Origin of the sequence: Gemmobacter aquaticus, assembly GCF_007859075.1 — a bacterium.
In the GTDB taxonomy this organism is placed as follows: Bacteria; Pseudomonadota; Alphaproteobacteria; order Rhodobacterales; family Rhodobacteraceae; genus Gemmobacter; species Gemmobacter aquaticus.
In genome coordinates this window covers 1-57,671 of record NZ_VOAK01000022.1, presented here as the reverse complement: position 1 = coordinate 57,671, position 57,671 = coordinate 1, and the positions used below count along the sequence as shown (strand labels likewise).

48 protein-coding genes and 1 tRNA gene (1 of these 49 running past the window's edge) are annotated in these 57,671 nt (G+C 63.4%); 32 read left to right on the top strand and 17 right to left on the bottom strand.

All coding sequences use genetic code 11. The annotated features are described in order from the left end of the window. Positions 1–1,287, bottom strand: partial view of a sensor histidine kinase RegB gene (gene regB / locus FQU74_RS13340; RefSeq protein ID WP_373289027.1) — the 5' portion only. Its footprint begins 90 nt before the window's first position; 1,287 of the gene's 1,377 nt are visible here — the first part of the coding sequence; it begins with the start codon at positions 1,285–1,287; the stop codon falls past the left edge of the window. 93 nt (positions 1,288–1,380) lie between these two features. Between regB and FQU74_RS13335 the strand changes: the two genes are divergently transcribed. From FQU74_RS13335 to FQU74_RS13325, 3 genes are all read left to right on the top strand, one after another. After that, positions 1,381–2,013 (top strand): SCO family protein, encoded by a 633-nt coding sequence (locus FQU74_RS13335; RefSeq protein WP_146286968.1) that lies wholly within the window; start codon positions 1,381–1,383, stop codon positions 2,011–2,013. A 55-nt stretch (positions 2,014–2,068) separates the two neighbouring features. After that, positions 2,069–2,623, top strand: a complete 555-nt coding sequence (locus FQU74_RS13330; protein ID WP_146286967.1) for an ActR/PrrA/RegA family redox response regulator transcription factor — start codon at positions 2,069–2,071, stop codon at positions 2,621–2,623. A 103-nt stretch (positions 2,624–2,726) separates the two neighbouring features. Beyond that, positions 2,727–3,035 carry an H-NS histone family protein gene (locus FQU74_RS13325; RefSeq protein ID WP_146286966.1) on the top strand — a complete coding sequence of 103 codons (309 nt, stop codon included), beginning with the start codon at positions 2,727–2,729 and terminating at the stop codon, positions 3,033–3,035. Here FQU74_RS13325 and FQU74_RS13320 read toward each other — a convergent pair. Further along, the gene (locus FQU74_RS13320; RefSeq protein WP_241659877.1) at positions 3,032–3,652 is read right to left on the bottom strand and encodes an HD family hydrolase; all 621 of its coding nucleotides are present in this window, start codon (positions 3,650–3,652) and stop codon (positions 3,032–3,034) included. The two genes, FQU74_RS13325 and FQU74_RS13320, sit on opposite strands and share 4 nt — an antisense overlap. A gap of 76 nt (positions 3,653–3,728) precedes the next feature. Between FQU74_RS13320 and ahcY the strand changes: the two genes are divergently transcribed. Both ahcY and FQU74_RS13310 read left to right on the top strand, forming a co-directional pair. After that, positions 3,729–5,123: an adenosylhomocysteinase gene (ahcY, locus tag FQU74_RS13315; protein ID WP_146286965.1), complete on the top strand. Its 1,395-nt coding sequence runs from the start codon at positions 3,729–3,731 to the stop codon at positions 5,121–5,123. 152 nt (positions 5,124–5,275) lie between these two features. Further along, complete coding sequence (locus FQU74_RS13310) at positions 5,276–5,617, top strand: DUF2853 family protein (protein WP_146286964.1); 342 nt, start codon at positions 5,276–5,278, stop codon at positions 5,615–5,617. A 235-nt stretch (positions 5,618–5,852) separates the two neighbouring features. On the opposite strand, the gene FQU74_RS13305 is transcribed toward FQU74_RS13310, so the two are convergent. The 5 genes from FQU74_RS13305 to tsaD all read right to left on the bottom strand — a co-directional run bounded on the left by FQU74_RS13305 (position 5,853) and on the right by tsaD (position 9,781). Continuing rightward, complete coding sequence (locus FQU74_RS13305; protein WP_146286963.1) at positions 5,853–7,010, bottom strand: WD40/YVTN/BNR-like repeat-containing protein; 1,158 nt, start codon at positions 7,008–7,010, stop codon at positions 5,853–5,855. 62 nt (positions 7,011–7,072) lie between these two features. Continuing rightward, positions 7,073–7,492 (bottom strand): EVE domain-containing protein, encoded by a 420-nt coding sequence (locus FQU74_RS13300; protein WP_146286962.1) that lies wholly within the window; start codon positions 7,490–7,492, stop codon positions 7,073–7,075. Further along, positions 7,489–7,761: a YciI family protein gene (locus tag FQU74_RS13295; RefSeq protein WP_146286961.1), complete on the bottom strand. Its 273-nt coding sequence runs from the start codon at positions 7,759–7,761 to the stop codon at positions 7,489–7,491. Before FQU74_RS13295 ends, FQU74_RS13300 begins: the two co-directional genes overlap by 4 nt. Positions 7,762–7,766: 5 nt before the next feature. Next, positions 7,767–8,702, bottom strand: coding sequence for an NAD(P)H-dependent glycerol-3-phosphate dehydrogenase (locus FQU74_RS13290; protein WP_146286960.1), 936 nt, complete (start codon positions 8,700–8,702; stop codon positions 7,767–7,769). Continuing rightward, the gene (gene tsaD, locus FQU74_RS13285) at positions 8,699–9,781 is read right to left on the bottom strand and encodes a tRNA (adenosine(37)-N6)-threonylcarbamoyltransferase complex transferase subunit TsaD (RefSeq protein WP_146286959.1); all 1,083 of its coding nucleotides are present in this window, start codon (positions 9,779–9,781) and stop codon (positions 8,699–8,701) included. The genes FQU74_RS13290 and tsaD overlap by 4 nt, the downstream gene beginning before the upstream one ends. A gap of 46 nt (positions 9,782–9,827) precedes the next feature. Here tsaD and FQU74_RS13280 point away from each other — a divergent pair, with 46 nt between their 5' ends. The 8 genes from FQU74_RS13280 to FQU74_RS13245 all read left to right on the top strand — a co-directional run bounded on the left by FQU74_RS13280 (position 9,828) and on the right by FQU74_RS13245 (position 18,619). Beyond that, complete coding sequence (locus FQU74_RS13280) at positions 9,828–10,568, top strand: uroporphyrinogen-III synthase (RefSeq protein WP_158635592.1); 741 nt, start codon at positions 9,828–9,830, stop codon at positions 10,566–10,568. 31 nt (positions 10,569–10,599) lie between these two features. Next, positions 10,600–11,664: a COG4223 family protein gene (locus FQU74_RS13275; protein WP_146286957.1), complete on the top strand. Its 1,065-nt coding sequence runs from the start codon at positions 10,600–10,602 to the stop codon at positions 11,662–11,664. Between the two features lie 12 nt (positions 11,665–11,676). Further along, positions 11,677–13,149 carry a heme biosynthesis protein HemY gene (locus FQU74_RS13270; RefSeq protein ID WP_146286956.1) on the top strand — a complete coding sequence of 491 codons (1,473 nt, stop codon included), beginning with the start codon at positions 11,677–11,679 and terminating at the stop codon, positions 13,147–13,149. A gap of 66 nt (positions 13,150–13,215) precedes the next feature. Then, positions 13,216–13,291: transfer RNA gene (locus tag FQU74_RS13265), tRNA-Thr, on the top strand. A gap of 69 nt (positions 13,292–13,360) precedes the next feature. Further along, the gene (locus FQU74_RS13260) at positions 13,361–14,347 is read left to right on the top strand and encodes a glycosyltransferase (protein ID WP_146286955.1); all 987 of its coding nucleotides are present in this window, start codon (positions 13,361–13,363) and stop codon (positions 14,345–14,347) included. Positions 14,348–14,400: 53 nt separating this feature from the next. Further along, positions 14,401–15,342, top strand: a complete 942-nt coding sequence (locus FQU74_RS13255) for a hypothetical protein (protein WP_146286954.1) — start codon at positions 14,401–14,403, stop codon at positions 15,340–15,342. 20 nt (positions 15,343–15,362) lie between these two features. Next, positions 15,363–17,792 carry a hypothetical protein gene (locus FQU74_RS13250; protein ID WP_188781586.1) on the top strand — a complete coding sequence of 810 codons (2,430 nt, stop codon included), beginning with the start codon at positions 15,363–15,365 and terminating at the stop codon, positions 17,790–17,792. Between the two features lie 5 nt (positions 17,793–17,797). Further along, the gene (locus FQU74_RS13245) at positions 17,798–18,619 is read left to right on the top strand and encodes a glycosyltransferase family 2 protein (RefSeq protein WP_229704407.1); all 822 of its coding nucleotides are present in this window, start codon (positions 17,798–17,800) and stop codon (positions 18,617–18,619) included. A 4-nt stretch (positions 18,620–18,623) separates the two neighbouring features. Here FQU74_RS13245 and FQU74_RS13240 read toward each other — a convergent pair whose 3' ends face one another. Beyond that, the gene (locus tag FQU74_RS13240) at positions 18,624–19,820 is read right to left on the bottom strand and encodes a glycosyltransferase family 4 protein (RefSeq protein WP_146286951.1); all 1,197 of its coding nucleotides are present in this window, start codon (positions 19,818–19,820) and stop codon (positions 18,624–18,626) included. A gap of 289 nt (positions 19,821–20,109) precedes the next feature. Here FQU74_RS13240 and FQU74_RS13235 point away from each other — a divergent pair, with 289 nt between their 5' ends. Next, the gene (locus FQU74_RS13235) at positions 20,110–20,334 is read left to right on the top strand and encodes a hypothetical protein (protein ID WP_146286950.1); all 225 of its coding nucleotides are present in this window, start codon (positions 20,110–20,112) and stop codon (positions 20,332–20,334) included. A 445-nt stretch (positions 20,335–20,779) separates the two neighbouring features. Beyond that, positions 20,780–21,487, top strand: a complete 708-nt coding sequence (locus FQU74_RS13230; RefSeq protein ID WP_146286949.1) for a sugar transferase — start codon at positions 20,780–20,782, stop codon at positions 21,485–21,487. 65 nt (positions 21,488–21,552) lie between these two features. Here the strand turns inward: FQU74_RS13230 and FQU74_RS13225 are convergent, their stop codons facing one another. Next, entirely contained in the window at positions 21,553–22,779 is a 1,227-nt protein-coding gene (locus FQU74_RS13225; protein WP_146286948.1) for a GumC family protein, read from the bottom strand. Between the two features lie 4 nt (positions 22,780–22,783). After that, a complete protein-coding gene (locus tag FQU74_RS13220) occupies positions 22,784–23,674 on the bottom strand; it encodes a CpsD/CapB family tyrosine-protein kinase (protein WP_158635591.1) in 891 nt (296 codons plus the stop codon). Positions 23,675–24,153: 479 nt separating this feature from the next. Here FQU74_RS13220 and FQU74_RS13215 point away from each other — a divergent pair, with 479 nt between their 5' ends. After that, positions 24,154–25,107 (top strand): glycosyltransferase family 2 protein, encoded by a 954-nt coding sequence (locus FQU74_RS13215; protein ID WP_146286946.1) that lies wholly within the window; start codon positions 24,154–24,156, stop codon positions 25,105–25,107. Here FQU74_RS13215 and FQU74_RS13210 read toward each other — a convergent pair whose 3' ends face one another. Both FQU74_RS13210 and FQU74_RS13205 read right to left on the bottom strand, forming a co-directional pair. Then, positions 25,108–25,854: a WecB/TagA/CpsF family glycosyltransferase gene (locus FQU74_RS13210; protein WP_146286945.1), complete on the bottom strand. Its 747-nt coding sequence runs from the start codon at positions 25,852–25,854 to the stop codon at positions 25,108–25,110. A 130-nt stretch (positions 25,855–25,984) separates the two neighbouring features. Continuing rightward, positions 25,985–26,347 carry a hypothetical protein gene (locus FQU74_RS13205; protein WP_146286944.1) on the bottom strand — a complete coding sequence of 121 codons (363 nt, stop codon included), beginning with the start codon at positions 26,345–26,347 and terminating at the stop codon, positions 25,985–25,987. A 256-nt stretch (positions 26,348–26,603) separates the two neighbouring features. Between FQU74_RS13205 and FQU74_RS13200 the strand changes: the two genes are divergently transcribed. Genes FQU74_RS13200 through zapE form a run of 5 tightly spaced genes read left to right on the top strand, consistent with a single transcriptional unit; the run spans position 26,604 to position 40,321 of the window. Continuing rightward, positions 26,604–32,999 (top strand): type I polyketide synthase, encoded by a 6,396-nt coding sequence (locus FQU74_RS13200; RefSeq protein WP_146286943.1) that lies wholly within the window; start codon positions 26,604–26,606, stop codon positions 32,997–32,999. Continuing rightward, positions 32,999–34,009, top strand: coding sequence for a glycosyltransferase (locus FQU74_RS13195; RefSeq protein WP_146286942.1), 1,011 nt, complete (start codon positions 32,999–33,001; stop codon positions 34,007–34,009). The genes FQU74_RS13200 and FQU74_RS13195 overlap by 1 nt, the downstream gene beginning before the upstream one ends. Positions 34,010–34,047: 38 nt before the next feature. Beyond that, entirely contained in the window at positions 34,048–38,586 is a 4,539-nt protein-coding gene (locus FQU74_RS13190; protein ID WP_146286941.1) for a MupA/Atu3671 family FMN-dependent luciferase-like monooxygenase, read from the top strand. Then, a complete protein-coding gene (locus FQU74_RS13185; RefSeq protein WP_158635590.1) occupies positions 38,579–39,196 on the top strand; it encodes a 4'-phosphopantetheinyl transferase family protein in 618 nt (205 codons plus the stop codon). The genes FQU74_RS13190 and FQU74_RS13185 overlap by 8 nt, the downstream gene beginning before the upstream one ends. Before the next feature lie 36 nt (positions 39,197–39,232). Then, a complete protein-coding gene (gene zapE / locus FQU74_RS13180; RefSeq protein ID WP_146286939.1) occupies positions 39,233–40,321 on the top strand; it encodes a cell division protein ZapE in 1,089 nt (362 codons plus the stop codon). Positions 40,322–40,345: 24 nt separating this feature from the next. Here the strand turns inward: zapE and FQU74_RS13175 are convergent, their stop codons facing one another. Then, entirely contained in the window at positions 40,346–40,993 is a 648-nt protein-coding gene (locus FQU74_RS13175; RefSeq protein ID WP_146286938.1) for a carbonic anhydrase, read from the bottom strand. 117 nt (positions 40,994–41,110) lie between these two features. Here FQU74_RS13175 and FQU74_RS13170 point away from each other — a divergent pair, with 117 nt between their 5' ends. The 3 genes from FQU74_RS13170 to FQU74_RS13160 are packed head-to-tail and all read left to right on the top strand — an operon-like array spanning position 41,111 to position 43,794. Beyond that, positions 41,111–41,512, top strand: a complete 402-nt coding sequence (locus FQU74_RS13170) for a hypothetical protein (protein ID WP_229704394.1) — start codon at positions 41,111–41,113, stop codon at positions 41,510–41,512. Positions 41,513–41,569: 57 nt separating this feature from the next. Continuing rightward, positions 41,570–42,964, top strand: coding sequence for a leucyl aminopeptidase family protein (locus FQU74_RS13165; protein WP_373289026.1), 1,395 nt, complete (start codon positions 41,570–41,572; stop codon positions 42,962–42,964). Next, positions 42,964–43,794, top strand: coding sequence for a C40 family peptidase (locus FQU74_RS13160; protein WP_146286937.1), 831 nt, complete (start codon positions 42,964–42,966; stop codon positions 43,792–43,794). The genes FQU74_RS13165 and FQU74_RS13160 overlap by 1 nt, the downstream gene beginning before the upstream one ends. A gap of 6 nt (positions 43,795–43,800) precedes the next feature. Here FQU74_RS13160 and FQU74_RS13155 read toward each other — a convergent pair whose 3' ends face one another. Both FQU74_RS13155 and FQU74_RS13150 read right to left on the bottom strand, forming a co-directional pair. Continuing rightward, on the bottom strand, positions 43,801–44,157 hold the full coding sequence (locus tag FQU74_RS13155) for a DUF2794 domain-containing protein (RefSeq protein WP_146286936.1): 357 nt from the start codon (positions 44,155–44,157) through the stop codon (positions 43,801–43,803). A gap of 232 nt (positions 44,158–44,389) precedes the next feature. Further along, entirely contained in the window at positions 44,390–45,385 is a 996-nt protein-coding gene (locus FQU74_RS13150) for an asparaginase (RefSeq protein WP_146286935.1), read from the bottom strand. Positions 45,386–45,553: 168 nt separating this feature from the next. Here FQU74_RS13150 and FQU74_RS13145 point away from each other — a divergent pair, with 168 nt between their 5' ends. Beyond that, a complete protein-coding gene (locus FQU74_RS13145; protein ID WP_146286934.1) occupies positions 45,554–46,090 on the top strand; it encodes an invasion associated locus B family protein in 537 nt (178 codons plus the stop codon). 124 nt (positions 46,091–46,214) lie between these two features. Then, on the top strand, positions 46,215–47,426 hold the full coding sequence (gene rlmN, locus FQU74_RS13140; protein WP_146286933.1) for a dual-specificity RNA methyltransferase RlmN: 1,212 nt from the start codon (positions 46,215–46,217) through the stop codon (positions 47,424–47,426). A gap of 16 nt (positions 47,427–47,442) precedes the next feature. Here the strand turns inward: rlmN and FQU74_RS13135 are convergent, their stop codons facing one another. Further along, a complete protein-coding gene (locus tag FQU74_RS13135) occupies positions 47,443–48,672 on the bottom strand; it encodes a cation:proton antiporter domain-containing protein (protein ID WP_229704393.1) in 1,230 nt (409 codons plus the stop codon). A 242-nt stretch (positions 48,673–48,914) separates the two neighbouring features. Between FQU74_RS13135 and FQU74_RS13130 the strand changes: the two genes are divergently transcribed. Further along, on the top strand, positions 48,915–50,123 hold the full coding sequence (locus tag FQU74_RS13130; protein ID WP_146286931.1) for a winged helix-turn-helix domain-containing protein: 1,209 nt from the start codon (positions 48,915–48,917) through the stop codon (positions 50,121–50,123). Here FQU74_RS13130 and FQU74_RS13125 read toward each other — a convergent pair whose 3' ends face one another. Then, positions 50,124–50,948 carry an LOG family protein gene (locus FQU74_RS13125; protein ID WP_146286930.1) on the bottom strand — a complete coding sequence of 275 codons (825 nt, stop codon included), beginning with the start codon at positions 50,946–50,948 and terminating at the stop codon, positions 50,124–50,126. 82 nt (positions 50,949–51,030) lie between these two features. Between FQU74_RS13125 and dapD the strand changes: the two genes are divergently transcribed. From dapD to FQU74_RS13100, 5 genes are all read left to right on the top strand, one after another. Continuing rightward, positions 51,031–51,855 (top strand): 2,3,4,5-tetrahydropyridine-2,6-dicarboxylate N-succinyltransferase, encoded by an 825-nt coding sequence (gene dapD / locus FQU74_RS13120; RefSeq protein WP_146286929.1) that lies wholly within the window; start codon positions 51,031–51,033, stop codon positions 51,853–51,855. A 266-nt stretch (positions 51,856–52,121) separates the two neighbouring features. Further along, a complete protein-coding gene (locus FQU74_RS13115; protein WP_146286928.1) occupies positions 52,122–52,562 on the top strand; it encodes a putative pterin-binding protein in 441 nt (146 codons plus the stop codon). Continuing rightward, positions 52,559–55,141, top strand: coding sequence for an ATP-binding protein (locus tag FQU74_RS13110; protein ID WP_146286927.1), 2,583 nt, complete (start codon positions 52,559–52,561; stop codon positions 55,139–55,141). Before FQU74_RS13115 ends, FQU74_RS13110 begins: the two co-directional genes overlap by 4 nt. 19 nt (positions 55,142–55,160) lie before the next feature. Then, a complete protein-coding gene (locus FQU74_RS13105; RefSeq protein ID WP_158635589.1) occupies positions 55,161–55,832 on the top strand; it encodes a response regulator transcription factor in 672 nt (223 codons plus the stop codon). Between the two features lie 248 nt (positions 55,833–56,080). Then, entirely contained in the window at positions 56,081–57,139 is a 1,059-nt protein-coding gene (locus FQU74_RS13100) for a DUF475 domain-containing protein (RefSeq protein WP_206665034.1), read from the top strand. The last annotated feature ends 532 nt before the right edge of the window (positions 57,140–57,671 follow it).

Here is a 57,671-nt window from a genome sequence, read left to right as displayed (position 1 = left end):
GGTTGAAGGATCGTCGGTTTCGGCGGCGTTGGCAAAGGTCAGCTCTGCCCCGGTCCGCTCCAGCAGGGTCTTGGCGATGAACAGCCCCAGACCCATGCCGTCATACTCTGGCCGGTCGTACTGGTTGCGCGGTGGCTGGTCGGCGCGGCGGTTGCGCATGAAGGGCTCTCCGATACGGCCGAGGATCTGCGCCGGGTATCCGGGCCCGTCATCGGAAATGCGGATCACAAGGCGCGTGGTCATCCAGTCGGCCTCGATCCAGACATTGGCGCGGGCAAAGTCGACGGCATTCTGGATCAGGTTGCGCAGGCCGTGGATCACCTCGGGCTGGCGCAGGATGACGGGTGGGCCAGTTTCGTCATCAAGGGCGGCCAGTTGAAAATGCACGGTCTTACCGCGGGCGATATGGGGCTCAGCCGCTTCGCGCAGAACGGCCTCAAGCGGGGCCTGACGCAGCTGCAGATCGTCTTTGCCGGCACGCCCCATGCCGCGGAGGATCTCGCGGCAGCGGTCGGCCTGATCGCGGATCAACTGCACGTCGCTGACCAGTTCCGGCCGGTCGTCCAATTCGTCCATCAGCTCGGCACTGACCAGCTTGATCGTCGCAAGCGGCGTCCCCAGCTCATGCGCCGCGGCTGCGACCACGCCGCCCAGATCGGTCAGCTTCTGTGCGCGGGCGAGCGCCATTTGTGTGGCGAGCAGCGCATCCTGCATGGCGTGCATCTCTTTGGCGACGCGATGGGTATAAAGCCCCAGAAAGGCGATGCCGGTCACCACTGCAAGCCAGAAGCCAAAGGCAAAGAGGGGCGGCACCCCGAAGGGCTGTCCATCCCGCATCGCCAGCGGCACATAGGTGATCGCAAGCAGCGTGGACGCAAGGACCGCCGCGGTGCCCAGAAGCAACGTCGCCCGTGCCGACAGCGCCATGGCCGAGATGGTGACAGGCGCCACCAGCAGCACCACAAAAGGGTTGGTCAACCCGCCTGTCAGCCACAACAGAAGCACAAGTTGCGCCAGATCGAATGCGAGAAGGAGAAAGACCTGTCGTTCGGTCAGCGCACTCGTGCCGGGGTTCATGAACACGAGGATCAGGTTCAAGATGACAGAGGCGCCGATGACCAGAAGCCCCGGACCCAGCGGAAGCTCCACCCCGAAAGCCAGATGTGCGGCAAGAATGGTGACAACCTGGCCGGCGATCGCCGCCCAGCGAATCAAAATCGAGGTACGCAGACGCAAGGCGTCGCTCCGCATCGCACGCGGCCGGATTTCGGGGGCAACAGCGGTCAATTCGGTCTCCGGCTGCGAGCGGGGGCGCTTTTGCCATTGTTAAGATCACGCGATTGAAGGATCAATGCGCCGCGTCATATGGGAGTTCGGTTGATGCGAAAGCTGTATGCAGGTCTGGCCGCGGCGGCTCTGTTGGGGCTGGTTGCGGGGCCGCTCGTCTACACGTCATTCCAGGGTGACGCGGATATCTTCGCGCAGTGCCGTCAGGGCCAGATCGGTGGAGGCGCCATTGGCGGGCCCTTCACGCTGGTCAATGGCGATGGACAGACCGTGACCGAGAAGGATGTCATCACCAAGCCCTCGCTAGTTTATTTCGGCTACACCTTCTGCCCGGATGTCTGTCCCATGGACAACGCGCGCAATGCCGAGGCGATTGATCTTTTGGACGCAGCCGGGGTCGACGTGCAGCCCGTCTTCATTTCGATCGATCCCAAGCGTGACACGCCCGAGGTGGTGAAGGATTTCGCCGCGAATCTGCATCCCAAGATGATTGGCCTTACCGGATCACCCGAACAGGTCAAGGCGGCGTCACTGGCCTACAAGACCTATTTCAAGGTTCAGGAAGGCGATCCCGAATTCTATCTGGTCGACCATTCGACCTTCACCTATCTGGTTTTGCCCGATCACGGATTTGTTGAGTTCTTCAAACGTGAGGCAACACCGCAGGAAATGGCCGATGGCGTGGCCTGCTTTGTCGATGCTGCAAAAAACGCCGCAAAAAATTGACCTTTTGGACGAAGCGACCTAGTTTCGTTGAGCTTGAATGATCCGAGGAACCCCCATGGCTGAAGACCTGAGCGCTGAGATCGGCCCTGACCGGTCACTGCTTTTGGTGGACGATGACGAGGCGTTTGTGAAGCGGCTGGCCAAAGCCATGGAAAAGCGGGGCTTTCTTCCGGAGACGGCTGAAAGTGTGGCGGCTGGCAAGGCCATCGCGCAGTCTCGCCCACCTGCTTACGCCGTGGTCGACCTTCGGCTTGAAGACGGAAATGGCCTCGATGTGGTCGAGGCGCTGCGCGAGCGTCGCCCGGATTGCCGGATCGTCGTGCTGACCGGATATGGTGCAATTGCGACTGCGGTAGCGGCAGTTAAAATCGGTGCCACGGATTATCTCTCCAAACCGGCTGACGCGAATGAAGTGACAAACGCGCTTCTGTCGCGCGGCGAGCTTCTGCCCGAGCCGCCAGAAAACCCCATGTCGGCCGATCGTGTCCGTTGGGAGCATATCCAGCGTGTTTATGAGATGTGCGACCGCAATGTTTCGGAAACCGCGCGCCGCCTGAATATGCATCGCCGCACGCTTCAGCGCATATTGGCAAAGCGCAGCCCGAAATAAGTTTGCCAGTTTGGCAAACCAATATTATAACGGCCGTTGATCGGGGCCGGTATTTGTCATTGGCCGTCTTCCGGGTTCGTGTGAAATGGGGAAGGACGACTGAATGGAATTGGACAAGCTTTCGCTGAAAGAGCTGAAAGATCTTCAATCGCAGGTAGCAAAGGCGATTGCCAGCTTCGAGGATCGGAAGAAAAAGGCAGCGGTTGCCAAGCTGGAAGAACAGGCGCGCGAGCTTGGTTTTAGTTTGGCAGAGTTGATGGGTACGCCCGTCGTTCGCAAGCGCGCACCGGCAACGGCAAAATATGCCAACCCGGCAAATCCGTCGGAAACCTGGTCGGGTCGCGGCCGCAAGCCTCGCTGGTTTGAGGCGGCGTTGGCTGCCGGACGGAACCCTGAGGATCTGGCGGTCTAAGCGTCGATCAACTGGATCAGGAAATGGTGACGGGCCAGATAATCGGCCCGCACGTCGACCGGCGCGCGCAGCGCGATGGTGAGGCCTGTGACGATTGCGGGATCAGGCTTGCCAAAAAAGCGGTTGGCCTCTGCCGTTGTAAAACCCGCGATCTGTACCGCCTCAAGCCAGGCGGATATTTTATCGGCAGCCTTGATTGCACCTTTGATCGGCGCTGGTAATTGCGCGGGCAGTCCAAAACGGATGTGAATTGCCGCCGTCAGGCGCATGTCCAATTCACCGTAACCGCCACCGATGGCGGCCTTGACCGGGCTGATCATGTCACCGATCACATATTCGGGCGCGTCATGCAAAAGCGCGGCCAATCGCCAGCGCGCCGCGATCTGCGGGTTCTGCCGCGTGAAGATCTGCTCAACCAGAATAGAGTGTTCGGCGACCGAATAGGGGTAATCCCCGACCGTCTGGCCGTTCCAGCGAGCGACAAAGGCCAGACCGTGGGCGATATCCTCGATCTCGATATCCATGGGCGTCGGATCCAGCAGATCAAGCCTGCGGCCCGACAGCATGCGCTGCCAGGCGCGGGCCTGTCCTCTGGTTGCTCGTGATCCTGCCGCCATTATCCGCCCTTTGCGTTGTCGCCACCGTCCCAGAGTGCTATCTCAGCCGCAATCGACAAGGCAAGGAGTGCGGCGGATGCCGAAGGACTACATCGTCAAGGACATTGCGCTGGCCGACTTTGGCCGCAAGGAACTGGATATCGCCGAAACCGAAATGCCGGGCCTGATGGCCTGCCGCGAGGAATTTGGCACCGCTCAGCCCCTGAAGGGCGCCCGTATTGCCGGGTCGCTGCACATGACCGTTCAGACCGCCGTTCTGATCGAGACGCTGAAGGCCCTTGGCGCAGATGTCCGCTGGGCCTCGTGCAACATCTTCTCGACGCAGGACCACGCGGCAGCGGCCATCGCAGCCAGCGGCACACCAGTCTTCGCCGTCAAGGGTGAGACGCTGGAAGAATATTGGGACTACACCGACCGCATCTTCCAGTTTGCCGAGGGCACCGCCAACATGATCCTCGACGATGGCGGGGATGCGACCCTGTACATCCTGCTTGGCGCGCGGGTCGAGGCGGGCGAGACCGACCTGATCGCGGTGCCGACCTCGGACGAGGAGGTTTGCCTCTTCAACCAGATCCGCAAACGGCTTGCCGCAAGTCCCGGCTGGTTTACCGCGCAGCGCGCCGCGATCCGCGGCGTCAGCGAAGAAACCACGACAGGCGTGCATCGTCTCTATGACCTGCACAAGCGCGGGCTTCTGCCCTTCCCTGCGATCAACGTGAACGACTCGGTCACCAAGTCGAAGTTCGACAACAAATACGGCTGCAAGGAATCGCTCGTTGACGGCATCCGCCGCGCGACAGACACGATGATGGCTGGCAAGGTGGCTGTTGTCTGCGGCTATGGTGACGTGGGCAAGGGCTCGGCTGCGTCCCTGCGCGGCGCCGGCGCACGTGTGAAGGTGACCGAAGTCGATCCGATCTGCGCATTGCAGGCCGCAATGGACGGGTTCGAGGTTGTGGTGCTGGAAGATGTGGTCGACAGCGCCGACATCTTCATCACCACCACCGGCAACAAGGACGTAATCCGCATCGAGCACATGCGCGAGATGAAGGACATGGCGATTGTCGGCAATATCGGCCACTTCGACAACGAGATCCAGGTCGCGGCGCTGCGCAACCACAAATGGACCAACATCAAGGATCAGGTGGATATGATCACCATGCCCTCGGGCAGCCGGATCATCCTTCTGTCAGAAGGCCGCCTTCTGAACCTCGGCAATGCAACGGGTCACCCCAGCTTTGTGATGTCGGCCAGCTTCACGAACCAGGTTCTGGCGCAGATCGAGCTCTGGACCAAGGGCGCGGACTATGCCCCCGGCGTCTACATCCTGCCCAAGGCGCTGGATGAAAAGGTCGCCCGCCTGCATCTGAAAAAGATCGGCGTGAAGCTGACCGAACTGCGCCCCGAGCAGGCCGACTATATCGGCGTGAAGGTCGATGGTCCGTTCAAATCGGATCACTATCGCTACTGACCCTGAACCGACCGCCCCCGCATATGCCGGGGCGGTTTCCTGCCAAGGGCCGTTTTGCCTGCACAATTCCCTTTGTGTCATCCGACGCCTCGCCTAAGGTTCGCTGCAAGGCGGGGCGGGGATCCCGTCGTTTGATGTGAAGGGAGTTTTGAATGAGCAAGCGGGACGAATTGATCGCGAAATATGCCGACGATCTGCGCAACAAGTGCAAGGTTGATCCGGACATGGGGCTGCTGACCAAGGTGACCATTGGCTGCGGCCCTGCGATCTACAATCAGGACAGTGAAACGGTTGCAGCCTCGGACGAATCCGAGCTGGAGACAGTAAAGAAGAATTTTCTGATGAAGAAGCTGGGTCTGGATGACAGCCCCAAGCTGATGGAAGCGATCAACGCTGTCGTCGACACCTATGGCCGGTCCGAGCGCAACAAGTATCGCGCTGTTGTCTACTACCTTCTCGTGCGTCATTTCGGCAAAGAGGCCGTCTACGGCTGATCCGCTGCCTGCTTGTCTGCCACGCGCCCGCCCTGACAGGCGGGCGTTGTCATTCCTGCCAATGTGACTCAAATGCCGCATGCTTGGCTTTTGCCTTGGGGCGCGTGGCGCTGTAGAACAAATCCATGGGCAGGACGCCCGGGGCCTTTTTCAGAACACGCATGGTGCAGGGGGTGCACCTGGGGTGGATGGGGGGTCCCGTTGGGGTCGGGGCCCTCCATTCCTGCATGTTCAGTCACTGTTTCTGCAGAAACTCCACGCTCAGCACTGTGGGCAGGTGGCGCGCGATCTCTTGCCAGCTGTCTCCCTCATCCGAGCTGTAGAATACCGAACCGCTGTTGGTGCCGAAGGCAAGCCCGATTGAGGGACCTGCCCGTGTGGCCATTGCCTGTCGCAAGACAGTGAAGTAGCAGCCCGTTTGCGGCAGGCCCTCGCGTAGCGCCTGCCAGCTTTCGCCGCCGTCGCGCGACCGCCAGACCGCGGCGGCAGCATCAGGCGGAAACCGTCCTGCCATATCGCCATTCAGCGGCAGCACCCAAAGGGTATCGGGATCATTCGGGTGCACAGCGATCGGAAAACCGAAGGTGCTGGGCAACCCCTCTGAGATCTCGTGCCAGCTACGCCCGCCGTCGGCACTGCGGAAGACGCCGTGATGGTTCTGCTGGTAGAGCCGGTCTGTCGTTCCGGGCGCCAGCACTAGGTTGTGCACGCAATGCCCGGTCTCATGATCATGCGCGGCATTGCCGGGATGGGCATGGAGGTGGTCTGCACCCTCATTCGACAGGCGGTTGCGCCGGTCCCATGTCGCGCCGCCGTCCTCGGTCGCGAAGATCCCGGCGGCAGAGATGCCCACCCAGACCCGTTCGGGGTTGGTGCGGTCGGTCACGATGGTGTGCAGCACAAGCCCAGCGCCACCGGGTTCCCATGTCGGCGCCGACGGGTGCTCGGTCAGCCCGTCGATCCGCTGCCAGCTTTCGCCCTCGTCCCGGCTTTGGTAGAGCGCCGCAGGCTTCATCCCGGCAAGCAACCGGTCGTCCGATCGTTGCAGCGACCAGACAGATTCGACCACACCGGTATAGGGCGCGGGCGGGTCGGGCTTCAGATTCATCTGGGCTGCGAACTCTGGCTCGGCCGTCAGCCAATCATCGAACTTGCCGTTTGATAGCTTGGTCAGTCGCCACGTTTCGCCATCGGATGAATGCCAGATCCCGGCGCCCGTCCAGTCACTGCCGCCGCCAGCCCAGAATTGGCCTGTCGCGGCATCGCCAATCACGTGATTGATGGGCCAGCCTCCGCAGAACGGCCCGCGCACACCCCACGCGCCCGTGTCGTTCGACAGAAGAAATGCCCCTTTCGTGGTGCCGATCAGCACCGTATCTGCAGACTCTGCCATCCCATCCTCCCGCGGTTTCCGACGGAAACGCTAGCATGGAACGGTCAAACAGGGGCCCGGAATCAGTCCTCGATTCCTGCCATCCGGCAGACGATTGCCCATTCCTCGGGCGTAACCGGCTGGACCGACAGGCGGGTGTTTGTCACAAGAGCCATCCCCGCAAGGGCAGGTTCGGCCTTGCAGTCCTCAAGCGTGACCGGACGGGGCAGGGGGCGCAGGGCACGGATATGGACGCAGTCCCATCGCGCATCGTCGGTCGTGCTGTCGGGCGCGCTCTCGGCGCAGACCTCGACGATGCCAACAATCTCTTTTCCCTGGTTCGAGTGGTAGAAGAAGCCGAGATCACCCAGCCTCATCGCGCGCATGTTGTTACGGGCCTGATAGTTGCGCACACCGCCCCATTCCTCACCCGCCGCCCCCTTGGCGACCTGCTGATCCCAGCTCCATGTGTCGGGCTCGGATTTGAAGAGCCAATGGTTCATCCGATGACCTTTTTCCATTCGGTGATCTCGACGCTCTGAAACAGACCCGCCTTGGCATAGGGGTCAGCCGCCGCCCAATCTTGCGCCTGCGCGAGCGTCTCGACCTCAAGGATCACCAGCGAGCCACACATGGTGCCAGCAGTGTCAAGAAACGGCCCGGCCATCTCGACCACGCCGGACGCGCGGATATGTTCCAGATGCGCGGCGCGGTTTTCAAGGCGGATGTTCAGGCTATCGGGTTTGTCCTTGCAGACGAGGGCGACGCGCATCGGGGTTACTCCGGTTTCAGGGGGCGGGACAAAAGGCTTTGCATCGCGTCAGTGAGGCCGATCTTTCCGTCGACCAGTGCCGCGACCATGGTCGAGATCGGCATATCAATCTTCTCTTCGCGGGCGATGCGTGCGACGGCGCGGGCGGTGGCGGCACCCTCGACGGTGGTGGTGGGGTCGAAGGCGGATCCCTGCCCAAGTGCGCGGCCAAAGCGAAAGTTGCGCGAATGATCCGAGGTGCAGGTCAGAACCAGATCGCCGAACCCAGAGAGGCCCGCGAGCGTCTCGGGTCGCGCGCCATGGGCAAGCGCCAGGCGCTGCATCTCGGCGTAGCCGCGCGTCATCAGCGCCGCGCGGGCGGAATCACCAAGACCCGCCCCGATCACCACGCCCGAGGCGATGGCGATCACGTTCTTCAGTGCCCCGCCCAGTTCAGCGCCGATCACATCGGTTGTCCGGTACAGCCTGAGTGTGGGAGTTGAAAGCTGGCCCTGAAGCCGCGCGCCAAGCTGGTCGTCGGTGCAGGCCAGGGTCAGCGCCGTGGGCAGTCCGATCGCGATATCGGCAGCAAAGCTGGGGCCGGTAAGCACCGCAGGCGCAGGGCCGCCAGCGCGCGCCAGAATCTCGACCGGGCCAAGGCCTGACTGCAGATCGACACCCTTGCAGCAGGCCACCAGCCGGCGCCCCGACAGCCGTGCGAGATGCGTATCAACAAAGGGTGCAAGGGTCTGCATCGGCAGGGCCAACAGCAGCACCTCTGCCGCATCCGTATCGGCAATTTCTGCTGTGACAGTGACGGTTTCCGGCAGCTCGATCCCCGGAAGTCGTGCGATGGCGCGTCCGGTCTGGTTGCGCCCCCACAGCACCACATCGGTTGTGCGGCCAAGGGTTGCGGCCAGCGCTGCCCCGAATGCACCGGCACCCAGAATGGCGATCGTCATGCCTTGGCTCCCTTCTTGCCCGATCCGATCAGCGCGGGGCTTTTTTGATCGAGCGGCCAGCGCGGCCGGGCGGAAAGCGTCAGATCATCCGCACCGCGCAAGCGAAACTGCTCAATCCCCGCCCAAGCGATCATCGCGGCATTGTCGGTACAAAGACGCAAGGGGGGTGCGAGGAAGGTGACGCCGAGCCCTTCGCAAAGGGCGGTCAGGCGGGCGCGGATCTCGGTATTGGCGGCGACGCCACCGGCTACCGCAAAGACCCCTACAGGGTGATCGGTCAGTGCCCGGCGCGACTTTTCGACCAGCACATCGGCAACCGCCGCCTGAAATGCCGCACAGAGGTCAGCCCGGTCTTGCCGTCGCAATCCACCAAGGCCTGCCATCAGACCATCGCGCGCCCGCAGCACCGCAGTCTTGAGACCGGAAAAGCTCAGATCATAGCCCGGCCGATCCAGCAAGGGCCGGGGCAGGGGAATGCGCCTGGGGTCGCCGCCTGACGCCTCGGCCTGCACGGAAGGTCCGCCCGGTTGTGGCAGGCCAAGGATCTTGGCAACCTTGTCGAAGGCCTCGCCCGGCGCATCGTCGATCGAACCGCCCAGTCGGGTAAAGGCGTCGGGTCCATCAACCCGCAGGAACTGGCAATGCCCGCCAGAGACCAGCAGCATGAGATAGGGATAGGCGATGCCATCGGTCAGGCGCGGGGTCAGCGCGTGCCCGGCCAGATGGTTGACGCCGATCAGCGGCAGGCCGGTTGCAGCGGCCAGTCCCTTGGCGCACATCACGCCCGACAGAACCCCGCCGATCAGCCCCGGTCCCGCCGTCACCGCGATCCCGTCAATCTGGGCGAGCGTCAGCCCGGCCTGATCCAGCGCCGCCTCGATGCACAGATCCACCCGTTCGGCATGGGCGCGGGCGGCGATCTCGGGGACGACGCCGCCAAATGCCGCATGCAGTGAGGTCTGGCCCTCGACGACCGAGGACAGGACCTGCGCGGCCGTACCCGGCGCATGGCGCACGATGGCGGCGGCAGTATCGTCGCAGCTGCTCTCGATCCCCAGGAATGTCAGGCTGTCCGGCATGGTGTCGCAGTTGCTCCGCAGTCCGGTTGCAGGTATCACCAGTGCCATGGTCAGGCAATCCCGCGCATCCCCGGCCCCGCTGGTGATCATTACCCGGCCCGCCGGACAGGGGGCAGAGTTTGCCGCGCAGGCGGCGCGGGTCTTCGGCGCGGACCGGGTGATCGTCTCGCCCCTGATGATGACCGAGTATCTGCCCATCGTGCCGCGCCTTGCGGGTTTTTCGGCCCTTGTCCTGACCTCACCCGCGGCGGTTGAGGCGATCCGGCGCGATCCGCAACCCCTTCCGACCCTTGCCTATTGCGTGGGTGCCCGCACGGCAGCCGAGGCGCGCGCACTTGGCCTCATCGCGCAATCGGCGGATGGAACGGCCGAGGATCTGATGCGCCTTGTCACGCGAGCGCATCACCAAGGGCGCGTCCTCTATCTGCATGGGCAGGACATCAGGGTTGATCTGGCCGCCGCGCTGAATTCGGCTGGAATAGAGACTGTTTCTGCGCTTGCCTATCGCCAGTTGCCTGCACCCCTCTCAGACTCTGCGCGGGCGGCGCTCGCGGGGGACGAGCCCCTGCTGCTGCCCGTCTTTTCGCCTCGCAGCGCACAGCTCCTTTTGGCGGAAATGGAGGCGGCCCACGTTCGCGCGCCGCTGCATTTCGTCGCAATTTCCCCTGCGGCAGCCGCGCCGCTGCGGCAGATTCCGGCCTGTGGGTTGACAATTGCCTCGACGCCCGATGCGGCTGGTGTTCTTGATGCGATGCAACGGGTTGAGTGGGGCAGCGCAAGCGACTAGCTTTGTTCACAGGTCATTCTTGGGGGGAACGATGGCGGAAGCTGAGGAAGAGAAGGACCGGACAACCGACGCCGTAACGCCGGAGCCCCTCGTTCTGTCACCCGAGGTTGCGGCAGAGCCTGATCCGGTGCCGCGCGAATCCACCCAAGTACCGCCTGCCCGGCCCTCCGGTTCGGGGCTTGGCCGCTTTCTCGCGCTCGTTCTTGGCGGTGCGGTTGCGGCAGGTGGCGGCTTTGCGGTTGCACGGTACGGGGTTCAGCAAGGCTGGCCGATCGTCAGCCCGGCCTCATCAGAGGTTGAAGCGTTGAAGGCAGAGATTGCCCGGCTCGATGCGGCGTTGAAATCCGTGACGGACCGACCGGCGCCCGTGGCCGATCTTGGGCCGGTCGAGGCGCGCATTGCCGCGCTGGAAAGCCGCCCCGCAGCGACGGACACCGCCGCGTTGCAGGCGCTGGAGCAGCAGGTTGCGACGCTGGAAAGCCGCCTTGCAGCGCAGAACCCGGCAGATGCGCAGGCGCTCGCCAGCCAGATCGATGCCCGCGTTGCCGAACGGATGCAGGCGGTGACGGCCGAGGCCGAGCGCGCGCAGGCCGAGGCCGAGGCGGCGAAGATCGCCCTTGCGCAGCGTGGGGCGTTGATCGCGCTCGATACCGCGCTGGACAGTGGCCTTGATCTTGGGGAGAGCCTGACGGCCCTTGGTGATGCGGGCATTGCCGTGCCAGAACCTCTGGCGGCACTTGCTGAAAAGCCTGTGTCGCTGGCTGAGCTGCAATCCGCCTTCCCCGAAGCGGCGCGAGAGGCGCTATCGGCCAGCAGGCGCGCGTCGCAGGGCACCGGCACGATGACCGAGCGTCTGAAGACCTTTGTGATGAACCAGACCAATGCCCGCCCTCTCGCCCCGCAAGAGGGTGAGGGTGACGAGGCGGTGCTGTCGCGGATGCAGGCCAGCATTGACGCGGGTCAGTTGGCGGCGGCGCGCGGCATGGTCGACACCCTGTCCGAGCCGGCGCGCGCGGCCATGGCTACATGGGTGGCAGATGCCGACATTCATCTGGCGGCGCGACAGGCGCTGGCCAGCCTGATGCCGCAGAATTAAGGGGGAAGCCGCATGATCTGGGCCCTGATCAAGGTTCTGCTGTTTTTCGCCGCTGTCGCCGGGATCACCTGGGGGGCCACGTTCCTTATCAATTCGGGCGATGGCATCCGTATCACGGCCGCGGGATACGAATTCACGCTGGGCGCGCTGCAGGCGGTGATCCTGGTTCTGGTGACCATGGCAGGCCTATGGCTTCTGACGAAGCTGATCGGGCTGATCGTCGCGGTCCTGCGCTTCGTCAACGGTGATGAAACGGCGCTGACCCGGTACTTTGACCGCAACCGCGAGCGCAAGGGCTATGCCGCGCTATCCGAAGGCATGGTCGCGCTGGCTGCGGGCGAGAACCGGGTGGCGCTATCCCGTGCGATCAAGGCCGAGAGGTTGCTGGGCAACCCCGAGATCACCAATATCATGGTTGCTCAGGCCGCCGAGGCGGCGGGCGATACGCAACGCGCCGAACAGGCCTACAAGGCGCTGCTTGGTCATCAGGACACCCGTTTCGTCGGCATCCGGGGATTGCTTGGTCAGCGGCTCGCGGCGGGGGACACCGAAACCGCATTGAGGCTTGCACAAAAGGCGTTTGAGCTGAAGCCCAAGCAGGCCGACATTCAGGATGTGCTTCTGAAGCTGCAGGCCGGTTCGCAAGACTGGAAGGGCGCGCGGGCCACGCTGGAAGCAAAGCGCCGCTCCGGGACGCTGGCCAAGGACATCTACCGCCGCCGCGATGCCGTTCTTGCGCTGCAAGAGGCGCGCAAGGTCATGGAAGAGGGCACGACCATCGAGGCGCGCGAGGCGGCGATTGCCGCCAACAAGGCCTCGCCCGATCTGGTGCCCGCCGCTGCCATGGCAGCACGCGGTCTTGCGCTCTCGGGGGATGCAAAGGGTGCGACGCGGATCATCCGCAAGGCATGGGAGGCGCAGCCCCATCCCGATCTTGCCGCCGCTTTCGCCGATATTGCGCCGGATGAAACTCCCTCTGAACGGCTGAAACGGTTCCGCACGCTGACCGAGATCCATCCAGACGATCCGGAAACCCGGATGCTGCGAGCCGAACTTCTGATCGCGGCTGAGGATTTTCCCGGTGCGCGGCGCGTTCTGGGCGATTTGCCAGAAACCGCGCCAACCGGCCGGATGCTTGCATTGCGCGCGGCCATCGCCCGAGGCGAGGGTGCCGATGACGCCGAGGTGCGGGCATGGCTTGCCAAGGCCGTCACCGCTCCGCGCGGCCCGCAGTGGTGCTGTGACAAATGCCATGCGATCCACGCCGAATGGGTTCCGATCTGCGAAAACTGCGGCGGGTTTGACACGCTGTCCTGGCGTGAGCCGCCCCAGACGGCGACCCCCAGCCCGACGGGAACCGAGATGCTGCCCTTGCTCGTCAACCCGCCTGCTCCGCGCCACGCACCGACGGTGGAGACCACGCATGTCGATGATGCCGAGGACGAACCGGTCGATCTGGCTGCCATCGCGCGAAGTGCAAATTAGGGCTACACAATCCCCGGCGGGGGTGCTATCAGCCCGCCGCAGAGACTTGGGTCTCATGCGGGAAGTGCCGGTGTAGCTCAGCTGGTAGAGCACGTCATTCGTAATGATGGGGTCGGGGGTTCGAGTCCCTTCACCGGCACCACTTCCACCCTTCACGGCCGAATGTGCCGACCCGGGCGCAAGCCGCGCCGAGGGGCCTCAGGACCGGACAATGACCCTTCCCCAGACACCTCCGGCACATGCAGCACGCATCTGCGCGATCGTCGTCACCTTCAACCGGCTGGAAAAGTTCCGTCGTACGGTCGAACGGCTGCTGTCCGAGCCGCTGGATCAGGTTCTGGTGATCGAGAACGGATCGACCGATGGCACGCGTGAATGGCTGCGAGGGCTGTCCGAGCCGCGGCTGACCGTGCTTGAAATGGCCGAAAACGGCGGCGGCGCGCAGGGGTTCGAGACCGGCATGCGCGAGGCGCGCAACCGCTTTGATCCCGACTGGTATCTGGTGATGGACGACGATGCGCGCCCGATGCCCGGTGCGATCGAGGCCTTCCGAGCAACCTTGCCCCGACCTGAAGGCGCGGTTCTGGCGGCTGTCACCTTCCCCGATGGCGCGATCTGCGAAATGAACCGGCCCTGGCGAAACCCGTTCTGGCATGTCGAGACTTTCGTTCAGGCCTTCCTGATGCTGGGCGGTCGCAAGGCGTTTCACATCGCGGACGAGGCTTATCGTCAGGCCAAGCCCCTGCCGATCGACGGGGGTTCGTTTGTCGGACAGTTCATTCCGCGCGCAGCGGTAGAGCGGTGCGGATTTCCCGATGGCCGTATGTTCATCTACGGCGATGACGTGCATTACACACTGCGCCTGGCGCGCGCCGGGCTTCCCAATGTGTTCGAGCCGCGTGTCGTCTTTGAACATGAATGCGCGACCGCCATGCATGGCGCGGTGATGCGGCCGTTCTGGAAAACCTACTACCACCACCGCAACCTGTTTCTGGTCTATCGGCTGGCTGCCGGGCCGCTGCTCTTCTGGCCGATCATCGCCCTGCTTTTGCCGCGCTGGCTGACCAAGGGGGGTGCGTTGCAGGGAGAAGAGCGTGCGGCCTATCGCGGTCTGATCCGGCTCGCCATTCGTGATGCCTTGACGGGCAACATGGGCCGGCGCCATCCCGAAATCCTGCGACGCGCGGGCGAAGGCTAGGCACCCCGCAGGTTTTTCTTAAACCGGACGCAATCCTTGTGCATGATCGCACCATGCGCATTATTCTGATTCTATTCCTGTTGATTGCTCTTGGCGCCGCATTCTGGTGGTGGCGTGGTTCCTCTCGTGGGCCCTCGATGACCGATCCGCTGGCGATCGCCGAGTTTCGGACGCGATATGCCGAACCGCTGTCGCCCAAACGTCCGGCGGCGGTTTTTCATCTGGGGCATAGCCTCGTCGGGCGCGACATGCCTGCGATGCTCTCTCAGCTGATGGGGAACCGCTACAACAGTCAGCTGGGCTGGGGCGCAACGCTCGATCAGCACTGGCGCAATGATGTGCCCGGATTTGGCGTGGAGAACAGGCCCCCCGCCTTCCGCGCTGCGCGCGAAGCCGTCGGATCGGGCGAATATGACGCCATCGTATTCACCGAAATGGTCGAGTTGAAGGATGCGATCCGCTATCACGACAGCGCCCGCGCTTTGGCCGACTGGGCCGGGCTTGCCCGCGCGTCGCGGCCGGATGCGCGGCTCTATCTCTATGAGACATGGCACCGGCTTGACGATGCGGCTGGCTGGTTGCAGCGGCTGGACAGTGATCTGGAAACGCTCTGGATTGATCAGGTGCTGCGTCCGGCGATGACGCGACCCGAGGTCGGCACAATCTATGTCATCCCCGCCGGGCAGGTGATGGCCGAACTGGTCCGCCGGATCGAGGCGGGCGAGGTGCCGGGCCTGACCCGCCGCGAAGACCTTTTCGGTCTGAACGCAGATGGGACGCAGGATCCCATCCACATCAATGATATCGGGGCCTACGTGGTGGCGCTGACCCATTTCGCGGTGCTGTCGGGCGAATCCCCGGTCGGTTTGCCGCATGAATTGCTTCGTGCTGATGGCACTATGGCCAAAGCGCCAAATGCCGACGCGGCACGGATCATCCAGCAGGTCGTCTGGGAGGTGGTACGCGGCTTTCCTATGTCCGGTTTGGCTCAGTAAAGGGTGGTGGCATGTCACTGATGTCGATTCTAACGGATATCCTGTTCGTCGGGCACAGTCTTGTTGGCGCCGAGCTTCCCCCCATGGTGCAGAGTGCGCTGCAGGACCGGGGGCATGAGGCAAGGGTTGAGGCGCATCTGATTCCCGGCGCGCCGTTGCAATTCAACTGGGACTATTCCGATGCCTCTCACGGCGTGAACGGGCGTGCCCGGCTTGAGACCGGAGAGGTCGATGTGCTGATCCTGACAGAGGCCGTGCCGCTGGATAACCATGTCACGTGGAGTGACAGCGTGGGTCAGGTGGCGCGCTGGGCAGGGCTCGCGTGGCAGAAGAACCCTGAAACGCAGGTCTTCGTCTATGAAACCTGGCACAGCCTGAAATCTGGTCCGGGCGTCGCGATCGAAAACGACGCCGATTCCGGGCTGCCTTGGGCCACACGTCTGGCAAATGACCTGCCGGTATGGGAATCGCTGACCGAAAAGGCCAATGCCGAACGGCCAAATGGGTCCGATCCGGTGCGCATCATCCCCGCCGGGCAAGCGATGCTTCTGGCGGACGCCGCGGCCAAGGCTGGAGAACTGCCGGGGATCGCCTCGATCAACGAGTTGTTTCACGACGACATCCACCCGAACGGCAAGGGTCTCTATCTGGTGGCGATGGTGCAATTTGCCTCGATCACCGGCGAAAACCCGGAAGGCTTGCCCGCCCGCCTGTTCCGGACATGGCCGAACCGCGCGGCGATCGTCTCGGACGATCTGGCCTTTGCGATGCAGCGCATTGCCTGGAAAGCGGTGACGGACCAGCGCGCGCGCGAGGATCGCAGACAGGGCGCGGCAGATACGCTGGCGCCGGTTCAGCAAGCAGGCACGCAGATCCAGCCCGATGTGCTGAACTTTCCGCCCATTACCAACACCAATCTGGCAGTTGGCGTGGCCGGAATCAGCGACTGGTCCGTGCAGCAGCCCTTTCTTGACGTGATGAAAACGGCACGGCCCTGGACCGCGCATATGAATGGCCAGTGGGAAGGGTTGGGGCATGATGACCTGGCGGCCGCAGGTCGGCTCGACCCGAATGGTTGGCTCTTGTCAGCCCCGCCCGAGGCCGGAGGTGTTTCGACGATTCTGCTGACCGACCTTCCGCCCGAGGCGGCGGGCATTGCCGGGCGTTATATCATGCGGTGGAAGGGGAAGGGCACGCCGCTTCTCGGGGGTCGTGCGCAGGAGCAGCACCCCGAGGCTGGCGGCATCGGTTTCGATTTTCAGCCTGGAGAGGGCGGCGTCATCATCACCATGCCGGCCATCGATCCATCTGACCCGATCCGTGACATCACCGTGGTGCGTGCCGACCGGATGGCCGATCTTGATGCGGGTCGTCTGTTCAACCCCGACTGGCTGAACCGCATTCGCGGGGTCAAGTTGATCCGGCTGATGGACTGGATGGAAACCAACAACTCAAAGCTTGCCGCGTTGGTGGATCGCCCGAAGATGACGGACTACACATGGGCCCGCAAGGGCGTGCCGGTGGAGGTGATGGTCGCGCTTGCCAACGAACTGAACGCCGATCCCTGGTTCACGCTGCCGCATCTGGCCGAGGATGATCTGGTGCGCGAATACGCCCGGATCGTGCAGAGCGAGCTTCGGCCCGAGCGACGTGCATGGGTCGAATACTCCAACGAAATGTGGAACGAGATGTTCGGTCAGGCCCGCTGGGCCAAGGAGCGCGCGGCCGAGCGGTGGGGTGATGATCAGGCAGGGGTCCAGTACTACGCGATGCGTGCCGCAGAGATCGCAGGTATCTGGGCCGAGGTCTTTACCGATGACAGCCGGCTCGTTCGTGTCATCGCCACCCATACGGGTTGGCTCGGTCGCGAGGCGGATATCCTTGATGCACCGCTCGTTGTCGCCGAGGGGCGGCCGGAACCTTACCGGTCGTTCGACGCCTATGCGGTGACGGGGTATTTTTCTGCCCGGCTTGTCGATGACGAGAAATACGCAATGGTCAAGGAGTGGCTTGCCGAAAGTCGGGCGGCGGACCCGAACAATCCGCTGGCCCTTGCACTGGCCCGCGGTGCCGAAGAGGTCGAGGACGGCCGCCACAGCGGCAAGCCCGAAGGCTCGATCGATGACATGCTGACGAACGTCTTTCCCCATCACGCCGAGGTTGCACGAGATCACGGACTGGAGCTTGTGATGTACGAAGGGGGCAGCCACATCGTCGGCCTCGGCGCGGCGCTGGACGATCCCGAGATTGCGACATATTTGACCACACTAAGCTACACGCCCGAAATCGGTGCGCTGTATCGCAAGCTGATGGCGGGGTGGTCAGAGTTGACCGACGCGCCATTCAATGCCTTTGTCGATATCTCTTACCCATCCAAATGGGGAAGCTGGGGTGCGCTTCGGCATCTGGGTGATGACAATCCGCGCTGGCAGGCGCTGACCAAGGGTTGAAGACGTTGCTGAGCGTGATTGTTCCCGCCTCGAACGAGGCAGATTACATTGCCGATTGCCTGAACGCGGTTTTTGCCTCGGATGCGGTTCCGGGCGGGGCCGAGGTCGTCGTCGTCGCGAACGGATGCCGCGACCGGACGGCAGATGTGGCGCGCGGCCTTTCCGCGCAGGCCGCGCAGGCGGGGTGGCGGCTGACGGTGCTGGACCTGCCCCAGGGCGGCAAGCCGGGGGCACTCAACGCCGGCGATGCGGTGGCCACAGGGGATATGCGCGCCTATCTGGATGCCGATGTGATCGTCTCGGCCCCGCTGTTTGCCCAGTTGGTGCAGGCGCTTTCGGTGGATGAGGTGCGCTACGCCTCCGGCACGGCTATCATCCCCAGGGCGAAATCCTGGGTGACGCGCCTCTATGCGCGGTTCTGGCAGCGCTTGCCCTTCGCACAGGCGACGGCGCCTGGATACGGGCTCTTTGCGGTGAATGCCGCGGGTCGGCGGCGTTGGGGGGCATTTCCCACGATCATCTCGGATGACACCTTCGTGCGCTTGCAGTTCAGTCCGGCCGAACGGGTTCAGGTATCCGCAACCTATCTCTGGCCGATGATCGAGGGGTTCTCGGCCCTTGCGCGGGTACGTCGAAGGCAGGACGCAGGCGTGCGGGAAATCGCCGGACAATGGCCCGAACTTCTGGAGCGCGAGGGCAAGGCGCGTCTGACGCCGGGCCGGATCGTCGGACTGGCGCTGAGCGATCCGCCGGGTTTTGCGGTCTATTCGGCGGTTTCGCTGGCCGTGCGCAGCGGACGCTCGGCGGGGTGGACGCGCGGGCGCTGACTCCTCAGCCCTGCGCGGCGCGGATCAGCTCGCCCAATCGTGCAGCCTCGTGGTTCACATCATGGCGCTCCATGACCCGTTTGCGTGCCGCCTGGCCCATGGCGGCGCGCGTGTCGTCCGGGGTTCTGGCGAAGGTTTCCATCGCCTCGGCCAGGGTGGCAGCATCGCCCGCCGGAACAAGCCAGCCCACCGAAGGCGTGACAAGTTCAGGGATACCGGCGATAGAGGTGGCAATCACCGGGCGCCCGGCAGCCATTGCTTCCATCACCACCATCGGCAGACCCTCGGCGAATGAGGGCAAAACCAGCGCATTGGCCGCCGCCAGTTCGGCGAGCACCTGCTCTTCCGGCAGCCAGCCGGTCAGCGTGACATGGCGGCGCAGGGTATAGCGTTCGATCAGCGCCTCGATCTCGCCGCGTAGCTCCCCGTCTCCGACAAGCGTGAGGCGTAGGTCGGGCTCCTTGCGGGCGGCAATCGCCAGCGCCTCGATCAGGATCGGAAACCCTTTCTGTTCAGAGAACCGGCCAATGGCCACAAGTCGCTTTCCCGGTTCTGCGGGTTCAGGTTCGGGGAAGCGTTCGGGCTCAATCCCGCAATGCACGACCTTGAGGCGCGGCCAGACGTCGACCGGTGCCCAGCGGCAAAGCTGGCTGCGGCCAAAGCTTGAAACCGCGACCGTAAAGCTGGCCGCCGCAGCCTTCTCGCCCAGCGAGAGCGCGACGGGAGCGTCGAACTCCTCTGGCCCATGCGTCGTGAAGGACCAGCGCGGACCGCCCAAAATGTGCTGGAGGTCTGCAACGGTGGCCGAGTTCGTGCCGAAATGCGCGTGCAGGTGCTGCACCCCCAACGCCCTGCACCGGCGTGCGATATAGGCAGCCTCGGCCACATAGACGAGATGCTTGAGCCGCAACCGCGCGCGACCACCCTGCCGCCATGCAACTCCGATCGCCTGGACGATGCGCAGAGGATGGCGCAGTGCACACGCGAGGGCGCCCAGAAATAACCCCGCCTCGCCTTGCTCAAGAACATGTTCGGTCCGCTGGTCCTCGGCCTTGTCGTCGGGGTCGCTGAGGTTGCGCCGGTCGGAGCGCATGGCAAAGCGGTGGATATCAAATCCCTGACGCTCCAACGCGCGGATCTCGCGGCGTATGAAGGTGTGGGACGGGCGCGGATAGGTGTTAACCAGATAAGCGATCTTCAAGATATGTGTCCAAGCGGCTCTTCGAATGGTCGTGCAAGCTTGTCACAGAACCCTGTGACCGAACAATGGCAAGGATCGTGGCTTGGCGTGCATGCGCCTATAGCTGTGGCCGAATCCCCGTGAAGAACGCCGAGTTGGATCGACCTTGCCGGAATGGCGTTGAAAACAAACCCGGTTTTGTGCGCTTGGCCCTCAATCCGCTGAACTGTGAACAAGTTTTTGCCCCAATCGATTTCTAGCCTTCGTTAACGGGCAGCGATTCCCGCCCGAACAAGAAACGAGGGACGATATGGCGATTGGTGTGATGATCTCGGGTATTGTCTCTGGCCTCTTTGCCGTGCTCTGGGCTTTGATCGTTGGTGCGCCGCTACTGGTGGTGTTGTTTGCTTATCCGGTGGGTGGCATGGCTGGCGTGGCGCTGTTCCTCATTGCCGCTAGCGGCATTGCGCGGCACATTCCGGGGCCGCCCGCGCTTGTGCATGTTTCGGCAGATTCCCGCCGGAACCAGGCCTGATCGGCGCCCCGTCAACGGCTGGTATCCGCCACCTCGATTCGTCCAATACCTTAGATAAGCGCTCAAGTATTGACTCTGGCCCAAGTGAGCCAGCGCGTGGCAAGCGCTCTGTTCCCCAAGATAGCGAATCACCTTTGGCCGTCGGTGCAGTGCCGTCCTGCATCTTTCTTCCTAAGGTTGTGGCATGCTGCACTGCGTCATCATACCGGCGAGAGGGTGTGTGGTTTTTCCACCGAACTTCGCAAGTATCCCACGCCAAAGCCGCCGATCACTATAGAAGTGTATGAAGTTTACGGGGTAATATGACCCGTGGGCAGGTTGCCTGAGTTATGGGTGCCGGTTCGTAAGGCGGTTGTGAAGAGTGCCGAGATATCCGCGGACATCTTCACATCCATTGGTGTGTGGCGATGTTCTTGGTCGCAATCTGGTTAACAGGTGAAAGACGATGACGATTACCTACGAAAATTTTGATAACGCACGTTCTGTTCAATTCGATACAAAGGCCATCGTTTCTCAGGCCTCTGATACACAAAAAGTTGCCAAGCATGGCGTCTACCGTCGCTTTTTCAAGCGTGCGCTCGACGTTACCGCTGTTGTTTTGGCTGCCCCGATCGTCGTTCCGCTGGTTGCTGGCCTCGCAATTGCGGTGTCACGCGATGGTGGAAAGGCGTTCTACACCCAGCAACGCGTCGGCATGAACGGTCGCGCCTTCCGCATGTGGAAGCTGCGGTCGATGGTTGTGGATGCCGACGAACGTATGGCGCGCCACCTTGCCGAGAACCCGGAAGCCCGCGCCGAGTGGGATGCCATCCAGAAGCTGAAGAACGATCCGCGGATCACGCCCTTTGGACGCTTCCTGCGCAAAAGCTCGCTCGATGAACTGCCGCAGCTCTGGAACGTGCTGATTGGCGATATGAGCTTGGTGGGGCCGCGTCCGATGATGCTGAACCAGCAAGCAATCTATCCTGGCATGGCCTACTATCGCCTGCGTCCGGGCATCACCGGCTACTGGCAGACCGCTGGTCGCAATCGCACGACCTTTGAGGCGCGCGCTGAGTATGATGCGGTCTATGAGCGCGAGGTCAGCTTCGTCGCCGACGCCAAGATCCTTGTTCGGACGGTATCGGTCGTCACGGGCGGAACTGGCTGCTGATCTCTGACCAAACAGAAAAAAGCCCCGCCGTCTGAATAAGACGGCGGGGCTTTTTGTTGATTGTCTCAGGTTCGTTCTGGCTTCGGCCGCCCCTTGGCAAGATCGAGCTCGGGCAGTGTGATGACCGGGCGGATCCCCAGCTGGCGCTGCATCTGGCCGGATGTCCGGATCACCGGGTTCATCGTCTCAAGCAGCAAGGCAAGACCGAACGCCGCGATGATCCCGCCCATGGTTCCGGCAAACAGCAGTTTTTTGCGCCCGCCGCCGACGGGATACTCGGGCACCACCGCACGCTCCAGCAGACTAAAGCGGTCTGCATGGTTCTCTTGCTCCAGGCGCAAGGTGGTTTCTGCATCCACCTTACGCTCGCTGACCGACTGGAACTGCGACTGCAACTGCTCGAGGTTGCGCGCATAGGCGCCCAGTTGCCGCTCGATCTCGGGCGTGCGTGCCACGCGATCCACAAGGTTTTCGCGTTGTCCCTCCAGCGCGGCACGTTGGGTCTTCAGCACGGTTTCACGTGCCTCAAGATCGATAATCCGGCGACGATCCGTTTCGCGCAGGCGGTCCTTCTCGCGCAGCGAAGCCAGCTCGGCCTGCGCGGCCAGAATCTCCTGGCTCACCGCCCGGATTTCCGCATCGATCGTGGCACGCTCTCCGGCGATGGTTCCCTCGTCAACGACGGGGTTGGCCGCCTTGAACCGTTCAATTTCGTCCTCAAGCGCACTGATCTGGCGCGAGATCCGCTCTTCTTCCGTCTGAAAGAAGGTTGCGGCGTCGCGCGCACGGCTCGCCTGGCTTGCGATGGATCGGTCGAGAACATTCTGGGCAAAATCGTTCGCCACCCGCGCGGCCTGCTCTGCCTCGCCCAAGCGAACCGTGATGGTCAGCGCCGAGACGGAGGTAGGCGATCCAAACGCCTGTTGCGAGGCGGTCGCGATGCTCTGGAAGGTCACGGCCGTCCGCATGGCGTAGATCTTGTTGTCGTCATTCATGCCCTCGGTGTCCGAGAACAGGTTATGCCGCTCGATCATCTCCAGCAAACTCTCGCGGGTCGTCAGTTGCTGTTCGGTGGTCTGCAGCAGACGGGCAATCTGGTTGCTGCTTTGTGATTCCTCACCGCCAACGGATGGCGACTGAACCTGGATGACGGCGATGGCCTCATAGATCTCGGGGCGCATCAGGACATGGGCGAGCGTCGCGCTGGCGGCGAGCGTGATGATCAATGCCATCATGACGCCGCGACGACGCAACAGGTTGATCAGGTCTTCAATGGTCTGAATCGGTCCCATCGCTTCAACCCCGCTTCTTGCTGTACCGATAGCGATCCTGCTTCAGATCGCTTGCGCGGTTCAGAACAACGCCGAGAAGGCTCGACCGGCCCTCAATCAGGTGGCTGCAGGCGCGGATGTCGTCAGCCGTCGTCCGCGTGCCATCTGCGACAAGCAGCACCGCATCGACCAACGGCAGGATTGAAAGCACGTCGTCAGAGCCAAGCGCCGGCGGCAGATCAAAAATCATCACATTGGGCTGAAGCGTCTGCTCCAGCACGGCAAGCGTTTCCGCTGTTTCAGGAGAAAGCAGGGATTCAGCCGAGCCGATGATGGCTTGGTTGTTCAGAACCAGAGCAAGATTTTCACCGAGGCGCCGGACATGGCTTTCAATCGGCTGCTCGCCCGTCAGCATCTCGCCCAGAGGGCCGACGTCGGCCCCGAACATATGCGCAAGTTCAGGATGGCGGAGTTCAAGGTCCACAAGAACCGTGCGCACCGAAGGAAGCCGGCCCATCGCGAGCGCAAGGTTCGCCGCAACAAGGCTTTTTCCGCAGCCGTGCGTGGGCGAAGTGACGGCGATGCGCACCCATTCACGTTCGGACATTGCCTGCAGCATCTGGGTGCGCAGGATGTCGAACTTCGCCGTCACCGGGTGATCGGCCGCCTGCGGAAACAGCCCATGCCGGGCCACCTCTGCAAGATCCAGCGTGATTGTGGCCAGCGAGTTCCAGGCAATATCGGGATTGCCGCCGGTGGCCTTCATCAGGCCACGCCGCATTGATGATCTTGTGGTTTCCTCGCCACGCGGGGCGACGGAATTGCGTGACCGGAATGTCGGAAGTCCCTTTACCGGTCGCGCCTGCGCCGTATCGGTCTCCACCAGGTCGTGTGTGATATCGTCTTTCTTGATCATTGAACCTGCAGCAACTGCGGCCGCCCTGCCTTGCGGGACCAGACTTCTATGCTTCACCATTCTTAGTCCCGGGAACTCCAGCAGCGCGGCGAAAAAGCCGTATGAAAACAAATCAACCAACCCGTGAATTCGGGTGACCCTCAGGAACGTGCCAGGATGCGCGGCTGGTGACGCGCTGGCGCCGAAGTCCCTGATCGTCAAGAAATGCCTATCAGATCGCGCACCTGAATGAAAGGCCGATGGGGATGCATCGGCTTTCAACGCGGGTCGCCAGTGATCAAAAACCTGAAGATTCGATGCAGTTTTCACCATACGCCCCCAGGCAGGCGGCCTGACTATGCGGAATGGTCAAAAATGAGCGTCTGCTGTTTCCGGAACGGTGCTGATATGCCCGAATCTGTGGTCGAAGGCGCCGGCGTGCTTGGCAGCACGAGCGCGACATGCCAAGCAGCGGTTGCCCAAGGTGGCGGAGAGGCGGAATGGTGACGGATCGGGTTGATGCAGTAGTGATCGGGCGTAATGAAGGTGCCCGTCTGGCGGTCTGTCTTGACAGCTTGCGCCCACAGGTGCGGCGCGTGATCTATGTTGACAGCGGATCAACCGATGACAGCCTCACCACAGCCCATGCGCGCGGAGCCGAGGTTGTCGCGCTGGACATGTCCGTCCCTTTTACGGCCGCGCGCGCGCGGAATGCGGGGCTTGCGGCACTGGCGGCCGACGCGCCGGATTTTGTGCAACTGGTGGATGGCGATTGCGAGGTCAGGGCCGACTGGGTCTCCACCGCCTTGCGCGCAATGGCAGATCATCCGCGTGCCGTCGTGGTCTGCGGGCGCCGGCGCGAACGATACCCGGACGCAACGATCTACAACCGCCTGTGCGATGCCGAATGGGATACGCCGGTGGGTGAAGCGCTGGCCTGCGGCGGGGATGCGTTGATGAGCTATTCTGCCGTTCAGGCCGTTGGCGGCTATGATCCCACGCTGATCGCGGGCGAGGAGCCGGATCTCTGCTTGCGCCTGCGTCGTGCCGGTGGCGAGGTCTGGCGCATTGATGCCGAGATGACCCTGCATGATGCCGCGATGACCCGCTTTGGCCAGTGGTGGCAACGCTCCCGCCGCGCGGGACATGCCTTTGCCGAAGGCGCCTGGCGCTATGGTCGCGCGCCAGAGAAGCACTGGCTGCGAGAGACGCGCCGCGCATTGATCTGGGGGGCAGGAGTTCCCGTGGTGGCGCTTGTGGCAGGGCTGATCCACCCGGCGGGGTTGCTTCTGCTGCTGGCCTGGCCGCTGCAGATGGCGCGGCTCGCACCCCGGTTGGGGTGGCGAACGGCGTTCTTTACTGTTCTGGGCAAGCTGCCAGAGGCGCAGGGCGCGCTCGGCTTCTATCTTGGCCGGCTGATCGGCCGTCGGCGCGGCCTGATCGAATACAAGTGATCAGCGCGCCCGGATCGCCTTTATGAACTCGCCCGGCAGCAATTTCGCGCAGGCCCAGTAGCGCGGCACCAATCGCTTGGGGTTTGACATCATGCGCCATGCCCATTCCATCGCGATGGTCTGCGCCCATTGCGGCGCGCGGACCTGCGAACCGGCCAGAAAATCGAGACCCGCACCGATGCTGGCGAAGCCGACATTCGGCGCGAGTTCACGTCCACGGGCGGCCAATCGCTCTTGCTTCGGTGCGCCGAGCGCGAGGAAGGTCAGGCCGATGTCGGCCTCTTGCAATTGCTTCAGCATGGCGGCGGCCTCGGGGCCATCGGGGTAAAACCCCATGGGCGGGGCAATGGTCAGGGCGATGTCGATGCCCGGAGCCTCAGCCCGGATGGCGTCAGCGGCCTTTTTTAGTGTCTCTTCAGTCGCCCCCAAGAGGGCTACCTTGCGCCCGGTCTGCGCGGCAAGCCTGGCAAGCGGCAGGACCATCTCGGATCCCGGGACCAATGATACTGGTCGGCGCGCGGCCTTTGACAGCCAGACGATCGGGTTGCCATCGGCCACTACAAGATCCTGTGCGGCATAGGCGCGGCGGAAGGCGGGGTCAGACTTCAGCTTGACAAGGTGGTCGAGGTTGATTGTCGCAAGCGCAAATCCCTGACGCGCTGCCAGCCTGGCCCGGACGGCCGAGAGCAGGCCCGCTGCATGCGGAATGTTGACGGAGATTGTTGTGTCTTCGAAACGGAATTGCATGGAAGAGAATGACTCTGTTCATCGATCTTTGCGTGCCCATAGCACAGACAAAGCGAAACTGCATGATCAAACCATGTGCGAGGCCTTTGAGATCGATCGCGCCCGAACGTATGCCCATTCAACCGGCGCCCTACGGCGGCAGGGAAGCCAGTTCATGCCGTTTCTGCAGCGCCGAATCGATCGCTGATTCGAGGCCCCAGGCCGGTTTTTGACCCGGATCCCAGAGCGCGATTTCCAGATCCGACCAATAACCGGGCAATGCGGGCAATGGAGCTGTCATGGAGCGGGCAAATTTGAGACGGCGCTGTTCAGCGCGCCATGACATGCCGGGCTCGCCCTGCTCGATCCTGTGGCGATCCTGCCGCAAACCGACGTTTTCCCATAAGGCGAGGGGAGCACGCCAGCCCTGGCCGCCCCAAAAAGCAGGGCTCAGCGGCCAATCTGCTTGCCCTAACGTCACTTGTGAAATGCGCGATTGTCCATAGAACTGCACCAGTATGCCCCATCGGGGACACATCGATGGTGCAGAAGGGCTATGTCTTGCCACCCTGACGCGAGAAGCCATGCTCAAATGTGGCATCAATATGGCATTGTCGCCGCGGGGGGGAAGGTACCGCAAAGGCATCGCTCCGGGTATCATCGGGCGGTCCGATGCGATAAGTTCGACAGAGGAACCTCCCGACCCGAAACGGGGGGGACATTCATTTTCAAATGCCGGCGCGAGCCGCAAAGTGACTTGGCAGGAGTGCATGTCGAAAGACGGTCTGAAGCAGTCTCAGGTTTCCGAGACGGACATCGCAATTGTCGGTATGGCGGCGCATCTTCCGGGTTCGTATTCGATCGCCGAATACTGGGAGAATTTGCGCAACGGCATCGAATGCATCCGCCACCTGTCTGAAGCCGAGTTGCTGGAGAACGGCGAAAGCCCGACGAAGATGCGCCACCGCAACTATGTGCCGGCAGCGTCCATTCTGGAAAAGTTCGAGCATTTCGACGCCGACTTCTTTGGCTTCTCGCCGAAAGAGGCCGCCATCCTTGATCCTCAGCACCGCCATTTCCTTGAGGTGGCGTGGGAGGCGATGGAGGATGCAGGCCATGTGCCCGAGGCTTTCAAGGGCGCGATCGGCGTCTATGCCGGCTGCGGCATGGGGTCGTATTTCTACTTCAACCTGTGCTCGAACCGCGATCTGGTCGACGGCACGGGCATGTTCCTTCTGCGTCACACCGGCAACGACAAGGACTTTCTGTCCACGCGCGTGAGCCACATCTTTGACCTGAAGGGGCCCTCGATCAACATCCAGACGGCGTGCTCCACCTCGCTCGTGGCCGTTCATTACGCCGCGCAGGCCCTGCTCAACGGCGAATGCGACATGGCGCTTGCCGGGGGTGTGACGATCGAATTGCCGCACGCGCGCGGCTATGTGTTCAATGAGGGTGAGATCCTATCGCCGGATGGGCATTGCCATGCCTTTGACCATCGTGCGCAGGGCACGGTCTTTGGTTCGGGCGCGGGCTGTGTGGTCCTGCGCCGCGCCGTCGATGCCATCCGGGATGGCGACCATATCTGGGCGATCCTCAAGGGATCTGCCGTGAACAATGATGGTGCGGCCAAGGCAGGGTATCTTGCGCCGTCCGTCGAGGGGCAGGCCCGCTGCGTGGCCGAGGCGCAGGCCATCGCCGGTGTCACCTCGGACACGGTGGACTATGTCGAATGCCACGGGACGGGCACCTATCTGGGCGATCCGATCGAGGTTGCCGCGCTGACCCAGGGTTTTGCCGAGAGCGCCGAGACCGTGGGCACCTGCCGTATCGGCAGCGTAAAGACCAACATCGGGCATCTGGATACAGCAGCCGGCGTCGCCAGCCTGATCAAGGTCGCACTGTCGCTGCATCACCGCCAGATGCCGCCCTCTCTGGGCTACGAGGCGCCGAACCCCGCCATTGATTTCGAGACTTCTCCCTTCCGGGTGAATGACCGGCTGACCGACTGGACCGCGACGGACCATCCGCGCCGCGCTGGCGTCAACAGCCTTGGCGTGGGCGGCACCAATGCCCATGCCGTGCTTGAAGAGGCGCCCGAGCGCGCGCCCTCGGACGAAAGCCTGTGGCCGTTCCAGCCGATTGTGATCTCGGCCAAATCGAAGGCGGCACTTGACGGTCAGGCGGCCCGGCTGGCCGCGCATCTGCGCGCCCATCCTGAGCAGCCCTTGGCCGATGTGGCCTGGACGCTGAAAGAGGGGCGTCGCGCCTTTGAAAAGCGCCGGGTTCTGGTGGCGGAAAGCCATGCCGAGGCTGCGGACCTGCTGGAGGGAAAGGACCCCCGCCGCGTCTTCAACCACGATTTCCTCGAGCACCCCGAGGTTGTGTTCATGTTCCCCGGCGGCGGGGCGCAATACGCCGGCATGGCCCGCGACCTCTACGCGACCGAACCGGAATTCAAGGACTGGATGGACCGTGGCCTGGATATCCTTCAGCCGAAGCTCGCCTACGATATCCGCGCGCTCTGGTTGCCCGAGCAGGGTGGCGAGGCGGCGGCGAACGAACGGTTGAAGAAGCCCTCGGTGCAGCTGCCGCTGATCATGATCACTGAATATGCGCTGGCAAAGCTTTATGAAAGCTGGGGTGTCAGCCCGGCCGCGCTGATCGGCCATTCGATGGGCGAGAATACGGCCGCCTGTCTGGCCGGGGTCATGAGCTTTGAAGATTGCATCGGCCTTGTGCATCTGCGTGGGCAGCTGTTCGATACCGTGCCGCCGGGCGGCATGCTGTCGGTTCCGCTGGATGAGGCTGTGCTGCGTCCGCGCCTGACCGGCGATCTTGATATGGCCAGCGTGAACGCGCCGGGTCTTTGCGTGGTGTCCGGGCCCGATGCGGCGCTTGCAGCACTTGCCGCAGAGCTTGGCAAGGAAGAGGTCGAGACACAGCGCATCCAGATCGACATCGCGGCCCATAGCCGGATGCTGGAGCCCATCCTTGGCCGCTTTGGCGACTATCTGCGCTCGATCCGCCTGAACCCGCCGCAACTGCCGATCATCTCGAACCGCACGGGTCTGCCGCTGACGGCAGAGCAGGCAATGAGCCCCGATTACTGGGTGCAGCACCTGCGCAACACGGTGATGTTCCAGCAGGGCATGGCGCATCTGATGGCCGAACCGGGCCGCGTCTATATGGAGATGGGTCCGGGCCGGGCGATGTCGTCGCTGGCGCAGGCCAATGGTGTGTCCGCCGGTCAGGTGATCCCTGCGCTGCGGCATCCCGAACAGAAGATGGCCGACGATGCCTGGCACATCGCGACGATCGCGCGGCTTTGGGCCTGTGGTGTCGCGGTCGACTGGGAGCCGATCTGGGGTGGCCAGCGCCGCGTGAAGGTGCCGCTGCCGACCTATGCCTTCCAGCGCAAACCCTATTTCATCGCACCCGCCGCGACCCAGGTCATTCAGGCCGAGGCGCTGCCCATGAAGGTCGAGGATATCGGCCAATGGGGCTGGCAGCCGGTCTGGAAGCCCAAGGCCGCTGATGGCGATCTGGAAACGGCCGAGCGTCATTCATGGCTGGTCTTTGCCGATGAGGTTGGCCTCGCCGCGCAGGTCGTGGCGCAACTGCGTGCAGCCGGGCAGGACGTGGTCACGGTTCGCACGGGCGATGCCTTTGCCCGCGACGGCGAGGGCGGATATATCCTGAACCCCGAACGCGGCCGCGAGGGCTATGATCAGCTTGTGCGCGACCTGGTTGCCTCGGGCCATGCGCCTGACCGGATCGCGCATTTCTGGCTGGTGACGGATCGCGAAACCTTCCGCCCCGGTTCAAGCTTCTTCCATCGCAATATCGAGCAGGGCTTCTACGCGCTGATGTTCCTGGGGCAGGCGATGGCGGAAGAAAATCTACCCCGCCCGATCCATGTGTCCGTGGTGACGACCGGGGCCGCGCAGGTCAAGGACGAGGGGCTTCCCTATCCTGAAAAGGCTGCTGTGGCCGGTCCGGTCAAGGTGATCCCGCGCGAATTGCCGGGTGTGACCTGCGCAACGCTGGACGTGGTGCTGCCGCCGCAGCCCAAGGGCTGGCGCGCAAAGGCCGATCCGGCCGCGACAGAGCGACTGGCCTTGCAGATCTGCGAGGATCTTTTGTCTGATCCTGCGAACTCTGCTGCTGCCCTGCGGGGCGAGAAGCGGTTCGAACGTGCGCTGCGCAAGTTGCCGCTGACCGAAGGCGGGCTCGTACTGGCCGAGGGCGCGCCGGTGCTGATCACGGGCGGTTTCGGCGGTATTGGCCTGACGCTGGCCGAGCGGCTTGCGACCGAGCGCAAGGCAAAGCTCGTGCTGATCGCGCGACGTGAACTGCCCGCGCGCGAGAAATGGGCGGCGCATGTCGCCCGGTATGGCGCGGCCGACGCGGTTGGCCGTCGCATCCTTGCGGTGCAGCGGCTTGAAAGCCTTGGCGCCGAGGTCATGGTCGCGCGTGCCGATGTCTGCAACGCCGAGGAGATGCGGGCCGCGATTGCGAAAGCCGAACAGTCGTTCGGAAAGCTGCGCGCAGTCATCCATGCCGCGGGCGTGGTCGATGATGGTCCCTTGATGACCAAGAGCCCGGCTGCGGTCGAGGAGGTCTTTGCGCCAAAGCTGCACGGCACGCATGTGCTGCATGACCTGTTCCCGGATGGCAGCCTCGATCTGATGGTGCTGTTCTCCTCTACCTCAACCGTGACCGGCCCTGCGGGGCAAGTCGATTATGTGGCGGCGAACGAATACCTGAACGCCTATGCGCAATCGCGTAAGCAGGGCAAGACACGGGTTCTTGCGTTGAACTGGGGCATCTGGTCCGACGTGGGCATGGCCGCCGAGGCCCTGGCGGAGCGCACCGGGACGCAGCCGCCCGCGCCGAAACTGCCGGTGTCGCGCCCGATGCTGGACGAGTCGACCTATGACCGTTCCGGCGCGCGCGTCTTCTCGACCCGGCTTGCGACGGATCGTTGGATCCTTGATGGCCACCGTACCAAAGATGGCACGGCGCTGATCCCCGGCACCGGCTATGTCGAGATCGCGGCAGAGGTCGCAGCCGAAGAGGGCTGGACAGGGTTCGAACTGCGCGACCTGATGTTCTTCCGCGCGCTGGATGTCGCCGATGGCGCAGCGCGTGAGATGCGCGTGCGGCTGGCGCCCTCGGACGAGGGCTACGCCTTCGAGGTTCGTTCGGGGCATGAGGTGCGGGGGCGCACCGGCTTTGCGCTGAACGCCCAGGGCCGGCTGATGCCAGTGTCGGGCAAGCCCGGTCAGATTGACCCGGCCGCGATCGCCGCGCGCTGCGCGGCACCGGTCGAGGATCTGCGTGGCATCCGCTCTCCACAGGAAGAGCATCTGAACTTCGGCCCGCGCTGGCGCGTGCTGCATCGCATGGCGCTTGGTCAGGGTGAGGGGGTCGCCTCGCTGACCCTGCCGCTGTCGGCGCAGACCGATCTGTCGCAGGGCTGGCTGATGCATCCCGCGCTGCTCGATCTGGCGACGGGCTGGGCCATGGGCCTGATCTCGGGCTATCGGCCCGATCACCTCTGGGTCCCGGTCTCCTATGGCCGCATCCGGGTGTGGCAGGCCATGCCCGCCCGCGTGGTCAGTTGGGTCCGCAATGCCGGGGCCAACCGCGGCGACGGCCCTGTGGCGGTCTTTGACGTGACGCTGGCCGATGACGCCGGCAATGTCGTCGCCGAGATTGAAGGCTTCACCATCCGCAAGCTGGAAGGCGCACTGAAGCAGAAGCCACCGGCCGAACGCGATATGGAGTTTGATGCCGCCGAGGCCGGGGCCAAGCCCGCCTCGCCGCAGGAAGAGCGGCTGGTCCACAACCTGTCGCAGGGCATCCTTGCCGAAGAGGGGGCCGAGGCCTTTGTGAGGGCTTTGGCGACCGGGCAGCCCCAGGTGATCGTCTCGTCGCTTGACCTGCCCACGCTGGTCCGTCAGGCCGATCAGGCCGAGGCCGCCCGGCCCGAGGGGCAGACCTTCGCGCGTCCGGATCTCGACAGTGAATACGTAGAGCCGCGCAATGACATCGAACGCACGCTGGTCGGCTTCTGGCAGGAGTTGCTCGGAGTGGGGCAGGTGGGCGTCGAGGACGACTTCTTCGCGCTTGGCGGCCATAGCCTGATCGCGGTCCGGCTGTTTGCCATGGTCAAGAAGGCCTTCCGCGTCGACTTCCCGATCTCGATCCTGTTCGAGGCGCCGACCATCGCTGCCTGCGCCGCGCTGATCGAAGAGCGGATCGGGCCGCAAGACAGCGGCGCGCCCAACCCGCGGCCCGAGACGCCGAAGCGTCGCTTCACCCATCTGGTTGCAATGCACGAAGGCGGCGGCAGCCAGAAGCGTCCGTTCTTCCTTGTGGCGGGCATGTTCGGCAACGTCCTGAACCTGCGCCATCTGGCGCAGCTACTGGGGGGTGACCGCCCGTTCTATGGTCTGCAGGCGCGTGGGTTGTTCGGTGATGCCGAGCCACACCGCACCCTTCCTGATGCCGCACGCGACTATATCGCCGAGGTGCGTCAGGTGCAGCCGCATGGGCCCTATCTGCTGGGCGGCTTCTCGGGTGGTGGCCTGACCGCATGGGAGATGGCACGCCAGCTTGAAGCCGAGGGCGAGGAGGTCTCCCTTCTGGTCCTGCTGGATACGCCATTGCCGATGCGCCCGCCGCTGACGCGGATCGACCGCATCCTGATCCGTCTGGCCGAGTTGAGAGAGCGGGGGCCGCGCTACATCGTTGACTGGGCGAAGGCGCGCTATGCCTGGGAGATGCAGAAGCGTCGCCCGAAGCTGGCAACCGAGACCACGCACCAGTTCCACAATGCCGAAATCGAGGCCGCCTTCCGCGAGGCGATTTCGATCTATGCCCTGCCGCTGCGCAAGGGGGCGACGGCGCTGTTCCGTCCACCGCTCGATCCGCGCTGGAAGGTCACCAATGGGCATTGGGTCAGCAGCGCGCGCGAGTACGTCTTCCCCGATAACGATCTGACGCGCTTTGCCCCCGAACTGACGGTGCATGAGGTGCCGGGCGATCACGACAGCATGGTGCTGGAGCCGAACGTCCGTGTCATGGCCGCGCGTCTGCGCGAGGTGATTGCCGAGGCCGAAGGTTCTGCCCCGGCCCTGAGAGAGGCGGCCGAGTGATGCCAGCAATCCTGACAGTCATCCTGAACTGGCGCACGCCCGACATGACGCTGCAATCCTGCGAAGCGGCCCTGCGTGAAATGCAGGGCATGCCGGGCGCGATCACCATCGTCGACAACGACTCGGGCGATGGATCGTTCGAGAAGATGAGCGCCGAGGTCGTTCGGCGGGGCTGGGACAACCCGGCCCCCGGTGGCATTCCCGTGCAGGTCCTGCAAAGCGGGCATAACGGCGGCTTTGGCGCCGGCAACAACTTTGGCATTCGCGCCGGCCTGCCGGGCGGTGGGCGGCCCGACTATGTCTATATCCTGAACTCGGACGCTTTCCCTGATCCTGGGTCGATCCGTGCCCTTCTGGATCATCTTGAGGCCAACCCGAGAACCGGCTTCGCTGGCAGCTATATCCATGGCCCCGAAGGTGAGCCGCACCAGACAGCGTTCCGCTTTCCGTCAATCCTTGGCGAGTTTGAGGGCGCTGCGCGGCTTGGGCCTGTGTCACGGATGCTCAAGCGCCACATCGTTGCCCTGCCGATTCCAGAATCGACCACGCGGGTCGACTGGCTGGCTGGGGCCAGCGTTCTGATGCGGCAGGATGCGCTGGACGAGATCGGGCTCTTTGACGAGACCTTCTTTCTTTACTTCGAGGAAACCGACCTCTTGTTGCGCGCTGCGCGGGCGGGCTGGACCACGGATTACATCCGCCATTCAGAAGTGACCCATATCGGGTCCGCCTCTACGGGCATGAAGACCTGGAAACGGATACCCGGCTTCTGGCTGGATAGCCGCCGCTACTATTTCACCAAGAACCACGGGCGCGCGTATGCCGCCCTTGCCACGTTTGCCTGTGTCAGCGGTGGCGCGCTGTGCCGGTTGCGGTTGATGCTGCAAGGCAAGACCTTGGGCGATCCGCCGCATTTCCTGCGTGACCTGATCATGCATCATTTCCGCAAGGCGCCCGCGTTTGTTGCGCGCGCTGATTCGTCCAAGGGCCGGACCAGTCCGGCCGAGTAAATGTTGATCACACCCTTTTGGGGTGGAAGGAGTGAGAGATGAATCCATTTTCCTGTTTCCTTATTGGCAATGAAAGCCTGACGCAGCAGTGCGGCGAAATGCTTCTGGCGCGCGGGCACCGTATTTCCGCCCTTGTGACGCGCCATCCAGAGGTTGCGTCCTGGGGCACGAAACGTGGGCTTGCCGTCATCGAACAGAAAAAGGGCTGGGAGGCAGAGCTTCCGGCGCAGGCGGACTGGCTTCTGTCGGTCGCCAACCTCTCGCTGATCCCGGATGCCGCACTGGGAAAGTCGCGCAGCGGGGGCGTGAACTTCCATGATGGCCCGCTGCCCCGCCACGCTGGTCTGAACGCACCGGTCTGGGCAATTCTGCAGGGCGAGGCCGAGCATGGCATCAGCTGGCACCTGATCGAGGGTGGCGTTGATGAGGGCGACATTCTGGTTGATCGCCGCTTTGCGATCTTGCCGACCGACACGGCGCTCACGCTCAACACCCGCTGCTTCGAGGCGGCGATGGACAGCTTCTCCGAGGTGATGGCCGCGCTCGAGGCCGAGACGCTTGCCCGCCGCCCGCAGGATTTCAGCCAGCGCAGCCTGCATTTGCGTGCAGATCGGCCGTCCGCGGCGGGCCGTATAGACTTTACCCGCAGCGCAGGCGATGTGTCCGCGCTTGTGCGGGCGCTGGATCATGGCACCTACTGGAACCCGCTGACCACGGCGAAACTGTGGGATGGCAAGCGCTATGTCGTCGTCGGTGAAGCCGAGGTGGTGGCGGGCAGCGGTGTGCCGGGGCAGGTGCTTTCGGCGGACGAGCATGGCGTTACCGTCGCATGCGGCGTGGGTGCCGTGCGCTTGTCGCGGCTGACCTGCCAGAAGGGCTTTCCGGTTTCGGGCAGCGCATTGCCGGTCACGCTCGCCTCGGCCAGCCCCGCCGAGGCGGCGGCCCTGACCGAGGCTCTGTCGCGCGTCGTCGAGGCTGAACCGCGGCACCGCAAGGCACTTCTGTCGCTCGACCCTGCCGGGGTAAGTGCGGCCAAGGTTGCTGGTGCGCCCGCGCTTTGGCAATCGGTGCCGGTTGCGCTGCCTTCGCTTGCGCTGGCGGCCTTGGCGGCGGTGCGGCTGTCAGGCAAGCCTGTGGCCGATCTGGCCTATGGTGCGGCCCATGCGACCGAAGGGGTCCTCTCGGATTGGGTGCCGGTGCGCGTGATTGCTGAAGGGGCCTTGCCCGAGGCGCTGGCCCGCACGGATGCTGCGCTTGCCGAGGCCGACAAGGTTCCGGCGTTTGCGATCGATCTGCTGGCGCGCGACCGGCGCCTTTTCGGGCTTGAGGCGCCGGGCTTTGGCGTCGGCCTGCACGCCGTGCCGGGAACTGTGGTCACGCTCTCACCAACTGCGCTCTTCTATGATGCAAGTCGGCTGAGCGCGGCTGAGGCCGAGGCGCTTGCCGCCCGTGTCGATGCCTTTGCCGCTGCCGCGACGGGTGATGCGCGGGTTGAAAACCTGGCCATCCTGACTGCGGCTGAACTTGAGGCCGCGATCCATGCGCCGAACCGCACCCAGAAGCCCTATGATTCAGCCCAGTGTGTTCATCAGGCGTTTGAGGCGCAGGTCGCCCGCACGCCCGACGCCGTGGCGGTGGTCTTCGAGGGCGAGGCGCTGAGCTATGCCCAGCTCAATGCCCGCGCCAATCGTGCGGCGCATGTTCTGGCGGGCATGGGCGTCAAGCCGGGCACGCTTGTCGGCCTTCACACCCGTCGGTCGCTCGACCTTCTTGTGGGGGCGCTTGCGATCCAGAAGGCGGGCGGGGCCTATGTGCCTATGGACCCGGCCTATCCGGCCGACCGCACCGCGCTTTTCATCGAGGACAGCGCCTGCCCGGTGGTCGTGACGCAATCGGCACTGGTCGGGGCCCTGCCTGCACATTCTGCGCAGGTGCTCTGCCTCGATACCGATGGCCGTCTTGCCGCCGCGCCCGATAGCAATCTGCAAAGCGGGGTCAGCTCGGCCGATCTGGCCTATATGATCTATACCTCGGGCTCCACTGGTCGGCCCAAGGGCGTGATGGTTGAACATCGCAATGTCGCGAACTTCTTTGCCGGGATGGATGACAGGATCGACCACGCCGCGGGGTCGGTCTGGCTTGCGGTGACGTCGCTGTCCTTCGACATCTCTGTGCTGGAGCTTTTCTGGACGCTGGCCCGTGGCTTCAAGCTGGTGCTGACCAGTGATGAGAACCGGGCGCTGGTGTCGAATGGTCGGATCGGCTCGGCCAAGGGGATGGAGTTCTCGCTTTACTACTGGGGCAATGATGACGGCGCTGGCCCCAAGAAGTATGAGCTTTTGCTGAACGGCGCGCGGTTTGCAGACGAGCACGGCTTCTGCGCGGTCTGGACGCCCGAGCGGCACTTCCACGCCTTTGGTGGACCCTACCCGAACCCGAGTGTGACCGGCGCGGCCGTCGCAGCCGTGACGAAGAAGATCGGCGTGCGCGCGGGATCGGTGGTCCTGCCGCTGCACCACCCCGCCCGTGTGGCCGAGGATTGGGCGGTGATCGACAATCTGACCAACGGGCGCGCAGGGCTTGCCATCGCCTCGGGCTGGCAACCTGACGATTTTGTGCTGCGCCCCGAAAACACCCCGCCGAACAACAAGACTGCGATGATGCAGGGGATCGATCAGCTGCGTCGCATGTGGCGCGGCGAGACGGTGGACTTCCCGACAAAGACCGGCACATTCGGTGTCGTGACGCAGCCCCGCCCGGTGTCGAAAGAGATTGAGCTTTGGGTCACGACCGCGGGCAACCCCGCCACCTGGCGCGAGGCGGGCGAGATCGGCGCCAACGTGCTGACCCACCTTCTGGGCCAGAGCATCGAGGAAGTGGCCGGCAAGATCAGCATCTATCACGATGCCCTGCGCAAGGCTGGCCATGATCCGGCCAACCACAAGGTCACGCTGATGCTGCATACCTACGTCTGTCGCGACCGCGAGCAGGCGCGGCGTGTGGCGGAAAAGCCGATGAAGGACTACCTCTCTGCCGCCGTGGGGCTGGTCAAGCAATATGCCTGGGCTTTCCCTGCCTTCAAGAAGCCGCAGGGCATCGACAATCCGATGGACATCGACCTGCGCAGCCTGTCGGCCGAAGAGAACGAGGCGATCCTCGATTTCGCCTTCCAGCGCTACTTCGAAGATTCGGGGCTGTTCGGCACGGTTGAAGATGCGCTGGACCGGGTGGAAAGCCTGAAGCGGATCGGTGTGACCGAAGTGGCCTGCCTGATCGACTACGGCATCGCGCCCGAGGTCGTGATGGAGGGGCTTTATCCGCTGGCCGAAGTTCTGCGCCGCGCCAATGCGGGCGGTCAGCCGGCCGAGGATGACTATTCGATCGCGGCCCAGGTGATCCGCCACGGCGTGACGCATCTGCAATGCACCCCCTCGATGGCGCGGATGATCCTGATGAACGACGAGGCGCAAATGGCGCTCTCGGGCGTCAAGACCCTGATGCTGGGTGGCGAGGCCCTGCCGGGGGCCTTTGTCCGCGATCTGCGCAAGGTCACGGGGGCGCGCGTGCTGAACATGTATGGCCCCACCGAGACCACGATCTGGTCTACGGTGGAAGAGGTCGGCGACGGTGAGGGTGTGGTGAATATCGGCACGGCCATCGCCAATACCCAGGTCTATGTGCTGGACGACCGCCAGCAACCGGTGCCGCCCGGCGTGCCCGGCGAGCTGTGGATTGGCGGTGACGGCGTGACGCGCGGCTACTGGCAGCGGCCTGACCTGACGGCCGAGCGCTTCTTGCCCGATCCCTTCGTGCGGGACGGCGCTTGTCCATGGGGTGCCCGCATGTACCGCACGGGCGATCTGGTCAAGCTGCGCGCCGACGGAAAGCTCGACTATCTGGGTCGCGCGGATTTCCAGGTGAAGCTGCGTGGCTACCGGATCGAACTGGGCGAGATCGAAAGCCGTATCGAGGAACAGCCCGGTGTCCGTCAGGCGGTTGTCCTTGCCCGCGAGGATCAGCCCGGCGACCTGCGGCTGGTGGCCTATTTCACTGGCACCGCAACCGAGGCCGCGCTGAAACCTGCCTTGGCCAGCGTCCTGCCCGAACATATGGTGCCCGCGCATTTTGTCCGGCTCGAGGTGTTCCCGCTGACGCCCAACCGCAAGGTTGACCGCAAGGCTCTGCCCGCGCCGCAGGTTCAGGTGCAGGCAGACGTGGAACATGTCGCCCCCGAGACCGATCTTCAGTCGCAGATCGCGGCGGTCTGGAGCCGGGTTCTGGGTGTGCCCAAGGTGGGCGCAAAGGACAACTTCTTTGCGCTTGGTGGGCATTCGCTGCTGGCCGTGCAGGCCCACCGCGAACTGCGGGACGGGCTGGGGCTGAAGAAACTGTCGATAACCGATATCTTCCGCTTCCCGGTCCTCTCGGCGCTGGCCGCGCATCTGGACGATGGGCCGAAGGCTGGGGCCGCAGCGCCGGCACCGGGCCCGATGGCATCGGCGACAAATGGTCGGGCCGACGCCCGCGCCGATGCCATGGCGCGCAGGCGCGCCATGCGGACGGGGCAGGATGCCTGACTTGAACCATCTGACGTCAGTGGCCCGCGGGATCATTCCTGCGGGCTACGGTCTTGGAACTGCCGATCCGCGCAAGACTTACCCGTCGTTTCCCGGTGAAACAGCCCAAGGGATACCGCGCCGGATTGCCGAATTTCGGGCAGGGCGCGCGGCGGCCCGTGCCGCACTGGTCGAACTTGGCTTGCCTCCGCGCGCAATTCCTGTCGGCGCAGACCGGGCGCCGATCTGGCCGCTTGGTCTTCAGGGATCAATCACGCATACCGAAACCCTGTGCCTTGCCGCCATCGGGCGCGGCATGGGCATCGGTCTTGATCTGGAGCTTGCAACGCCGCTGGACGACGACCTGCGTCCCAGCATTCTGCGCCCCGAGGAAGCGCACTTTTCAGCCATCGAGGCGAAACTCGTGTTCTGCGCCAAAGAGGCAGCTTACAAGGCCCAATATGCCCGTTCGCGCCAGCTCTTTGACTTTCATGCCCTTGCGGTGACGCTGGATCAGGGGCAGTTTGTCGCGCGCTTCATCGACGAAGTGCTGCCATTCTCTGCTGGAGCCGAGCTTCGTGGACGCTGGGCCGATGTCGATGGGCATTTCCTTGCGGTTGCTGTGCTGTGACCTTTTCGGCGTCAAACATACATTGTATGCTATGGTATGCGACAAACCCTGACCGAGATCTATGAGGCCCGCGTGGCTGAGGGCCGATTGCGCCCCGACCCTGCCCAGCACGCGGTTCTGCCGCGACTGGAAGAGATCCGCGTCTGGCTTGAGGCGAATGCCAATCGCCGGATCGGACTGTTTGCCGGGCTGTTCGCGCGCCCGGTGGTGCCGCCAAAGGGTCTTTATCTTTGGGGTGGGGTCGGTCGCGGCAAGTCCATGGTGATGGACCTCTTCGTTGACCATCTGGCCATTTCGGCCAAGCGCCGGGTGCATTTCCATGCCTTCATGCAGGAAATCCATCGCGGCATGCATGCCGCGCGGCAGACCGGGGTCGATGACGCGCTGAAGCCCGTCGCAGATGCAGTTGCCAAGGAAATCCGGCTGCTCGCCTTTGACGAAATGCAGATCACCGACATCACCGATGCGATGATCGTGGGCCGGCTGTTCCAGCTTCTGGTCGATCAGGGGGTGGTCATCGTCACCACCTCAAACCGCCCGCCCGAGGATCTGTACAAGAACGGGCTGAATCGGGCACTGTTCCTGCCCTTCATCGACTATCTGCGCGACCGGTTCGACGTTCAGGAACTGGAAAGCCCGAACGACTATCGCCAGCATCGCCTGCAGGGTGCGCAGGTCTATTTCCACCCCGCCGGCCAAAGCGGTGCGGCGATCGATGCGATCTGGAAGGATCTTTCCGGGGGCACGCCGGGCGAGACACTGATCCTGCAGGTGAATGGCCGCGAGGTCGAGGTGCCGCACTTTGCCAACGGCGTGGCGCGGGCGAGTTTCTGGGATCTGTGCGCCCGTCCGCTGGGACCAGCCGATTATCTTGCGCTGGCGCAAGCGGTACGGGTGCTGATCCTAGAGGGCATTCCGCAGCTTTCGTCCTCGAACTACAACGAGGCCAAGCGATTCGTGACGCTGATCGACGCGCTTTACGAGGGGAAGGTCAGGCTGATCTGTTCAGCCGCTGATGTGCCAGAGCGGCTTTACACCGAAGGCGAAGGGGCGTTCGAGTTTGAACGCACCGCAAGCCGTCTGCGCGAGATGCAGGATGCCAGCTGGGGACGGGCGGAGAGCTGACTGCCCCGCGCCCGTTCTGGCGGGTCAGATTGGCTGAAACGCATCCGTCGGCATGTCATACTGCTCGAGGCTGCCTTCGCCGATGTCATTCCACAGGCCGTGCAAGGTCAGAAGCTCGGACTCAACCGCCTCGCGCACGAAGGGGAAAGTCATCAGGTTCTCAAGGCTGACCAGCACCGCCTGCTTTTCAAGCGCGGGTCCGCGTTCCCCATCGGGAAGGTGCGAGATACGTTCGTAGCCTGGGCGGAGAATGTCCATCCAGCGGCCCACAAAGCTCGATTTTTCAAGAAGTTGCGGGGCCTTGCCCGAGCACATGTCATCGCAGCCCTTGACGCCACCGCAGTTGGAATGGCCGATCACGATGATATGGGCCACCTTCAGCGCGGTGACCGCATATTCCACCGTGGCCGAGGTGCCGTGATTGCCCCCGTCGGGACTATAGGGCGGCACGAGGCCCGCGATGTTGCGGTGAATGAAGAACTCGCCTTCATCCGCGCCGAAGATCGAGGTCACATGCTGACGCGAGTCGCAGCACGAGATGATCATGGCGCGTGGGTGCTGCCCATGGTTGGCCAGTCGGCGATACCAGGCTTTGTTGTCCTGATAGGTCGTCGCCTTCCAGCCATTGTAGCGGCCGACCAGGTAACCGGGCAGGGGCTTGGCTTGGTCCATCACATCCTCCGTCAGGTTTTCTTTCATCTATGCTGCAATTGCAGAAAATTCGAGAGGTTTCTGTTCCAGCGCTCAACGATTTGTTCAGTGCCCCGAGGCCAGCATCGCGATGGGTGAATGAAACTGGGTGTGGATATGACCACGAATGTGACGGTCCTTCGACCGAAGGATGTGCTGCATCTCGATTCCGCCCCGATCGAGGCGATGTATCGCGCGATGGGGCCAGATCAGGCGGAACATGTGATCACGCGCGCGCTGGAAGAGTTGGCGCTTGCGATGTCGGGCATGGCGGCGCAGGTGCACGGAAAGAATCTGCAGGATCTCTCGCGCCGCCTGCGCCGGTTGCAGCGCATGGCCGAGCAGTTGGGGATGGTATCGCTTTGCCGTGTGGCGGGCGATCTGCGGAATTGCCTCGATCTTGGGGACGCGACCGCATTTGCCGCCGTCTGGGCACGGCTCATGCGCATTGCGGAACGCTCTCTGCTGCCCGGTGGTCCACTCCCCGGTCTTGTGGGCTGAGGGGGTTGCGGGCGCGTGGCGTTGGGCTAGGCTTGCCGCCGAATGATGGAGTGCCCCATGACCGCCGTCCCGAATATGCCCGCCTTTGCCGACCCTGACAGCGCCGCTCGCCCGTTGCACGTTGTGGCACAGGACAGCCTTCAAGCCTGGCTCGATGCGCAACCGCCACAATGGGCGGCCTGGTTGCGCGATGGTGCCTTTGGCGCAGGCCTTGGTGAACTGGCCCTTCTGCCGGGCATGGACGGTGGTGCGGTTGTCGGTGCCGTTGTGGGGCTGGGCGACGCGCGTGCCCGCGCGCGGCAGCGTTTTGGCCTGGCCAAGTCTGTTTCGGCGCTTCCTGCGGGAAACTGGGAGTTCGTGGGCCTGCCCGCCCCGCTTGCGACCGAGGCCGCGCTTGGCTGGCTTCTCGCGCAGTACCGGTTTGATCGCTACAAACCCGCCAATCGGGTATGGCCTGCACTGAAATGCCCCGATGGCGTGGATGAGGCGCAGGTTATTGCGATGGCGCGCGGCGAGTTTCTGACCCGTGACCTGATCAACACACCTGCGCAAGACCTTGGCCCGGCTGAACTGGAGGCCGCCTTCGTCGCGCTGGCCGAACGCCATGGTGCTGCAGTTCAGGTGGTATCGGGGGCTGCGCTAGAGACGGACTTCCCGATGGTGCATGCCGTCGGCAAGGGCTCGGACCGGGCGCCGCGGATCATGAGCCTGCGGTGGGGGCAGTCGGGACCAAGCCTGACGCTGGTGGGCAAGGGCGTCTGCTTTGATACGGGCGGTCTGAACCTCAAGCCTTCCAGCGGCATGCAACTGATGAAGAAGGACATGGGTGGCGCTGCAACTGTCATGGGCCTTGCGCAGATGATCATGGAGTTGAACCTGCCCCTGCGTCTGCGGGTGATCGTGCCTGCCGTGGAAAACTCGGTTTCCGGTCGGGCGATGCGGCCCAAGGATATCCTGAAGTCACGCAAAGGTCTGACGGTCGAGGTGAACGACACCGACGCAGAAGGGCGGCTGGTTCTGGCCGATGCTCTGGCCTGGGCCTGCGAGGAATCACCCGAGGTGCTGATCTCGATGGCCACACTGACAGGCGCGGCGCGTGTTGCGGTTGGGCCAGACCTTGCCCCCTATTACACGGATGATGCTGCGATGGCCGGGGCGCTGGAGGACGGCGCGCGTGCGGGTGCCGACCCGGTCTGGCGCCTGCCGTTTCATGACGCCTATGAGAGCGTGATCGAGCCGGGCATCGCCGATCTGGACAATGCGCCGGGTTATGGATTTGCCGGTTCGATCACGGCGGCCCTGTTCCTGCGACGGTTCGCCGACCATCCACGCTACATGCACTTCGACATCTACGGCCATACGCCGTCGGATGCGCCGGCGCGGCCCAAGGGCGGGGTGGGGCAGGGTGCGCGGGCGCTTCTGCTTGCGCTGCCGCAGATGCTGGGGCTCTGATGGATCGCAGACTGACCCCTGCCAATGCCCGTGTCGCACTGGATACGCTGCGCGGGATCATCGATGCCCCGCGCTTTACTGGCGGAGAGCCCGCACAGGTCGCGCGTCCTCTGGTCGATCTGCTACGCGCACCGGCAGGACCCCGTGAGCGGCAGCTTTTGCTTGGGGATGGGGTGACAGTCATCGAGCGTGAGGCCGGCTGGGCCTTTGTTCAGGCGGCGAAGGATGGATATTGCGGTTATCTGCCCGAGGATAGCCTTTCGGAGGCGCAACCCGTAACGCATCACATCGTCACTCCGGGCACCCATGCCTATTCCGGCCCAAAGGTGCAGGCGCCCGAAATCATGCCGCTTTACCTGGGCGCGCGTATCGAGGTGCATTCGGTCAGTGGTGCCTGGGCCGAGACAGCGCAGGGGCATGTTCCGACAGCGCATCTTCTGCCGCTTGACCAGAGGCTCGAAGATCCTGCCGGCGTCGCAATGGGATTTCTGCACACACCCTATCTGTGGGGCGGGAACAGTCGGGCAGGGATTGACTGTTCGGGGCTGGTTCAGGGGGCATTCCGAGCCTGCGGAATCGACATGCCAGCCGACAGCGACCTGCAATCCGCTTGCGGAGTGGCCGTGCCAGAAAATGAGGCGCTGCGTCGCAATGACCTTCTGTTCTGGAAGGGTCATGTCGCCATCGCGCTTGGGCCGGGTCGCATGGTTCACGCGACCGCCGCATTCATGGCGGTTGTCGAAGAGGACATCCTGCCCGCCATCACCCGCATCGAGGCCTCGGGCGGTGGCCCGGTGACCCATCGCCGTCGGATCATGGCGGCGGTGTGACGGTGTTCAGTCGATCGGGCGGATCAGCTTGCGGTCAAAATGGCGCAGCACCGCCGACAGTTCATGCCCGCGTCGCAGCACCTGCCCGGCCTCGCCCACCACGGCATACATGCCCTGACGGCTGCGCAGGCGGGGGCGCTTTTCGATGCGGTAGATCGGCACCTCGGCCGTCCTGCGGAAAACGCAGAACTCGGCCACGTCGCGCAGGGCGTTGATCGCATAGTCGCGCCATTCGCCCGCCGCCACCATCCGGCCATAGACCGAAAGGATCGCGCCCAGTTCTGTCCGGTCAAATCGCACAAGTTCCGGCTCGCGCGCGGCGAAGGGGATGGGCGAGGGTGGAACCGGTGGCATTATGCTCATGTTACAATGCTGACACCAAGTGCTGCCCAAATCAACTAGGCTACCGTGCCATGAAACAGCCGGAAATTGACCTATCAATTACCGAAACGGCATCGCATTTCCGCCACTGGCTGCCCCTATACCTTATCTTGTAACGAGTGACGCCCGGTGTTGCGCAGCACGTGCCCCCACCAGCATGCACCATCGGACAGGTTGTGACAGGGGCCCTCGCCAATGGTGGGGGCCTCTGTCGTCAGAACAGCCCGGATGCCAGCCTGATCGACCCCGTCTCGATCCCGCGCCAGTTGCGCTGGTGGGTGTTGACATAGCGCGAGAGTACCGGATGGGCGGGGTCAAGCGCGCCGACGCGCACCAGAAGTGCCGCAATCACCGCCTCGGAAGCGCGCGAGTTGCCGTCCTCGATCTTGACCGCGATCCCGAGTCGCTTTTCCGGCACGATCGCGACGAAAACGGCCTCGGCGCCGGTCTTGATCGCGACCCGCCCCCCCATCGCCCGCATCAGAAGCGTGCAGGCCCGCCCCTCGCCAGCCACATATTCAGGGAAGTGCGCCATGGCGCGTGTCAGACGATGCGCCGCGCGATGGCGGGCCGTGCCGGACTCGGGCGCTGCGGCAAAGAAGGCCATGGCGCGGGCAAGACCGCTGACCGTGGTCGCGAAGTTCGGGGCCGAGCAGCCGTCGATCCCGTAGCCGGGCGAGGATTCCTCGGTGACTTCTTCAAACGCGGTGCGGATCGCGCGCTGCAGGGGGTGGTCGGGGTCGACATACTCTGGCCCCGCCTTCATGTGGCGTGTCCAGGTCAGCATGCCGGCATGCTTGCCAGAGCAATTGTTGTGATACTGGCACGGACGCTCATCAGCCCGGATCAGCCGGTCGCGCTCGTCCCGGTCATAGGGCTCATGCGCGCCGCAGCGCAGATCGGATTCGGCGATGTTCAGCCCCGAAAGCCAGTTGCGCACCGCGCCGACATGCAGCGCGGCGCCCTGATGGCTTGCACAGGACAGCGCGAGCAATTCCGGCGGAAGGCCCACGGCATCGGCCGCGCCGCTTTCAACCAGGGGTAGGGCCTGAAGCATCTTGCAGGATGATCTGGGATAGATCACACGGCCCGGATCGCCCCATGCCTCGATGATTTCACCCGCATCATTGCAGATCACCGCATGGCCGCGATGCATGCTTTCCAGCAGACCACCACGCCAAAGTTCGACCATGGGCACTGCCTGCGTCATGTCTTGCGTCCTCACAGATGCGCGATTCTCTGCCCAGTGGCCTTTCGCGCCTTGCCATTTTGCTGATATGCAGGGATATCGGGTTCAGATTGCTCCTGCTACCGAAAAGCCGGTCGAACCGGCATCATGGCAGGGCGGAAAGAGGCACTTTCGGCTGGAGGCTGAGGTATGACTTCCCTTTTTGCACGCACCCTTGGCGCGGCGGCACTCATCGCCATCGCCGCGACCGGCGCGATGGCACAGGAAACCACCAACCAGGTTGCGGTCATGACGGACTGGTCGGTGTTCACCGATCCGCCGACCGGCGCGCCCAAGGAATGCTGGGGTGTGACGACGCCCAAGACATCGGAAGCCACGCGCGACGGCAAGCCCGTCAAGGCCACGCGGAGTGAGATCCAGCTGTGGATCACATTCCGGGCTGGCGAGGGCGGCAAGGGTGAGGTCAGCTATACCGGCGGCTATCCCTTCGCCAAGGATTCGACCGTTAAGGTGGATGTTGATGGCACGATCTATGAACTGTTCACCGATGGTGAATACGCCTGGACTGCCGGTGCTGACCAGGATGCCGCGCTGATCGCGGCACTGAAGCGTGGCACGACTGCGGTGATCAGCGGGGCCTCGGGCCGTGGCACCCAGACCAAGGACACCATCTCGCTGCGCGGGTTCACCGCCGCGATGGAAGAGGCCGCAAAGCGCTGCAAGTAAGCGCCCACTGACACAGATTTGGGGATGCCGCGCTGGCCATTTGGCAAGCGCGGCATTTTCATGTATGAACGGCGTTTACTCCGCCGACTCCTTCTTTTCTCCTGACTTGTCCGGACCCGCAGCCATGAACGCCCCGACCCTGACCTCGCAGGCCGCCGATCCTGTTTCGGCCCCCATCACGCAGGATGTGCTGACCATCCCGCGCAAGCTGCCCGAGGGTGGCAAGCAGAACCTCGTGGGTCTGACGCGCGATCAGTTGCGCGACGCGCTGATTGCGGCAGGAACGCCAGAGCGGCAGGCGAAGATGCGGGTCGGTCAGGTCTGGCAGTGGATCTACCACTGGGGCGTACGCGACTTTGCGGCGATGACCAATCTGGCCAAGGACTATCGCGCGCTGCTGGCCGAGCATTTCGAGGTGACGGTCCCCGAGATCGTGACGCGCCAGATCTCGGCCGATGGCACGCGCAAGTATCTTCTGCGCATCGCAGGCGGGCATGAGGTCGAGGTGGTCTATATCCCCGAGGAAACGCGGGGCACGCTTTGCATCTCCAGCCAGGTGGGCTGCACGCTGACCTGTTCCTTCTGCCATACCGGCACGCAAAAGCTGGTCCGCAACCTGACTGCCGCCGAGATCGTGGGTCAGGTGATGGTCGCACGCGATGATCTGGGCGAATGGCCGGTGCCGGGCGCACCAAAGGACGAGACCCGTCTGGTCAGCAATGTGGTGCTGATGGGTATGGGCGAGCCGCTTTATAACTTTGAAAATGTCCGCGATGCGATGAAGGTGGTCATGGATGGCGAGGGCATCAGCCTCTCGCGCCGCCGCATCACGCTTTCGACCAGCGGCATCGTGCCCGAGATTGCCCGCACCGCCGAAGAAATCGGCTGCCTGCTGGCCGTAAGCTTCCATGCCACGACCGACGAGGTGCGTGACCGCCTTGTACCGGTGAACAAGAAGTGGAACATCCAGACCCTGCTCGGCGCGCTGCGGGATTATCCGCGGCTGTCGAACAGCGAGCGTATCACCTTTGAATATGTGATGCTCAAGGGTGTGAATGACAGCGATGCCGATGCCCGGCGGCTGGTCAAGCTGATCGCCGGGATTCCGGCCAAGATCAACCTCATCCCCTTCAACGAATGGCCGGGCGCCCCGTATGAGCGGTCAGACTGGGAGCGGATCGAGGCCTTTGCCGATATCGTGTACAAGGCGGGCTATGCCTCGCCGATCCGCACGCCGCGGGGCGAGGACATTATGGCCGCCTGCGGGCAGCTGAAATCGGCAACCGAACGCCAGCGCAAGAGCCGGGCGGAGATTGCATCCGAGGCGGGGCTCTGACGCCCCACCCCGGATCCTAGATCTCCACCTCGCGCACGGGGGGCTGTGGTAGCGGGAAGCGGCGGTCGATCAGTCGGAACAAGAGCGGGTTCACCAGAATCGACACCATTGCGCCCGCAACAACCAGATCACTTGCTGCCGGTGGGACGATCGACAGGCTCTCGCCCATTACGATCAGGATGAAGGAAAACTCACCGATCTGTGCAAGACTGGCGGCAATCGTCAGCGCGCGGTCATTGGAATGGCCAAAGGCGCGCATCAGGCCCCAGGCGGCCACCGACTTCACGACGAGGATCACCAGAACGGTTGCCAGCACGGCCAATGGCGCCTCGATCAGGATTTCGGGGTTGAAGAGCATCCCGACCGACACGAAGAACAGCACGGCGAAGGCATCGCGCAGGGGGATCACATCCTTCATCGCCTGTGCCGAGAGCGTTGAGCCCGACATCACCATTCCCGCGAAGAAGGCTCCAAGCGCGAAGGACACGCCGAAGATCACCGACGATCCATAGGCAACGCCAAGGGCGATCGCGAGAACCGACAGGCGGAACAATTCCCGCGAGCCCATCCGGGCAACATAGTCCAGAAGCCAGGGTATGGCCCGCCGTCCGACCACCAGCATGATCGTAAAGAAGGCCGCGACCTTGACGCCTGTGACCAGCAGGGTAGCGGCGACAGGGCCCATGCCGATGCGGGCCACCTGTTCCGCGCTCGCCTCGATCGGAACCTCCTCGCCGCCCAGAATTCCGGCGAGCGGCGGGATCATCACCAGCGCCAGCACCATGGCCAGATCCTCGACCACCAGCCAGCCCACGGCGATGCGCCCACGCTCTGTCTGCACAAGGTCGCGTTCCTGCAGCGCGCGCAGCAGCACAACCGTCGATGCGACCGAGAGTGCGAGTCCGAAGATCAGCCCCGCACCGAGCCCCCATCCCATCAGCCAGCCGGTCGCCGTGCCCGCCGCCGTGGCCACCGCGATCTGCGCGAGCGCGCCGGGAATCGCGATGGATTTCACCGACATCAGCTCTTTCATCGAAAAGTGCAGACCAACCCCGAACATCAGCAGGATGACACCCAGCTCCGCCAGCTCACCCGCCAGCGCCTGATCTGCGACATATCCGGGCGTGAACGGCCCGATCACCATGCCTGCGAGCAGATAGCCGGCAATCAGCGGAAGGCGCAGGCGCTGCGCGACAAGGCCGAAAATGAAGGCCAGTCCAAGGCCTGCGACGATAGTGGTGATCAAGGGCGTCGCGTGGTGCAAAAATTCCTCCGTTCAGGAAAAAGGGATAGCCCAGTAAAGGCCGGGAGAGGGCCGGAAACATCGGTCGGGGCGGGAATGATGACGCCGAACGGCGCTGATCCAAAGGTAGACATCATTTGCCGAGGTGCAACCGCGACCCGGATCACAATTCCGGCCCGGTTCTTTCAGTATGTTACGAAATTGCCGGGCTTGCTTGTGGAAAACCGACTGCTAGCCTGCGTCACATGACAAAACAGGCTACCCTGACAAATGATGCCGCGCGACGGCTGTTTCTGGACCGGCACGCCTTGGCCGAGGCCCCAGCCGGACCCGCGAGTGGTGCCGCGCTTGCCGATCTGATCCGCCGCATCGGTTTTGTGCAGATCGACAGCATCAACACGGTGGCGCGGGCCCATCAGATGATCCTGTGGTCGCGTCGGCAAAGCTATCAGCCTGCCGCCCTGGAGCGTCTGCTGGAGCGTGACCGGCTGATGTGGGAACACTGGACGCACGATGCCTCGATCCTGCCGGTCGAGATGTTCGCGCACTGGACCCACCGCTTTGCCCGCAATCGTGCCCGGTTGGTCGAGCGGTGGACGGGTTGGCAGCGCGACGGATTTCACGAGAAATTCGACGAAGTGCTGCAGCGCGTGGCCGACCATGGTCCCGTCACGGCGGCAGAGGTCGGCGAGGGTGAGGCGCGCGGTTCAGGCGGCTGGTGGGACTGGCACCCGTCTAAGGCGGCGCTCGAATACCTGTGGCATGTCGGAGAGCTGTCGATCACCCGCCGCGAAGGGTTCCGCAAGGTCTATGACCTCACGGAGCGGGTCATTCCCGCCGACCATCGTGCCGCGCGCCCGGAACGCGCAGAGAGCGTTGATGTGCTGTGTGCCGCCGCCCTGGATCGGCTGGGCTTTGCCACCAGCGGCGAGATTGCGGCCTACTGGGCCGAGGTTTCGCCGACCGAGGCGAAAGACTGGGTAGCCGCGCAGCTGAAATCCGGCGCGCTGATCGAGGTGAAGGTCGAAGGCGCCGATGGCGCGTCACGCCTTCACGTGATGCGCCCCGAGGTCTTTGAGACGGACCCGACCGAGGTGACAGGCCGTCTGCGCATCCTCTCTCCTTTTGACCCCGCGCTGCGTGACCGCAAGCGCGCCGAACGTCTGTTCGGTTTCCACTACCGGATAGAGGTCTTTGTGCCCGAGCCGCAGCGCAAGTTTGGCTACTACGTGTTTCCGGTGATGGAGGGCGCGCGCCTGGTCGGCCGGATCGACGCCAAGGCCTTTCGCGACGAGGATTGCCTGCGCGTCCGTGCCTTCTGGCCCGAGACCGGTGTCAGGATGGGCGCCGGGCGGATCGCAAGGCTCGAAAACGAGCTTGCCCGCCTTGCGCGGTTCGCAGGTGTCAGCCGGCTCGATTTCACGGCAGGCTGGCTGCGCGAGACAGTGCTCTGATCAGGGGCAGGGCGTCGCGAAAGCATCAATCGCAGCGACGGCCTCTTCTGCGGTTTCGACGAACTGAAAGAGCTTCAGGTCCTCGGCGCTGATGGTGCCGGCATCCGCGAGCATCTGCCAGTTGATCAGTCGTTCCCAGAAGTCGCGCCCGAACAACAGGAAGGGAACAGGCTTCATCCGCTTGGTCTGGATCAGCGTCAGGCTTTCGAACATTTCGTCCAGCGTCCCGAAGCCGCCGGGGAAGATGCAGATCGCCTTGGCGCGCATCAGGAAGTGCATCTTGCGGATGGCGAAGTAGTGAAAGTTGAACGACAGATCCGGGGTCACATAGGCATTCGGCGCCTGTTCATGCGGCAGAACGATGTTCAGCCCGATCGACTGGCCGCCGGCCTCATGCGCGCCGCGATTGCCCGCCTCCATCACGCCCGGGCCGCCGCCGGTGATGATGACGTTCTCGCGGCCATAGCTCTCCATGCTGCGCTCGGTCATGATACGCGAAAAGCGGCGGGCCTCTTCGTAGTACCGCGACAATTCGGCCAGAACCGGGGTCTTGGCGGTATCGGCCCGCTCGGGCGCGGGGATGCGCGCACCGCCAAAGAGAACGATGGTCGATCGCACGCCGCGTTCGTCCAGAATCATCTGTGGCTTCAGCAGTTCAAGCTGCAGCCGCACCGGGCGCAATTCCTCGCGCATGAGGAAATCCGCGTCGGTAAAAGCAAGACGGTAAGCTGGCGCGCGGGTCTGCGGAGTGTCGGGAATCCGGTGTGCGGCGGCCACGTCCTGCACGCTGTCGCGGAACGGGTGGCTGCGGGTGTCGTCGGTCATCGTCTCTCCTGTCGGCGTTGCGCGGGCCTTGGGTCAGGTCTATAGCGTCAAACGACTGATCGCCATAGGGAAGGGAACGCCCATGTCCAACGCCGCCTTGGAAGCCGCCATCGAAACCGCCTGGGAAGCGCGCGACGCGATCACCCCTGCAACCAAGGGCGAGGCCCGCGATGCGGTGGAAGCCACGCTTGCGGCACTTGGGTCGGGTACACTGCGCGTGGCAGAGAAGCGCGGTCAGGACTGGCATGTGAACCAGTGGGCCAAGAAGGCCGTCCTTCTGGGGTTCCGCCTTCAGGACATGGAACTGCAGTCGGGCGGACCGCAGGGGTCGAACTGGTGGGACAAGGTCGACAGCAAGTTCGCAGGCTGGGGTGAGGCCGAGTTCCGCGCCGCAGGCTTTCGCGCGGTTCCGAACTGCGTGGTGCGGAAGTCGGCGCATATCGCCAAGGGCGTGGTCCTGATGCCAAGCTTCGTCAACCTCGGCGCCTTCGTCGATGAAGGCACGATGGTCGACACCTGGGCCACCGTCGGGTCCTGCGCGCAGATCGGCAAGAACGTCCACCTCTCGGGTGGCGTCGGCATCGGCGGCGTGCTGGAGCCGATGCAGGCCGGCCCCACCATCATCGAGGACAACTGCTTTATCGGCGCGCGGTCCGAAGTGGTCGAGGGCTGCATTGTGCGCGAGGGCTCGGTCCTTGGCATGGGCGTGTTCATTGGCAAATCGACCAAGATCGTCGACCGCGAGACCGGCGCGGTGATGTATGGTGAGGTTCCCGCAGGTTCGGTCGTCGTTGCCGGTTCGATGCCGTCGAAGAACGGGATCAACCTCTATTGCGCGGTGATCGTGAAGAAGGTTGATGCGCAGACCCGGTCGAAAACCTCGATCAACGAGCTGCTGCGCGACTGATCCGGGCCTATCGGCCTTTGGTTCCTGACGCCTGCCGGTCCCTTTCGATATTCCCCGGGGCCGGCAGTTGCGTTGACGCAGCACTCACGTGCCCGCCTGGATGGCACACCAAAGATAGCTTTACGTTGAGGGACGATGCCGCTAACGCGGCCTGATCTTGTCTTTTAAGCAGGTCCGCCATGATTGCCATTGCCTCCCGGCTTTATGGGAACTTGAAGCACGGGTTTGGATATTTGCCGATCGTGCTGGCAGTCGTGTGCGCCCTGATGTCCGCGCCCGCCCTGATGGCGGCCGAGCAGGAGCCCTTGCTTGAGGTGGAGCCCGCCGAGGGCGGCGCCGTCAACTATGACCTGACGCGTCTGGACCGCCTGCCGCAGGTTGTGATCACCACATCCACAATCTGGACAGTCGGAAAGATCCGGTTCTCTGGCCCGACATTGAAGCAGGTGCTGGCCGATGCCGGGATCAGGCATGGGGCGATCCGCCTTTCCGCGCTGAACGACTATGTCATCGACATGACGGTGGAAGAGCTTGGCGACGACGCGCCCATCGTTGCGACGCGGATGAACGGGCATACCTTTGGCGTGCGCGATAATGGCCCTTTGTGGTTGATCTACCCGTTCGACCAGAATGAGCAGTTCACCAATGACCAGATCTTTGCGAAAAGCATCTGGCAACTCGTGTCGATCAGGGTGACCGAACCGTGACAACGCCGAGCCGGGCTGAACGGCTGCTTTTGAAGTTCTCGCCACGGCTGTGGCAGATTCTTCTGATCATCGTGATCGGCCTTGGCGCACTGACCGCCATTTCCATCAGGTTTGCTGACCGGCTGGATGACGCGCGCAGCTCGCAATCGGATAATACGACTTGGCTGATTTCTCAGCTTGAGGTCGATGCACTCAAGCTTGAACGCGCGGTTACCGAGGCTCGGCTGCCAGGCAGCCCGCCGGATCTTGGGTCGATCCGGGCAGCGTTTGACATCTACCTGAGCCGGGTGCGTGTGGTCTCGGGCAACCTGATGCAGGCCACCGTACTGCGTCCCATAAGTCAGTCAGCAGACTGGTCACAGGTGCAGGACACAACTGTGAAGTTGCGGCTGCTGATTGACGTCCCTGATGAGCGCCTTCGCCAGAACCTGTCAGAGATCGCGGATCTGATGGCGGATATGCGGCGCCCCATGCGTGCCGCGGTGGTCAATTCATTGCGCCACCTGATCGAGGCGGGAACCGACAGCCGGAACGCGCTGGCCCTGCTGTTCAATCGAAGTGCCGTGGTCGCGACGGGGCTGATCGCGCTTCTGTTCCTGACGATCTGGTCGACATCCACGCTGACCAACAGCTTGCGCCGCCGAACACATGAGGCAGAGCGGAATCGATCCAACCTTGAACGCACGATCAATGCCTCACTGGACGGTGTTATTGTGGCGCGTGCCGATGGACCAGTGCAGGCCGTAAACCCGGCGGCCGAAGCCATTCTGGGATACGGGCGGGACGAGCTGATGGCCTCGACCGGCATCGTGAACCTTGTCCTGCCAGAGGCGCTGCATGATCAGCAGACCGCCATGGTGCGCGAAGTGCTGCGGGCGGCGCCTCATGGCTCGATCCCCGAGGGGCGTATCGAGCTTCTGGCGCAACGTGCCGACGGGCGTGTGATCCCGATCGAGTTGTCGCTGACCCGTGACCGCGACAGCGATGATGAGCTGATCTACATTGCCTTCCTGCGCGACATTTCCGAACGGCGGCGCTACGAGGCCTCACTGCGCGAAGCCCGGGATTCGGCGCTTTCTGCCGCCGAGACGAAGTCTCGCTTCCTCGCCATGATGAGCCATGAGATGCGCACGCCCTTGAACGGGGTGATCGCGGCGCTGGATATTCTTCGCGAAACCACCACTCTGACCGAGAGGCAAGCCCGCTTCCTTGGCATTGCGGAATCGTCGGCGCAAACCGCGCTGGAACAGATCGGGGATGTGCTGGAGCTTGCCCGCGTCGAGGGCGATGCCCCGGCCGAGCGTTCGACTGCGGTCAACCTTTCGGAACTGCTGCGCGGGTTGGCTGAACAGGCGATGCCGCTCGCAGTTCGGCGCGGCAACCTGATCGAGTTGAAGCTGCCTGCGCATGATGCGGCTTGGGTTCTGGCACCAAGGCGCACCCTGTTGCGGGTGATGATGAACCTTGTGGGCAATGCGGTGAAGTTCACTGCGGGTGGCACCATCCGGATCACGGCGGAGGTGCAACCAGCAGGGCGGGACCAGATGCAGGCACGTCTGTCGGTTGGGGATACGGGTATCGGTATCCCCGCTGACAAGATCGAAGCGATTTTTGAGCCATTCGAGACATTGGATACCGGCTACGATCGCGAAACCGAGGGGACGGGGCTTGGCCTTGGCATCGCGCGCCGCTCGATCGAGCGGATCGGTGGGGCGATCACGGTTGAAAGTACACCCGGTATGGGTAGTCTCTTCAGCGTTACATTGCCGGTCACCCTGCCGTCCCCGGACGAGATCGCTGTGACCCGGACCGAGGTTGAGCCCGTCACCACAAGTGCACCGCCCGTGCCGGTTCTGTCCGTGCTGATCGTCGAGGATAATCCGGTAAACCGGTTGGTGCTGTCCGAAATGCTGCGCTACCTCGGCCAACGTGTGACCGAGGCCGAGGATGGGAATGCGGCAATCCGGGCGGCACGCCTGCAGCGCTTCGACCTGATCTTCATGGATATATCGATGCCCGGTCTGGATGGTCTGGCGACCGCCGCCGCGATCCGGGCGGACGGCGCATCACGCGAGGCCCGCATCGTCGCGCTGACGGCGCATGGCCAACCAGAGGAACTGGAGCGATTTCGCCAGGCTGGTCTGGCCGAGGTCATGAGCAAACCCGTGACTATCGCGGCGCTGTTGCCGCGCTTGGCAGGGGTGGGTGCTGGTCAGCCGGCCAACACCGATCCGTCGGGTGAGCTGGATATGCAGGTCGTGCAAGAACTGTGTCAGTTGCTGGGTCATCCGACCCGCGAAAAGATGCTCGCCAGCTTTCTGGCTGAAGGAGAGGCGCTCCTCGTGGCGCTGGCCAGTGATGAGGACGATGGCCAGTTGACGGCTCGGGTGCACCGCCTGAAGGGGGCGGCGGCAGTAATCGGTGCGGCAGGCTTTGCCCGCAGACTTGATGCGTGCGAGGCGCAGATCGCTGCCGGCAACAGGGCGTCTTCTTTTGCCGATCTCTCTATCGCTTGGACAAATCTGCGCGTTTTGCTGGGGCGCCACTTCGTCAGCACTGGTCACGGGGCCTTGAAGTAGCTAGGCTTCGCGCGACGGCGTGGATCCGGATCCCCGTCCGCGATCAACCACGCGCAAGAGGCTCGCCAAGATGATTGCCCGCGGCACGGATATTCGCCTGCTGATCGTGGACGATCACGAGCTTGTCCGCGATCTGGTGGCGGCCCACTTGCGTGTGCAGGGCAACTTCGTGGTTGAAACCGTCGCAACGCTTGAGGCGGCACAGAACCTGATCGGGCGCGAAGGCGCCTTCGATCTTATCCTTCTGGACTATGCTCTGCCGGATTCCCGCGGCCTTGCCGAATCCGCCGTGCTGATTGCCCTCAACGAGGGCCGCCCGGTGGTTCTGTTTTCCGGCCTCGCCCGGCCAGAGACAGTGAATGAGGCGCTGACTCAGGGTTTTGCCGGTTTCATCCCGAAAAGCACACCCGCACGTGCGCTGGCAGATGCAATCCACCGTGTTCTCGACGGCGAAGTCTGGATGCCAGAAGATCTGGAAGATGTTCCGCTTCCGCCGAGACTGTCCTCACTGACCCCGCGTGAGATGGAGGTCCTGCGCGACATCCGGATCGGGCTGATGAACAAGGAGATCGCAGGCCGGATGGGGCTGAGCGAGGTCACGGTCAAGATGCACGTCCGTTCGATTTGTGCCAAATTGAAGGCGCGCAACCGCACGCAGGCCGCGATGATCGCGGCCGAGCTGATGCCGTGAATCACGAGTTTGCCGCACATCAAAAATCGTTGACAGAATCGTGAGCCGGGACTAATTGCCGCAGTGCGCGGGTTGAACTCGTGCGCCTCACTCGGTGACCGGGCCCCTCTGGCAGGAAAATCGGCGTTCCTGCGATGTCGGCACTGCGAGTTGAAGCCGCCGATGGAAAATTACCAGATGAAATCGAACCAGTCTCGCGCAGGTCGCGTTGCTGTCGTGGTCCGTAAGGGGGCCCTGCTGTCATGAGCATGTCCACGGCACAACCCAAGTCCCTGTTCGCCTATCTCAAATGGGCCATCATCTCCACCTTCATCGGCCTTGCGCTTGGCGCCTGGCTGGGGTGGAGCACAACCGGCACGCTGGCCGGAATGCTGACCGTCTTCTTTATCTGCGCGGTTCTGGCCGTTCTGGAGATCTCGCTGTCTTTCGACAATGCGATCGTGAACGCGAACAAGCTGAAAGAAATGACGCCCGTCTGGCAGCACCGCTTCCTGACCTGGGGTATCCTGATTGCCGTCTTCGGCATGCGGATCGTCTTCCCGCTTCTGATCGTGGTGATTGCTGCGAACATCGGCCCCATCGATGCGATGATCATGGCGGCCTCGCGCCCCGAAGAATACTCGCGCATCATGCACGAAGCGCATCTGCCCATCGCAGCCTTCGGTGGCACGTTCCTGATGATGGTCGCGCTGACCTACTTCTTCGACCACGACAAGGAAATCCACTGGGTTCATTGGCTGGAAAGCCGCCTGTCGCGCTATGCCGAGATCAAAGGCATCGAGATTGCCTTCGTCCTTCTGGTGATGCTGGTCTTCTCTCGCTTCATTGAAGGCGAGGCGCGCACGGTCTTCATCGTTTCGGCGATCTATGGCTTGTTGACCTTCCTTGTCGTCGAGGTGCTGGGCGGATTCCTCGACTCCACGCAAGAGGCCGCAAAGGCCACCGCGCAGGGCGGACTGGGCGCATTCCTTTACCTTGAGGTCCTGGATGCGAGCTTCTCCTTCGACGGTGTGATCGGCGCGTTTGCTCTGACGCAGAACCTGTTCGTCATCGCAATCGGCCTTGGTATCGGTGCGATGTATGTGCGGTCGATGACGATCATGCTGGTGGAGCGTGGTACGCTGACCCAATACCGCTTCCTGGAACACGGCGCGTTCTACGCCATCCTGATCCTGTCGGTGATCATGTATGTGCAGACGATCTATCACATTCCCGAGGTCATCACCGGACTTGGCGGTGCAGCGCTGATCGGGGTGGCGCTCTGGTCGTCGATCCGCTGGAATCGCAACAGTGAGGCTGCCGAATAGGTCAGTTGTTTTCGCAGAGGTTTATGAAGCCCGCTGTTATGGCGGGCTTTTTTCATGTGTTTTGCGTGTCAGTTCACGGGCGCGAGTCGGCACTTTGCGGGGGTTGCAGCGGTTTTGGCGCCGATTCCCGTGCTGGGGAGGGGCCGAGGTGTGGAATGTCACCTGATCTGCGGGATCTAGGGGTGTTTTCTTGTTGCTTGTGGTTTGTGCGGGTTGCCAAGGAAACAAGGGAAGTGCGACGGTGATGTGAAGAATTTTGGTGTTTTGGTGCATTTTCCTCTTGCGGGTTTTGGTTGGTGGGCCTAGATACCGCTCCACCGAACGACGGCAGCGTCGTGAGGGACGGAGACGAGGTTTGGCGGCGCGCCAAGGAAATGGCGCGGTGCTGGATTTTTTGCCTTCGGTGCTCTTTGACATTGATAGAAACTGAAGAGATATGTGGGCGGTTTGGTCGTTTCGACGATTGGATGCTTGCATATCGGCCTACTAGCTTCGGCGATGATGTAGGTTACAGCTTCACTGTTTTGCGGCT

What these genes read in the sequence shown, in the direction of transcription:
- FQU74_RS13335 (WP_146286968.1), top strand. Translation starts at nt 1,381, where the DNA reads ATGCGAAAGCTGTATGCAGGTCTGGCCGCGGCGGCTCTGTTGGGGCTG.
- FQU74_RS13330 (WP_146286967.1), top strand. Translation starts at nt 2,069, where the DNA reads ATGGCTGAAGACCTGAGCGCTGAGATCGGCCCTGACCGGTCACTGCTT.
- FQU74_RS13325 (WP_146286966.1), top strand. Translation starts at nt 2,727, where the DNA reads ATGGAATTGGACAAGCTTTCGCTGAAAGAGCTGAAAGATCTTCAATCG.
- FQU74_RS13320 (WP_241659877.1), bottom strand. Translation starts at nt 3,652, where the DNA reads ATGGCGGCAGGATCACGAGCAACCAGAGGACAGGCCCGCGCCTGGCAG.
- ahcY (WP_146286965.1), top strand. Translation starts at nt 3,729, where the DNA reads ATGCCGAAGGACTACATCGTCAAGGACATTGCGCTGGCCGACTTTGGC.
- FQU74_RS13310 (WP_146286964.1), top strand. Translation starts at nt 5,276, where the DNA reads ATGAGCAAGCGGGACGAATTGATCGCGAAATATGCCGACGATCTGCGC.
- FQU74_RS13305 (WP_146286963.1), bottom strand. Translation starts at nt 7,010, where the DNA reads ATGGCAGAGTCTGCAGATACGGTGCTGATCGGCACCACGAAAGGGGCA.
- FQU74_RS13300 (WP_146286962.1), bottom strand. Translation starts at nt 7,492, where the DNA reads ATGAACCATTGGCTCTTCAAATCCGAGCCCGACACATGGAGCTGGGAT.
- FQU74_RS13295 (WP_146286961.1), bottom strand. Translation starts at nt 7,761, where the DNA reads ATGCGCGTCGCCCTCGTCTGCAAGGACAAACCCGATAGCCTGAACATC.
- FQU74_RS13290 (WP_146286960.1), bottom strand. Translation starts at nt 8,702, where the DNA reads ATGACGATCGCCATTCTGGGTGCCGGTGCATTCGGGGCAGCGCTGGCC.
- tsaD (WP_146286959.1), bottom strand. Translation starts at nt 9,781, where the DNA reads ATGCCGGACAGCCTGACATTCCTGGGGATCGAGAGCAGCTGCGACGAT.
- FQU74_RS13280 (WP_158635592.1), top strand. Translation starts at nt 9,828, where the DNA reads ATGGTCAGGCAATCCCGCGCATCCCCGGCCCCGCTGGTGATCATTACC.
- FQU74_RS13275 (WP_146286957.1), top strand. Translation starts at nt 10,600, where the DNA reads ATGGCGGAAGCTGAGGAAGAGAAGGACCGGACAACCGACGCCGTAACG.
- FQU74_RS13270 (WP_146286956.1), top strand. Translation starts at nt 11,677, where the DNA reads ATGATCTGGGCCCTGATCAAGGTTCTGCTGTTTTTCGCCGCTGTCGCC.
- FQU74_RS13260 (WP_146286955.1), top strand. Translation starts at nt 13,361, where the DNA reads ATGACCCTTCCCCAGACACCTCCGGCACATGCAGCACGCATCTGCGCG.
- FQU74_RS13255 (WP_146286954.1), top strand. Translation starts at nt 14,401, where the DNA reads ATGCGCATTATTCTGATTCTATTCCTGTTGATTGCTCTTGGCGCCGCA.
- FQU74_RS13250 (WP_188781586.1), top strand. Translation starts at nt 15,363, where the DNA reads ATGTCGATTCTAACGGATATCCTGTTCGTCGGGCACAGTCTTGTTGGC.
- FQU74_RS13235 (WP_146286950.1), top strand. Translation starts at nt 20,110, where the DNA reads ATGGCGATTGGTGTGATGATCTCGGGTATTGTCTCTGGCCTCTTTGCC.
- FQU74_RS13230 (WP_146286949.1), top strand. Translation starts at nt 20,780, where the DNA reads ATGACGATTACCTACGAAAATTTTGATAACGCACGTTCTGTTCAATTC.
- FQU74_RS13225 (WP_146286948.1), bottom strand. Translation starts at nt 22,779, where the DNA reads ATGGGACCGATTCAGACCATTGAAGACCTGATCAACCTGTTGCGTCGT.
- FQU74_RS13220 (WP_158635591.1), bottom strand. Translation starts at nt 23,674, where the DNA reads ATGATCAAGAAAGACGATATCACACACGACCTGGTGGAGACCGATACG.
- FQU74_RS13215 (WP_146286946.1), top strand. Translation starts at nt 24,154, where the DNA reads ATGGTGACGGATCGGGTTGATGCAGTAGTGATCGGGCGTAATGAAGGT.
- FQU74_RS13210 (WP_146286945.1), bottom strand. Translation starts at nt 25,854, where the DNA reads ATGCAATTCCGTTTCGAAGACACAACAATCTCCGTCAACATTCCGCAT.
- FQU74_RS13200 (WP_146286943.1), top strand. Translation starts at nt 26,604, where the DNA reads ATGTCGAAAGACGGTCTGAAGCAGTCTCAGGTTTCCGAGACGGACATC.
- FQU74_RS13195 (WP_146286942.1), top strand. Translation starts at nt 32,999, where the DNA reads ATGCCAGCAATCCTGACAGTCATCCTGAACTGGCGCACGCCCGACATG.
- FQU74_RS13190 (WP_146286941.1), top strand. Translation starts at nt 34,048, where the DNA reads ATGAATCCATTTTCCTGTTTCCTTATTGGCAATGAAAGCCTGACGCAG.
- FQU74_RS13185 (WP_158635590.1), top strand. Translation starts at nt 38,579, where the DNA reads ATGCCTGACTTGAACCATCTGACGTCAGTGGCCCGCGGGATCATTCCT.
- zapE (WP_146286939.1), top strand. Translation starts at nt 39,233, where the DNA reads ATGCGACAAACCCTGACCGAGATCTATGAGGCCCGCGTGGCTGAGGGC.
- FQU74_RS13175 (WP_146286938.1), bottom strand. Translation starts at nt 40,993, where the DNA reads ATGGACCAAGCCAAGCCCCTGCCCGGTTACCTGGTCGGCCGCTACAAT.
- FQU74_RS13170 (WP_229704394.1), top strand. Translation starts at nt 41,111, where the DNA reads ATGAAACTGGGTGTGGATATGACCACGAATGTGACGGTCCTTCGACCG.
- FQU74_RS13165 (WP_373289026.1), top strand. Translation starts at nt 41,570, where the DNA reads ATGACCGCCGTCCCGAATATGCCCGCCTTTGCCGACCCTGACAGCGCC.
- FQU74_RS13160 (WP_146286937.1), top strand. Translation starts at nt 42,964, where the DNA reads ATGGATCGCAGACTGACCCCTGCCAATGCCCGTGTCGCACTGGATACG.
- FQU74_RS13155 (WP_146286936.1), bottom strand. Translation starts at nt 44,157, where the DNA reads ATGAGCATAATGCCACCGGTTCCACCCTCGCCCATCCCCTTCGCCGCG.
- FQU74_RS13150 (WP_146286935.1), bottom strand. Translation starts at nt 45,385, where the DNA reads ATGACGCAGGCAGTGCCCATGGTCGAACTTTGGCGTGGTGGTCTGCTG.
- FQU74_RS13145 (WP_146286934.1), top strand. Translation starts at nt 45,554, where the DNA reads ATGACTTCCCTTTTTGCACGCACCCTTGGCGCGGCGGCACTCATCGCC.
- rlmN (WP_146286933.1), top strand. Translation starts at nt 46,215, where the DNA reads ATGAACGCCCCGACCCTGACCTCGCAGGCCGCCGATCCTGTTTCGGCC.
- FQU74_RS13130 (WP_146286931.1), top strand. Translation starts at nt 48,915, where the DNA reads ATGACAAAACAGGCTACCCTGACAAATGATGCCGCGCGACGGCTGTTT.
- FQU74_RS13125 (WP_146286930.1), bottom strand. Translation starts at nt 50,948, where the DNA reads ATGACCGACGACACCCGCAGCCACCCGTTCCGCGACAGCGTGCAGGAC.
- dapD (WP_146286929.1), top strand. Translation starts at nt 51,031, where the DNA reads ATGTCCAACGCCGCCTTGGAAGCCGCCATCGAAACCGCCTGGGAAGCG.
- FQU74_RS13115 (WP_146286928.1), top strand. Translation starts at nt 52,122, where the DNA reads ATGTCCGCGCCCGCCCTGATGGCGGCCGAGCAGGAGCCCTTGCTTGAG.
- FQU74_RS13100 (WP_206665034.1), top strand. Translation starts at nt 56,081, where the DNA reads ATGTCCACGGCACAACCCAAGTCCCTGTTCGCCTATCTCAAATGGGCC.